Origin of the sequence: Marinobacter gudaonensis (assembly GCF_900115175.1) — a bacterium.
GTDB classification, from domain to species: Bacteria; Pseudomonadota; Gammaproteobacteria; order Pseudomonadales; family Oleiphilaceae; genus Marinobacter; species Marinobacter gudaonensis.
In genome coordinates this window covers 1,886,572-1,943,811 of sequence record NZ_FOYV01000001.1, presented here as the reverse complement: position 1 = coordinate 1,943,811, position 57,240 = coordinate 1,886,572, and the positions used below count along the sequence as shown (strand labels likewise).

Below are 57,240 nucleotides of genomic sequence, written 5' to 3'. Positions count from 1 at the left end.
GGCCACCACCCTGGTGGGCGAGATCGGCGATGATCGACCGCTGGAACGCATGGCCGAGTACACCCACGGCAATCACCGCCTGCACATGGCCTATTCCTTCGACCTGCTGTCGGATCAGCATGGCCCGGACTGGGTGCGCGATGTCGTGCGCCGGTTTCAGCACGGTCTGGGCGACGGATGGCCCTGCTGGGCCCTGAGCAACCACGATGTGGTGCGGGTGGTGTCGCGCTGGGGGGAGGGCGTGGATGATCCCCAGGCCTACGCACGGGTGCTGATGGCTCTGCTTCTGAGCCTGCGTGGCAGCGTGTCCATGTATCAGGGTGAGGAGCTGGGCCTGCCGGAGGCATCGGTTCCGTTCGAAGCGCTGCAGGACCCCTACGGCATCGAATTCTGGCCCGAGTTCAAGGGTCGTGACGGCTGCCGGACGCCCATGCCCTGGACTCCGGATACTCAGGGCGGGTTCACCAGTGGCACGCCCTGGCTGCCAGTGGATCGTCAGCACCTGGAGCTTTCGGTGCAGGCCCAGGAGGACGATCCGGACTCCACCCTGAACGCGGTACGCCGGTTGATCGGCTGGCGCCAGCAGCAGCCTGCCCTGGTGCACGGCGACCTGGCCCTGATCGAAAACACCGGTGATGCCCTGTGCTGGGTGCGCCGTACCGACGACCAGTCTCTGCTGGTGGCCCTGAACCTCACCGGCCAGGACCTGCGGTTGCCGGTGCCAGCCAGAGTGAAGCGGGAAGCCACCGGGCACGGCTTTTCCGGATACATTGAGGGTGAGGAACTGGTGTTGCCGCCTTACCAGGCATTGTTCGCCGAGCTGTAGAACCTGCCGAGCAGAAACCAAGACGAGCGTCCGGCCCTGGCCGGGCGATCAACAGAGGAGTCTCCACCATGGCCTGTGTGGAACTGAAAAACATCAACAAGACCTTTGGACAGATTGAAATACTGCCGTGCGTGAACCTGCGCATCGAAGACGGCGAATTCGTGGTTTTCGTTGGCCCTTCCGGCTGCGGCAAATCCACCATGCTCCGGCTGATTGCAGGGCTGGAGGATCCCTCCGGCGGCGACATCGAGATTGACGGCGAAGTGGTTACCGACCTCTCCCCCAAGGAACGCGGCGTGGGCATGGTGTTCCAGTCCTACGCCCTGTACCCACACATGTCGGTGTATGAGAACATCGCCTTCGGCCTGAAGCTGGGCAAGGCCAGCAAGAGCAAGATCCGTGAGTGGGTGGAAAAAACGGCCGAAGTCCTGCAACTGGAAAAACTGCTGGACCGCAAACCCCGGGAGCTTTCCGGTGGCCAGCGCCAGCGGGTGGCGATCGGCCGGGCCATGGCCCGGGAACCCAAGATCATGCTGTTTGACGAACCGCTCTCCAACCTGGATGCCAGCCTTCGGGTGCAGATGCGTACCGAAATCGCCAAGCTTCACGACCGGTTGCAGTCCACCATGATCTACGTGACCCACGATCAGGTGGAAGCCATGACCCTGGCCGACAAGATCGTGGTACTCAATGGCGGTAACATCGAACAGGTGGGCACACCGTATGAGCTGTACGAGACACCGGCCAGCCTGTTCGTGGCCGGGTTCATCGGGTCGCCGAAGATGAACCTGATGCCGGGGACGGTGGCGGCAGATCCAGGCACGGCCACCACCACTATAGCCGTACGTGGGCTCGGCGAGCTGACCGTAGACCGGGATACCGCCGCTCTGCAGGTCGGTGATAAGGTAACCATCGGCGTACGACCGGAACACTTTGTACTGAGCCTGTCCGGCCCCAATCAGGGGCTTGAGGTGGTCAACGTTGAGTACCTGGGCAATGAGGCCTACGTCTACGTGGAGTTGCCGGGCCTGGAGGAGTTGATAGTGGTGCGCCAACCGGTGCCCTGTGAAGTGCAGGTCGGACACCGCGTGTCTTTGAGCACAGCGCCCGCCTGCGTTCATGTCTTTGATGGCCTGGGCAAGGCCCTTGGTCCGTTGGGTCGCAAGAGCCCGGCCGAGGACGCGCTGACCGCGGCGAATGAGTAGACTGGGAGAGAGCGAGTCGTGACCGAAAAACCCCGACGACTGACCGTCAAGCTGATGGCCGAGAAGCTGAACGTGTCTACCGCCACCATCTCCAACGCGTTCAACCGACCGGATCAGTTGTCCGAGTCCCGTCGCCGCTGGATCCTCGAAGAATGCAAGCGTCTGGGCTACATGGGGCCCAACGCCGCCGCCCGGAGTTTGCGAACCGGCCGCACCGGCAACGTTGGCGTGATGCTGGCGGACAACCTGGCCTACAGTCTCACCGACCCCGTAGCCAGTGAATTCCTCCACGGGTTGGCAGAGGTGTTTGATCGCCGACACCTGAACATGTTGCTGCTTTCCAGCCAGGACGATGACGAGCACCGCAGCCGGCTCCAGGAGTCCATGGTTGACGGATTTATTATCTACGGCTGGCTGAAAAAGGGCCGCACCTACGAGCGTCTGCTGCAACACGGGAAGCCCATGGTGGCGGTGGATTTTGATCTGGAAGGCTGTACCTGGGTCAACATCGATAACTACGAGGGCGCTCGCCGTAGTGCCGAGCACGCACTTCGCCAGCCACCGGAGAACGTCGCAATTCTGGGCCTGCGTCTGGTGGATACCGACCGTGTCTGCCGGATTCGGGACCGCGAGCTGTTCAACGAGGTGCGCGCTATTTCCGTGCGCCGCCTTCACGGCTACACCGATGCTCTGGAAGCCGCCGGTTACCGGGTGCCGTCGGAGCGAATCTGGTCAACGCCGACCAATACTCACCAGGACGCCTATCAGGCCGCCCGGGAGGCGTTGACCAGCACACCCCGGCCGGATCTGCTGCTGTGCATGAGTGACCGGCTCGGCCTGGCGGCCATTCAGGCCGCGCTGCAGATGGGCCTGAAAGTGCCGGAGGACGTACGGATTGTCGGTTTCGATGGCATACCCGAAGGCGCCAACCTGCACCCCTCTCTGACGACCGTTTACCAGCAGAGCGCGGAAAAGGGGCGCATCGCCGCCCGCATATTCCTGGGCGAGCAGGAAGACAGCAATGTGCTGCTGCCTACCTGTCTACTGGTACGTGAAAGCTGCCCCTGACAGGACCCCTGCATCATGACTCTTGACGTACTCTGCTTCGGTGAGGCGCTGATTGATATGCGCGCTGAGCGCCTGCATGGCCAGGACCGGTTTGTACCCCAGCCCGGGGGCGCGCCCGCCAATGTGGCGGTGGGTGTCGCGCGGCTGGGCGGTCGCTCGATATTTGCCGGCCAGGTTGGGGCCGATGTTTTTGGTCACCAGATTGTTGATGCTCTCACCGGCTACGGTGTAGATACGTCATGGCTGGCACGCGCGGTGGACGCCAATACCGCCCTGGCCATGGTGGCACTGGACGACCGGGGGGAGCGCAGCTTCACCTTTTACCGTACCGCCACGGCCGACCTTCTGTTCAAACCGGATCAACTGCCCGCAGAGGCTTTTGTCGCCAAGCCCCTGTTCCACATCTGCTCGAACACCCTGACGGAGACCGCGATCGCCGAAACTACCCGCGGCCTGGTGGCCAGGGCCAGGGAACAGGGGTGCCTGGTAAGCTTCGACGTCAATTATCGGGCCGCACTCTGGGACCGGCCAGAGGAGGCACCAGAGCGAATCCTGGAGCTTGCCCGGGCTGCAGACATGGTGAAGTTCAGCCGAGAGGAGCTGGAGGCGCTGTTTGCGGGGTACACTGAAGCCGTCATCTCCGAGCTGCGCGAGGTTGGCGTGCCGCTGATCCTGGTCTCCGACGGACCGGAAGAACTGTGGGCCTGGGCCGGAGATCAGGCTCTCAGCCTGCGTCCGCCCCCGGTGACTGCGGTGGACACTACCGCTGCCGGTGACGCCTTCGTGGCCGGCATGCTGTACCAGCTTGCCAAAGCCGGCGTTACCACGCTGACATTGCCCCGGTGGCTTGCTGCAGGTAGCAACCTGAAGCGGGCGCTGGCCTTCGCCAGCCGCTGTGGCGCCCTTACCGCGACCCGGTTCGGCGCCTTTGACGCGCTGCCTTCCCGGGCAGATCTTGACGCCATAGCCAGCGGGGTAGAATAAACCGTCGGTATTTTGATCGACTTCCCTTTCCAAGCTGTGGTTCTTGACTATAGTTAAGTCAAGGAACGGTTGCTGATCCGCCAGTTTCCGGATCCCGTAGTTCAAAATACCAACAACAGAGAAGAAGGGGGTTGTCCATGCTCCTGTCACATGCGTTCGGTCTCTTCACCCATCCTGATGAAGAGTGGGCTTCCATACGAAAAGAACATGAAACACCGCGCCGGGTTTACGTGGCCTACGTATTGATCCTGGCGGCCATCGCGCCTGTCTGCGCCTATATCTCCACAGCTTATTTTGGCTGGACGGTGGGCAATGAACGGCTGATCAAGCTGACGGAAATCAGTGCAATGCAACTCAGTGTGCTCACCTATCTGGCGATGCTGGTAGGGGTCTTTGCGCTTGGTTACGCAATCAACTGGATGGCCAGAACCTATGGCGCCAAGGAGGAGCATGTACCCTCCAACGGCATCGCCCTGGCGGCCTATTCCTGCACCCCGCTGTTCCTGGCAGGCTTTGCTCTGCTGTATCCGGTGCCCTGGTTCAATGCCATTGTGTTCCTGGTGGCTGCCTGCTACGGCGCCTGGCTGATGTACGACGGTCTGCCGATTGTCATGGGCATCGAGAAAGAGCGGGCGGTCATGTACGCGGGCGCACTTCTGACCGTTGCCCTGGTGATCCTGGTGTCCACACGGGTGGGGTCGGTCATCCTGTGGAACTTCGGCGTGGGTCCGGTGTTTGTCAGCGGCTAGCACCGCAGTCCAGAAAAGTACGAAGCAGAAGGGGAGCGTCTTGCTCCCCTTTTTTGTGGCCGAATGGCGGGCCCGGCAAACCGTTGTGATCGGCTTGACCCAGGGCAATCCGGTATCGCAGATGTCCGGGTCTAATGGACAGACAAGCAGCCTCAGGGAGTGAATGATCATGCCGAGACCGGACACAAATCCCGCCACGGCCCGAGTGTCGGAGCTGGCCTGGCATGCACTTGCGGCGGATGAGGCGCGAAGTCAGCTGCAGGCGCCGGCGCCACTGTCCGCCGCCGAAGCCGGCGATCGGCTGCGTCGTCATGGCGCCAATGCCTTGCCCGAGGCCCGTGTCCGTGGGCCCTGGTTGAGGCTGGTGCAACAACTGAGAAACTTTCTGATCTACGTGCTGGCAACGGCGGCGGTCATTACCGCGAGCCTTGGCCACTGGGTGGATGCCAGCGTGATTCTGGCGGTGGTGGTCATCCAGACGCTCGTGGGCTTCATCCAGGAAGGCCGGGCCGAGCAGGCGCTGTCTGCCATCCGCCATATGCTGGCACCCAAGGCCCGTGTGCTCAGGGCCGATGGCCAGCACTTGGTGGATGCTGCAACGCTTGTGCCCGGGGATACCGTTTTGCTGGAGCCCGGCGACCGGGTGCCTGCGGACCTTCGGCTTGAAAAAGCCCACCAACTGAAAATCAATGAGGCTATCCTGACCGGCGAATCCGAGGCCGCCGACAAGACAATCGTGGTCGTGAATGCGGACGCCGTGCTGGGCGACCAAAGCAATATGGCTTTCTCTGGCACCATGGTGGCAACAGGGACTGGTCGTGGCGTGGTGGTCCGTACCGGGCAGGACACCGAGATCGGACGCATCTCGGGGCTTCTCGCCCATACCTTGAGCCTGAGAACGCCGCTGCTTGAGCAGATGGATCGCTTCGCGCGCCGGCTATCGGCGATCGTGATCCTGGCCGGAGTTGCCATCTTCTTTGGCGGCCTCCTGTTCAGCGGCCTGCCTTTCCGGGAATTGTTCATGGCGGTGGTGGGGCTGACCGTCGCGGCCATTCCCGAGGGCCTGCCGGCCATTCTCACCATTACCCTGGCCATTGGCGTACGCCAGATGGCCCGGCGTAACGCGGTCGTTCGACGCATGCCTGTCATCGAGACCCTGGGCGCGGTGTCCGTGATCTGCTCCGACAAAACCGGCACCCTGACCCGCAACGAAATGATGGTGACTCGGGCCATGGTCTCTGGGGGGAAACTGGAGGTGACCGGCGAAGGCTATGGCTTTGATGGTGCCGTTACCAATGCCAGGGGCGCCCCCGCCCGGTCGCCGGGCCTCGACGAGCTGGCCCGGGCGGCAGCGCTCTGCAACGATGCCCAGGTTGTCCAGGATTCGTCTGGTGTCCGGGTCAGCGGCGATCCCATGGAAGCCGCCCTGCTGGTGTTCGCCCGCAAGGTGGGTTTTGATGTTGACGACAGTGCCCGGGACTGGCCCCGCCGCGACGAGATTCCCTTCGACACCGAAAACCGCTTTATGGCCACCCTCAACCACGACCATCACGGGCACAACGTGATCTATCTGAAGGGCGCGCCGGAGCGGGTGTTGGACATGTGCTCCGGGCAGGTGGTGGATTCCGGTGTCGTGGCTGAGCTGGACCAACCATTCTGGCACGCTGCAATCACTGACATGGCGTCGGAAGGCTTCCGGGTATTGGCCCTGGCCCGCAAACCGGTCGCCCGCGGTGCTGGCGATCTGGCGGTCGAGGATCTGGCTCAGGGTGTGGAACTGCTGGGCCTGGTGGGCCTGCTTGATCCGCCACGGCAGGAGGCCATTCAGGCTATTGCCGAATGCCGGGCGGCGGGCATCGAGGTGAAAATGATTACCGGCGATCATGCGCTCACAGCCGGCGCCATTGCCCGAAAGCTGGGCCTGGCGAATACCCGTGAAGTGCTGACCGGCAGCGATCTGGATCGTCTGGACGCCGGTCAGCTCAGGGAGCGGGTGGCCGAGGTGGATGTGTTTGCCCGTACCAGCCCCGAGCACAAGCTCAGGCTGGTTGAGGCGCTCCAGACCAGGGGCGCCGTGGTTGCCATGACTGGTGACGGGGTAAACGATGCGCCCGCCCTGAAACGGGCAGAAGTGGGTATCGCCATGGGCGTGAAAGGTTCGGAAGCCGCCCGCGAGGCTGCCTCGGTGGTGCTTCTGGATGACAACTTCGCCAGCATTGCCGCCGCGGTGCGGGAGGGTAGAACCGTCTACGCCAACCTCAAGAAAGGCATTGCCTTCATGCTTCCGATCAACGGCGGGGAATCGATCAGCCTGATTACCGCCTTGTTGTTGGGGCTGACATTACCGATTTCGGCCCTGCAGATTCTCTGGGTGAATATGGTCAGCTCGGTGGTGTTGGCGATGACCCTGGCTTTTGAGCCCACCGAGCCCGATGTTATGCAACGTCCGCCGCGGGCCAGAAACGAATCACTCATGCGGGGCTTTGTGCTCTGGCGGGTGGCCCTGGTATCCCTGCTCTTCCTGGCGGGCATATTCGCGGCCTGGTACTGGGCCATTCATCACTATGGAAATGACCAGACCGCCAGGACGCTGGCGGTCAACACACTGGTTGCGATGGAGGTGTTCTACCTGTTTGCGGTGCGCTATCTGGACAGCGCTTCCCTGACCCTGCGCGGTGTGCTGGGCACGCCCGTGGTGCTGTTGGCGGTCGCCGCCGTCCTCATTCTGCAGCTGATGTTCACTTACCTGCCATGGTTCAACCAGACCTTCGACACGGTTCCGCTGAGTCTCGGCATGCTCGGGTTTGCTGGCGCTACCGGCGTGCTGCTGTTGATTGTTCTGGAGGCTGAGACCGCCTTGCGCAGGCGCCTGTTCAGCCCCCTCCGCGGGTGATCACCGAAGGGTCGCCCCGGCTTTCCACCGCCGCCAGTTCAGCGGTGGACAGCCACTCGCCGGGCGGACGGTCCATGACCTCTGCACAGGCCGCCAGGGCGTGGGCCCAGGAGCATCGGTTTGCGAACAGCATGCCAGCCTCGTTCAGTGTGCCACCGCGATTGACGTAGCCGAGCACCCGCGATCTCGACGGTTTCGGAAACAGCCCATGCAGATGGCCCCGGAACACCTCCGGGCGCATGTGGGTGAGGGCCACCCGCCGGTGTATCCGGCTTGGCAGCAGCCGCTCCCGTTCGAATTCCGCCAGACACACGCCGGCCTCGATGGCATCCCGGGGTTGCCGGAAGCGACCCGGCTCCTGAATGTATACCAGTCGGAAGGGGGTGCCTTTTTCGCGCAGGCGGTTGCAGGCCTGTATGGCTTCGGATAGCTGATAGGCGCCGTTGGCGATCAGCAGCAGCGGCTCGCCGTCGCCGGTGTCCTCGTCCACCACCAGAGCGCCGTGCCGGGCGAGCAGATCGGCCTCCTCGCGGTTGAATACGCAGGGCCGGTCCCGTTTTGGGATCACCATGCAGCTTATCCGGCCCCGCTCTGTGAACACCGAGGGCAGTACCGCGAGGGTGCTGTTGTAGTCGGCCGGGAAGAGTACGCGGGAGACGTCGCTCATTTCCCCCAGCAGGCTCTCGCAGAAGGTTGTGTCCTGGTGGGATTGTTCGTTCTTGCCGTTCTCCCAGGCGTGGGAGGTGGCCACCACCGGAAAGCCCAGCCAGCGCGCCGGTCGTCCGGTTTCCTTCTGGTTCCGGGCAAAAATCAGTTCCTGACGGATGGCGCCGAGCATCTTCACACAGAAAGCCTCATAGCTGGCGACCAGGTTGAGGCCAGCCTTGTTGGCCAGGCATGCGGAGACCACCGCCTCCTCGTTCAGCGCGGTAATGATCTTTCCGTGCACCGACTCCTGATCGTTCTCGGGGTCGTTGACCCGATGCTTCAGGGCAGTCAGCACACCCCCGAGCCGGTTGCTCGCCAGCTCGTCCGGATTGCCAATCCGCGCTCGCAAGGTCGGGTTGGCCGCCACCAGGGCCCGGAAAAAGTCATCAACCGCCTGCATCGGAGATCTCAGGTCGGCGGTGGCTCGAAGCCGGGGTAAAACTGGCTCCGGTGGATTGCGGGTAGCCAGGGCATGATCCCGCTCGAGTGGACGGTCCTGGGCCTGGTGCTGATTCAGCGCGGCCACGCAGCGGTGCAGTTGGTCTGGCGGTACCCACAGCTGGCCTGCGTGCTGGTTGAACAGCTCCCGGGCCCGGGCATCCATCCGCGGGTTGCCAGGCAGGGGCAGGTTGTGGGCCGGGTTGCTGCCGGCCCCGTAGAAGCCGAAGCCCTTGACCGTTTCGGCAATACCGAAGGGGACCCGCACCGGATACTTGCTCTCGCCCTTGAGCGCCGAGTCGCCGTTGGCGGCCAGGGCCTGCTCCATTTCGAACAGGGCGCAGACAAAGGCCGCCGGATCCCTACCGTCGAACCGGCACGGCAGAAACCCCCGATGGGACAGGTGGGTTTCGAATCCTTCCAGGCCCTCGCGGGTGCCAAGTTCGGTACGCTGCTCGATCCGGCGGCCATTGGCAATCATGACCGGCAGCACCGCGCCGCAGTCCTCGGCCCGCCACCAGCGTGGCACCCAGTCGCTGCCCCGCTGCTCTTCGGCGGCGCCGTCCGAGAGGAACGCCACCAGAGACTCACCGGGCAGGGGCATGTGCGCATACTGCAGTTCGGCAAAGCCGAGGTAGCCACCCTCCAGGATGCCGCCGGCGGTGTGGGCATTGACGTGGCTGCCCAGGGGCGCATCCATGGTGCCGTCGGGCCTCTGCCGGTAACTGTAGAAATCGGCCACAAGCGCTGAAAGGCCCTCCGGCCCACGGTACCGTTCCGCCTGTTCCGGGTGCAGGTTGCCGGTCAGTACGTTCAGGGCCTCGACAGCGGCGACGCAGTGGCCCTGACCCATCAGCCAGCTGCGGGTGCGGCCGGTCAGATTGTTCAGCGCCAGGTAAGCGGCGTAGGCCGGCACCATGTTCAGGGCGCCGCCGGTATGGCCTTCCGGGCTGGTCTTGAAGTCCTGGGGTGTTAACGGTTGTCCGGACATGTCCACGCGTCTGGCGTAGGTCATGTGCACCACCAGCCACAGGCCGGCACTGGTCAGGCGGTCCAGGTCGGCGAGCCGGGCAAAAACGGTGGTGGTGTCTGGCTGGTGGCCGGCCGCCACCAGTCGCTCGGCGAGGAGACGCACCTGATGCCGGGTGGCATCGCTGTGCTGGATGACGCCATAGCCGTCACTCCAGTGCCGGTACTCCGGGCATTCCGGCGCCCGGGGATCTTCCGGTGCCGATTCGGTGGGTGAGGACATGAGTGCCTCCTTGGCGTCAGTGTATGACTGAATTCTAGGACGGCCCTGGCGGAGCGCCATTGATGCAGGTCATATGGACATTAAACTGTGCAGACCCATGGCGAGAGGCGTCAATGCCCGTTGCCGAGGGTGCCGGTTTCTGAGAGGCTAAAGCGATAACACGCTGACAGAGGAGAGAGCCCCGTGACGCAGGACCAGAACCAGGACAAGCGCCGCAAATACTCCGCACCGGTGGTGGACGGCATCGGCAAATCGGCCAGTCGAGCCATGCTCCGGGCGGTCGGGTTCACCGACGAGGATTTCAGGAAGCCGCAGGTCGGTATTGCGTCAACGTGGAGCAACCTTACCCCCTGCAACATGCACATCAACCAACTGGCAGAGGAGTCCGCTGCCGGTGCCGATGAGGCCGGGGGCAAATCGCTGATCTTCAACACCATTACCATATCCGATGGCATCGCCAATGGCACCGAGGGGATGAAGTACTCGCTGGTGTCCCGGGAGGTGATCGCCGATTCCATCGAGACGGTTGCGGGCTGCGAGGGTTTTGATGGGCTGGTGGCCATTGGTGGCTGCGACAAGAACATGCCCGGGTGCATGATGGGACTGGCGCGCCTGAACCGACCGTCGGTGTTTGTTTATGGCGGCACCATCCTGCCCGGCGAAAACCACACCGACATTATTTCGGTGTTTGAAGCGGTGGGCGCCCACGCCCGGGGCGATCTGGATCTCATCGAGGTGAAACAGATCGAGGAGACCGCCATTCCGGGACCCGGCTCTTGTGGCGGTATGTACACGGCCAACACCATGGCCTCTGCCATTGAGGCCATGGGCATGAGCCTGCCGGGCAGTTCTGCCCAAAATGCCGTTTCCGACACCAAGGCCGCGGACTGTCGGGGTGCCGGGGCAGCGGTGCTTAATTTGCTGGAAAAGGATATCAAGCCCAGCGACATCATGACCCGCAAGGCGTTCGAGAATGCCATTACCGTGGTGATTGCCCTGGGTGGCTCCACCAACGCCGTGCTACACCTTCTGGCCATGGCCAGTACCGTGGGCGTGGAGCTTGAGCTGGAAGACTTTGTCGAGATTGGCAAGCGGGTGCCGGTGCTGGCCGACCTACGACCCAGTGGCCATTACATGATGTCCGAGCTGGTCGCCATTGGCGGCATCCAGCCGCTGATGAAAATGCTGCTGGACCGTGGTCTGCTGCACGGCGACTGCCTGACTGTTACCGGCCAGACCCTGGCGGAGAATCTGGCAGACGTGGCGCCCTACCCGGAAGGGCAGGACATCATTCATGCCTTTGATAACCCCATCAAGGCCGACAGTCACCTGCGTATTCTGTTCGGCAATCTTGCGCCCACCGGCGCCGTGGCCAAGATCACCGGCAAGGAAGGCACCCATTTCACGGGCCGCGCCCGGGTGTTCCATTCCGAGGAGGAAGCCCAGGAACGGATCCTCGATGGCACTGTGGTGGCCGGAGACGTGCTGGTGATCCGCTACGAGGGCCCGAAAGGTGGCCCGGGCATGCGTGAGATGCTCAGCCCCACCTCAGCGATCATGGGCAAGGGGCTGGGCAGCGACGTGGCGTTGATCACCGACGGCCGTTTTTCCGGGGGCAGCCACGGCTTCGTGGTGGGTCATGTGACGCCGGAAGCCGCAGAGGGCGGTCCGATCGCCCTGGTCGAGAACGGCGACACCATCACCATCGACGCGGTCAATAACCGTATTGAACTGGACATTTCCGAGGAAGAAATGGAACGCCGTCGGAAGGCCTGGCAGGCCCCCGCCCCCAGGTTTACCCGGGGTGTGCTGGCGAAGTATGCCCGTACCGTCAGTTCAGCCTCGAAGGGCGCCATTACCGATCTGCCATGAAGGTCGCCGGCCCGGTAAACGCTGTTACAATGCCGCATGAGTGGGAGGCGCTTGCTGCCTGTTCCAACAATTCAACAAGACGAGGCTGGGGCGTTTGATGATGCAGAACCGGAGTTGGATGGTGTTGTGGGTGTGCCTGCTGGTGTTGCTGCCCGGGGGGGCTCAGGCCCACCAACAGAGCTCGCCGTCAGCTGCTGCCACCGCCAACGAGGCCGCAGGTCCCAATCTGGCATCGGTGAACGCCGCGGTTGCCGTTGTCGGGCAGGAAGAGCTGATGTATGGCAAGAATGCCCATCGCTCGGTGCCCATTGCCTCCATCACCAAACTGATGACGGCCCTAGTGGTGCTCGAATCCGGGGAGCCCCTGGATGCCTGGCTGACCTTCCACGAGCGCCACACGCCCGCCGCGGCCAACGCCTACAGCCGGATCCGCATTGATTCGCAGATGCGCAGGGCGGATGTGCTGCGTATTGCCCTGATGTCGTCGGAGAACTTCGCCGCTTACACCCTGGCCCGCAGCCATCCCGGCGGTTTCGATGCCTTCATTGAGGCGATGAATAGCAAGGCGGCTGATCTGGGTATGACCGGTACCCGATTTGTTGATCCCACCGGTCTGTCAGCGGACAACGTATCGACCGCCGCCGATCTGGTGCGGCTGGTCAATGCTGCGGCCAGTCATCCCGAGATTAGGCAATACTCCACCACCGGCTATTTCCGGGGCCAGTTCCGCAACCCCCGTTACAGCCTGTCCTTTGGTAACACAAACGCCCTGGTCCACCGGGACAGCTGGGGCGTCGCCCTGAGCAAGACCGGTTACCTGTCCGAAGCCGGGCGATGCCTGGTGATGGTTTCCCGCATGGACGGCAAGGATGTGGTTACCGTGTTGCTGGATTCCCTGGGCACCCGGTCGCCCCTGGGCGATGCCGGTCGCATCAAACGCTGGCTGGATACCGGTGCGCCGGGCTCGGTGGCCGCTGCCGCCCGCCGTTATGAACAAAAAAAGAACGCGGCATACGCCGATTCCGGCCAGCAGTCAGCCAGCGTGAACTGAGCGCGGAGGAACCCAGCCATGATCCAGATCTTCACCACCGGTGGCACCATCGACAAGGTTTACTTTGACGCCAACAGCCAGTTCGAGGTGGGCCACAGCCTGCTGCCCGAGTTGCTCTCCGAATCCAACATTCACGAGGGCTACCGATTGAGGGAACTGCTGCGCAAGGACAGCCTGGAGATGGACGATGCTGACCGTCAGCAGGTGCTGGAGGCGGTGCAGGCGTGTGACTGTGAGCGGATCGTGATCACCCACGGCACCGATACCATGGCTGATACCGCGGCGGTACTGTCGTCCCTCAAGGATAAAACCATCGTATTGACGGGCGCCATGCAGCCGGCCCGGATGCGGCGAACCGATGCGGTGTTCAACATCGGTTTTGCCTGGGCGGCGGTACAGCTGCTGCCCGCGGGCGTCTACATTGCGATGAACGGTGAGGTATTCGAAGCCGGTTCGGTGCGCAAGAACCTCCAGGCCCAGCGTTTCGAACGCACCTGAGCTCAGCCCAGGCTCGCCTTCTCCTCGTCGGTCAGTGGCCGGAAATCGCCGGGCTTGAGCGCCGGATCCAGCCGTACCGGGCCAATCTGCATCCGGTGCAAGGCCTCCACATGATGGCCCACGGCAGCGATCATGCGTTTGACCTGATGGTATCGACCCTCGGAAATGGTCAGCTCGATCATCGTATCCCCGGTGACCCGCACCCGGGCCGGCCGGGTCGGTTTCGGATCGTCCCTCAGGTGGACACCTGACTCCAGTTGCCGAACCGCCTCGTCGGTAAGCGGTGCATCCAGCGTGACCTGATAGGTTTTGGGACACTCCGTGCGAGGGGAGGTCACCCTGTGGGACCACTGACCATCGGTGGTCAGCAACAGCAACCCGGTCGTATCGGCATCCAGGCGTCCGGCTATGTGCAGATCTCGCGCCAGATCCGATGGCAACAGATCCAGAGCCGTAGGGTGGTCACTGTCGGTGGTGGCGCTGACCACGCCGGCGGGCTTGTACATCATCAGGTAGCGTTCACCGGGTAGTTGCAACACCCGGCCCTCGAGGGCGATCCGGGCCTGAGGGGACAGTTTCTGGTTGGCCGAGACACCGCTTTTGCCGTCCACTGTTACCCGCCCCTGGCCGATTGCCCGCTTGGCGTCCTTGCGGGAGAGCCCGGCGCTCTGGGCGACGAACTGATCCAGTCGCATGGCCATTAACACTGTGTTCCGGGCGCCGGCGCGCTCAGGCTTGCCAGGCAGAGCACGGGCGTCTCGCCCGTGGTTCGTGCCCACAGCAGGGCCAGCGCATCGGTGTTCATCGGTGGTCTGGGCATGCGGGTGCTTGCCACCGGTTCTATCTGGCCCTGCTGCTTCCGGGCCAGGATAAAGGTAAATGGATGCGCCCCGGGCAGGCCCAGCCGGATGTCGGTGGCCAGGATCTGGTTGTCCGATTGACGGTAGGCAAGAAACCCCCGGGTGAACCATTCCAGGCGCTGGGCCTGGGGCAGGTGCGCCACCGATTCCGCCAGCTCCAGCCGGCGCGGGAACCGCTCAAGGTTCAGAGGACCACTGCCGTCCAGGAATCCGGTGACGATCTCTATGCGCTGGTCTCCTTCAATCGCGGTGGCGCGCCACAGCAGCGTGGTGAACGGCATCGGTTGAACCAGCAGGGCAGGCGCCTTCATGCCGGCCTCGGCCAGGGCCGGCTGCACCCGCTGGCTAATGACCTGTTGTGCCGCCAGGCTCCAGCCCAGGTACAGGGTCGACAGCGCCAGGCCTGTGACCAGTGCGGTTTTTGCCGGTGGTCGTGCCAGGAAGGCGATGCACCCTGCCAGTAGCGGCAGCGTGTAGAGCGGATCAATAATAAAGATGCTGCTGACCGCAATGGGCCGGCCGAACGGCCAGAACAGCTGGGTGCCGTAGGTGGTCAGCGAGTCCAGCAGCGGATGGGTGATCAGGATCAGGCCGGTCAGTGCCAGCCAACGCCTGAAGCTCAACTGCGGTTTCCAGCGCCAGAGCAGCCAGGCCAGCAGGACGGCCAGGGGTGCCAGTATGAACAGCGAGTGGCTGAAGCCCCGATGCTGGGTAAAATTGGCCACCGCGTTGCCGTAGTCGATGACCACGTCCAGATCGGGCAGGGTGCCCAGCACGGCACCGGTCAGCAGCACTGACCGGCCCAGGGTCTTGCCGGCAACCGCACCGGCCAGGGAGGCGCCAAGGGCTGCCTGGGTAACTGAATCCATAGTGGTTGGTTCCCGCCTTACACCAAGTCGCCTGGAGTCGTAGGTTGCCCTTGCGCGATCGGATCACTGGCCGGCATGCACGCCCAGTTCGGCGAGTACGGTTTCGCCTGGATAGCCGTCCGCTACCAGCCCATTGGCGGACTGGAACTGGCGGATGGCAGCCCGGGTAGCTGGCCCCATAATGCCGTCCGGTTCGCCAGCGTCGAAGCCTCGTTTCTGCAACGCCTCCTGGAGCTGGAGTATGTTGTCACGGGACAATGCCGGCGCATCCTCCGGTGGAGGGTTCTGGAGCTTGCCGGCGCCGGCGATGCGGTCGGCCAGGTGCCCGACGGCGATGGCATAGAACTCCGACCGGTTCCAGCCCATGATCACCCGGAAGTTATGGTAGGCCAGGAACGCCGGGCCTTCGTGGCCCGCCGGCACCACCAGGGACGCCTCAATGGGTTCCTGCGGCAGCGCGCGGCCAAAGGCGTCGGTAATGCCCACTTCCCGCCACTGCGCCAGCGGCAGGCGACGACCGTCCGCCAGGGCGTAATTGAAGTTCTTCGGCAGCAGCACCTCTCGGCCCCAGCGGTAATCGCCGTCCCAGTTCATGGACTCAAGAAAACGACCCGCGGACATCATGGCGTCGGGCAGGCTGTTCCAGAGGTCCCGTCTGCCGTCGCCATCGGCGTCTACTGCGTGCTGCAGGAATACCGTGGGCATGAACTGCACGTGGCCCATTGCGCCGGCCCAGGAGCCTTCCATTTTGTCCGCCGGTATGGCGCCCTCGTCGATGATACGCAGGGCGGCAATCAACTGCTGGGTGAAGAAATTGCTGCGTCGTGGGTCGCAGGCGAGGGTGGTCAGCGAGCTGGGCACCGGCATTTTGCCGAAATAGCTGCCGAAGTTGGTTTCCAGCCCCCAGAACGACACCAGGTAGGGCGCAGGCACGCCCGTTTCCCGGGTCACCCGGTCCAGCAGCTCCTGGTGTTCCTGCAGTAACTCCCGCCCTCTGGTGACGCGGGCCTCGTTCACCCGTCGGTTCAGGTAGTCGGCAAAGGTGGTGGTGAACTCCGGCTGTCGACGATCCAGCTCGATCACTCGCTCGAGGTGTTCGGCGCTTGCCATCACAGTGCTGGCGGTTTCTCGGCTGACACCGGCGGCAACCGCCTGTTCTTCAAGCCGTGCTTTACATTCGGCAAAGCCGTCGGGCGCTGGTGTCGGGTTTTCCCGGGCCAGAGCCGGCAGGGACAGCAGAGACAGAAAACCGGAAATCAGAAGGCCGCGATAAGCGCCACGGATGCGCAGAATCCTTGCAGGTGTGGTCAGCACACAGTACCTCGATCAGGGCAGTGGTGTAGTCAAAACTCCAGGCTCCATGGTAGCGCGTTTTTCCCCGGGGGAAACACCGCTTCGGGCCAGTGGGAGTGACAATTCTTTAACGCTGCGGTTCCCGGAAGCGGCTTTGTGGTCTTTTTGTAGCCGGGAGGTTTCCGGAAACCGGCTTTGTTCTATAGTTGTCGTTGAATCTCGGAAGGCTGAGTGGAAGGTCGGATTTATGGCAATGCTGAAAGCGCTGGTGGTTGACGATGCCAGCTTTGTGCGGGATCTGGTCAAGCGAACGGTGCGTCAGCGCTTCCCGGTGATTGAAACCACCGATGCCCAGAACGGGCGCCGGGCCCAGTCACTGATGTCGCGCACCGCCTTTGATCTGGTGCTGTGTGACTGGGAAATGCCGGAAATGTCCGGTCTCGAACTGCTCCAGTGGATGCGCCAGCAGCCGCAGTATCAAAAGGTGCCGTTCATCATGATCACCAGTCGGGGCGACAAGGATCATGTGATTGAAGCCGTCAAGGAAGGCGTTTCGGAATACCTCGGCAAGCCATTCAGCCCGGACGGCCTGAGCAAGAAGATCATCAAGGTCATGGGGCGCAGCCTGAAAGACGCCATGGACCGCAGTGGCAAGTCCATGGCGAGCCCTGCGGACGCCTTCATGGAGTCGGCCTCGCTGCTGACACGCAAGCCGGAACCGGCCGCGGAAGTGCCGGAGCGGGCCGATTCGCCAAAAGCCCCCTCATCGTCATCGACCGGCGGCAACCGCGCGGCCGCCCCCCGGGGCAGCATGAGTCTGGCCTCGGTGCGGTTTGCCGAGAGCACCCTCAAGTCCGTGGTCAAGGATATCAACCTGACCGAGGTACGGGTGATCGCCAAACGGGACCAGATGTTTCCCGGAATCCTGGACCAGGCGGTGGTGGACATCGAGATCGGGGAAAACCAGATGGCACGGCTCAACGGCTACGTGCATCAGCTCCAGGCGGTGGACAAACGCCAGGATACGGATTTTGTCAGTGTCACCATCCGCTTTGTGGACGAGGATCCCAAGAAACTGGAGGATCTTTCCCGGTTTATAGCCCGCTTCCGGTCCGGACGTTAATGGTCTACCTGCTCCGGTAGTCGTTCCACCAGCCGTTCCCGTGGAAAGTGACAGATAAACTCGCTGCCCTCGCCAATACGGCTGCGGATTTCCAGATTGCCATCGTGGTTCAGCAGCACGTGCTTGACAATCGCCAGACCCAGGCCGGTGCCGCCGGTGTCCTTGTGCCGGCTTGGGTCGGCCCGGTAAAAACGCTCGGTCAGCCTGGGAATGTGCACCGGGTCTATGCCGATGCCGGTGTCCTTCACTGACAGATGAGCGCCGTCGCGGTTGGTACTCCAGCGCACGATGATCTGGCCTCCCGCCGGCGTGTATTTCACCGCGTTGAAGATCAGGTTGGAGAAGGCGCTGCGCAGCTGGCTCTCGTCTCCCTTGAGCAGACGCCGGTCGCCGATATCCACGGAAATGTCATGTTTCCTGTCGCCACTCAGGGCCCGGGCATCGTGGCCAATCTGGGTCAGTAGCTGCTCGACATCGGTGAGCGTGTCGTTCACCGTCTGCTCGCCGGTTTCAATCTTCGACAGCAGGATAAGGTCCGTAATCAGGGCTTCCATTCGTGACGATTGTGCGGCCATGGTATGAATGGCCCGCCGCCACTTGGGCGGGAGTTCGTCGGCGCTGTCCACCAGGGTTTCCAGATAGCCGCTGATCACCGTGAGCGGCGTTCGCATCTCATGGGAGACATTGCCTACAAAATCGCGCCGCATCTGTTCCAGCTGGTACAGGCGGGTTACGTCCTTGGCCACAATCAAGCGGTCGTCATCGCCGAACAGGCTGATCTGGATCTGCAGGTGGATATGGGGCTTGGCCGGGGAGTGGATCTCCAGTGGCTCCCGGTAGTCCCGGGAATCGAAGTAGGTCTTGAACGCCGGCGTGCGGATCAGGTTGTGTATGTACTGACCGCGGTCGGTCCTGCGTCGGAAGCCCAGCAGGTATTCCGCGGAGCCGTTCCACCACTCCATGGCGCCTCGGGAGTCGGTCATGATCACGCCATCGCGCATGGCGTTGGTGGACTCCTGGACCCGGTTGATCTGGGCCCGCAGGCGATCCTGGGTGCGCAGGTGGCTCTGGTGCAGCTTGTGGAGGTTGTCGAAGATATCGCCCCACAGGCCGACACTCTGAGGGGCTTCATCGGTGGCGCTGGGGTTGCCCAGCCACTGGTAAAGACGCCGGGCCTGGCGCAGGGTCCACCACAGGTAGACGATGAGCCCGAAGGTGAGACCATAGAGAGGCTCACCGAAGAAAAGCCCTACCAGCAAAGAGCCGAGCAGGCCACCGATGATAAGGCGCAGGTACCGTGACCAGTTGTGCTGCATCCACTACTGCCTTGTGTCGATTCCGGGGCTGATCGCTGCCCAGCTGGCCGGAGTTGCTTACGCGGCTTTGGTCGAGAACCGGTAGCCGGTTCCCCGAACGGTCTGGATCAGGTGGTCGTATTCGTCGCCCAGGGCCTTGCGCAGCCGTCGGATATGGACGTCCACGGTCCGCTCCTCAACATAGACGTTTCCGCCCCAGACCTGATCCAGCAATTGGGACCGAGTATATACCCGTTCCTGGTGTGTCATGAAGAATTGCAGCAGGCGGTATTCCGTGGGGCCCATGGTGAGCGCGCCGTCCCGCGTGGTAACCCGATGGCCAACCGGATCCAGGGTCAGGCCCTCCACCTCGATCGGGGTGTCGACCCCCGGCGGAGTGGCGCGGCGCAGGACCGCTTTCAGCCGGGCCACCAGTTCCCGGGGGCTGAACGGCTTGGTGATGTAGTCATCGGCGCCCACCTCCAGGCCCTGGATCTTGTTGTCTTCCTCCACCTTGGCGGTGAGCATGATGATGGGGATATCGGCAGTGGCTTCCTCTTTTTTCAGGCGTCGGGCCAGTTCCACGCCGCTGGTGCCGGGCAGCATCCAGTCCAGAAGCACCAGATCCGGGTTCTTGTCGACAATCAGGGCATGGGCTTCCCGGGCATCCGCTGCCTCCAGATAGTCATAATCCGCCATTTCGAGGGCCACGGCGATCATCTCGCGGATCGGCGCCTCGTCATCGACGATCAGGACGGTTTTTCCGTTCATGGGCGTTAACCTGTGTCAGACCTTGGTTTGTTGCCGGTGTCCCGCCTGGCTATTTTCTTAAGCTACTGCTTGCCTCTGAGGGCTCTGAGCCAGGCACCAGTCTGCAGGTGTGGTGGCTCCACATCAAAGACTGGTAACGCGGTCTCAGAGCCCTCAGAGGCAAGCCCCTCGGGAGCTTCTGAAAAACCGAATAGCGTCGTTGCGCTGCTTTGATTTGGAACCACCAAATCTTCATCAGCACGCCTAGCTCTTCGGTTTTTCAGGAGCTCAGTAGCTTAAGAAAATAGCCAGGCGGGACACACCCATTACAGCGCTCAAGTGTTACAAGTATATGACAGGTTCAGCCAATGATGAGGTCAATTACGAGGCCTGCAAAAACCGCGAAACCGGCCCAATTGTTATTGAGAAACGCTTTGAAGCAGCCCTCACGCTCGCGCTCCCGGGCCAGGTACTGGTGGTAAACGAACAGGCTGGCCATGCCAACCACGCCCAGGTAGTAGAAACTGCCGAGCTCGGCCTGCTGGCCCACCATCACCAGGATCACAACAACCATGGTCTGTAGAACGCCGATGATTACCCGGTCGGCGTCGCCGAACAGGATAGCGGTGGACTTGATGCCCACCTTCAGGTCGTCGTCGCGATCAACCATGGCGTACAGGGTGTCGTAGGCCACCGTCCACAGCACGTTGGCGGTGAACAGCAGCCAGGTCAGTTGGCTCAGTTCCCCGGCCTCGGCAGCCCAGGCCATGGGAATGGCCCAGGAAAAGGCAGCCCCGAGGAACAGCTGTGGCAGGTGGGTGTAGCGCTTCATGAACGGGTAGATGAACGCCAGCAGCGCGCCGCCAAAGGAGAGATACAGGGTCAGCCGGTTGGTGAACAGCACCACCATCAGGAACGATACCAGGCAAAGGCCGGCGAACAGCGCCACTGCTTCCCAGGGTTTGACCCGGCCGGCCGTCAGCGGGCGGTCCTTGGTGCGCTTGACGTGCCGGTCCCAGTCCCGGTCGGCAAAATCGTTGATGGCACACCCGGCGGCCCGCATAAAGAACACCCCGAGCGTGAATACCAGCAGATTTCCCGGGCCAGGGCTGCCGTCACCGGCCAGCCAGAGCGCCCAGTAGGTGGGCCAGAGCAGCAGCAGGGTTCCGATCGGTCGGTCAATCCGCAGCAGGCTGGCATAGTCGGCCAGCCGGCGCTGGAGAGGTTCTGGCACAGCATCGGGCAACATGGCACGGGTCCTGTCTGGTGGTCGGCAAATGGAGTCGGTGCGGGGATTATAGCCAGTGGCCAGGGGCCGGTTAAAGCGCTGCAGTGCCAAGCAGGGCCGGCAACAGGTATTCGCCGACCAGAAGTGCGCTGTTGTGTCCGGTGAACAGGGAACGGCGGGCGAGTCGGGGCTGGTCGGGGCTTTCCGGCTGGCAGAGTCCGGTTTCCAGGGGACCTCGCTGCCAGTGTGGGCTGCTGAACAGGTAGGCACCGAGGGGCCGGTTGCCCAGATGCAGGAGTCGGCGGCCTTCACCTTCCAGGCAGTCCAGGGGGATCACCGTGCGTGCCAGTACCCAGGGCTCGCCGTCGCCGCACAGGCTCACTTCCCGGATCCAGGCATACTGGCGGTGCGGAATCGCGAGGCGAAGGGCCTCTTCTCGGGTGGGCGTGGCAAACCCTTCCTGGCGAACCTCAACTTGAAACGAGCGCGAGCACCGTTTCTGGAGGGCCCGAGTGAACGAGCCTTCAACCTGCAACCAGTGCCGGGCCGGGCCGTGTACGGCCGGTTCCCGGAGGCCTGCGGCCGTCAGCGAACGATACCAGTCCGTGGGCGGGATGTTGGGGCGGTGATTGATGTCAGAGTCCCTTGACCGCATAGATGCCGGGAGCGTTGCGCCAGTAACCCTTGTAGTCCATGCCGAAGCCGAACAGGAAACGGTCTTCCACCTCCAAACCGGTGAAGTCTGCCTTCAGATTGGGCCGGGCCTTGCGGTCGTGCTGCTTGTCCACCAGCACAGCCGTCAGGACTTCGCGGGCACCGTGGGCGCGGCAGTAATCGGCGATGGCACAGAGCGTAGTGCCTTCATCCAGAATGTCGTCGACAATCAGCACGGTGCGGCCGTTCATGTCGGCTTCCGGCTGTAGCTTCCACTCCAGGATGCCGCCGGTGGTTTCCTGCCGGTAGCGGGTGGCATGCAGATACTCTGCCTGAACCGGAAACCGCAGCCGGGTCAGCAGTTGCCCGGTCAGGATCAGCCCGCCGTTCATCACGCAAAACAACAGGGGATTGCTGTCGCTCAGGCGTTGGGTAATATCGTCGGCCAGGGTGGCAATGGCGGCGTGCACCTGTTCTTCAGTGACCAGGCAGTCTGCTTCGGCCATTACCTGGTTCATTTCGGCGACGGTATCGGTCATATCGGTCGGTCCTGTCGTAAAACCGGCGATTATACCGAAGAGGGGCGGTGGAAGGGAGGGGCGAGGCTGTCCCGAGCGTCTGTATTTGTGGCTATTGGCAGAAAAACCCGCGGCAGGCCGTCGGCACTGGCATTGGTCAATGGCGGGCCGATGGGTATGATGGCCCGAATTGAATGTTGTTCGTATCTGTTCGCGGAACAAACGACTTGCGTGCAATATTGTCGGACAATTAATATTGCCCTGATTCACAATGGGAGAGAAGGTATGAAGAAGTGGCAGTGCGTTGTATGCGGCCTGATTTATGACGAAGCTGAAGGCTGGCCCGAGGATGGCATTGAGCCGGGTACCAAATGGGAAGACGTGCCTGAAGACTGGGTGTGCCCGGACTGCGGCGTCGGCAAGGAAGACTTCGAGATGATTGAAATCGGCTGAGGCCGGCCTGGAACACCAACAGGAGTATGTGAATGACTGAACAGGCCCCGATTGTGATCGTTGGTACCGGCCTATCCGGCTACTCGCTGGCGCGTGAGATTCGCAAGCTCGACAAGGAGGTGCCGGTGCTGATGCTGACCGCCGACGATGGCGTCAGCTATTCCAAGCCGATGCTGTCCACCGGCTTTACCAAGGGCAAGGACGCTGAAGGCCTGGCCCAGGGCAGCACCGAGGCCATGGCCGAACAGCTCAACCTGGAGATCCGCACCTTTGCCACAGTGACCGGTATTGATACCGACGCCCACGAGCTGCACCTGGGTGACGAGAGTGTGCGCTACAGCAAGTTGGTTCTGGCCTGGGGCGCGGATGTGATCCGCCTTGATCTGGCCGGTGATGGCCAGGAGCATGTGTTCTCGATCAACGATCTGATGGACTATCGCGCTTTCCGCAATGCCCTTGGCCAGGGGCGGCGCATTGCCATCATGGGCGCTGGCCTGATTGGCTGTGAGTTTGCCAACGATCTGCGCAACGGCGACTATGAGGTGGAGGTGATTGCGCCCTCTGAGGTGGTGATGCCGGGCCTGTTGCCGGAGGTGGCAGCGAACGCCGTCCAGCAGGAGCTTGAAACCCTTGGTGTCCGGTTCCATCTGGGCACGGTGGTGGACCGGATCGACCGCAAGGACGACGGGGTCAGCCTCACCCTTGCCAACGGCGAGGTGATCGAAGCCGACCTGGTGTTGTCTGCCGTAGGCCTGCGCCCCCGCACCGAACTGGCCAACGCCGCCGGCCTGGCCACGGAGCGGGGCATTGTAGTGAATCGGGCCCTGGAGACATCCGCGCCGGATGTCTATGCACTCGGAGACTGCGCCGAGGTGGATGGCCATGTGCTGCTGTATGTGCTGCCGTTGATGGCCTGCGCCCGCGCGCTGGCGAAAACCCTCACCGGCGAGCGCACCGAGGTCAGCTACGGCACCATGCCGGTAATGATCAAGACGCCCTGCTGTCCGACCGCGGTATGTCCGCCGCCTTCCGGGGCCGAGGGCGACTGGGAGGTGGAGCAGGACGGCACCCACGTAAAGGCCCTGTTCAAGGCGCCGGACGGCGCCACCCTGGGTTTTGCGGTCACTGGCCGCTTTGCGGTCGAGAAACAGACCCTGTCCCGGGAAGTCCCGCCCATCCACGGCTGACCTGACCCCTGATGCCCGCCGGTGGCAGGGTTCGCTGGCGGGCGCCCCATTCGATCTTTGCGATTGCCAATTTGCCGCGCTTGCGGTAGAAACTCTGTCGTGTGCTAACTAAATCACAGGAGCAGGCATGCTTGAAGTAACCAAGAAGCTGGTGGAATTGCTGGACCTGGTGCCTATTGGTGATGATCATTTCCAGGGTGACAGCGAGGATCTGGGCTTTCCCAATGTCTTTGGCGGGCAGGTGCTCGGCCAGGCGTTGATGGCCGCCAGCCGCACCGTGCAGGGTCGCCTTTGCCACTCCCTGCACGCTTACTTCCTGCGCCCGGGCAACCACAGCATGCCAATCGACTACGAGGTCCAGCGGGTTCGTGACGGCGGCAGTTTTTCCGTGCGTCGAGTGATTGCCCGACAGGATGGCAAGGAGATACTGACCGGGTCCATGTCGTTCCAGGTTGAAGAGGCCGGCTTCGAACATCAGCTAAGCATGCCCTCGGCACCGGCGCCGGACACCCTGCGTTCCGAGGAGGAGTGGGGGCATATCCTGTCAGACACCCTGGGTGACAAGGTGCCCGAGCGCATGCGCGCGAACCTGAAGCGGGAGCGGCCGATCGAGATTCGTCCGGTGGATCCGGTCAATCCGCTCAAGCCGGAAAAGCGCCCACCCCACAAGCAGAGCTGGTTCCGGGCCCAGGGGCCTCTGCCGGACGACCCGGTGCTGCACCGGTGTTTGTTGACTTATGCCTCGGACTTCCAGTTCCTCGGTACGTCGCTAAATCCCCACGGCGTCACCTTCATGAGCAAGAATCTCCAGGTGGCCAGCCTGGACCATGCCATCTGGTTCCATCGGGATTTCCGGATGGACGAGTGGCTGCTGTACGACAAGGACAGCCCGAGTGCTTCCGGAGGCCGGGGTTTCAACCGGGGAAACTTCTTCAATCAGGATGGCGTGCTGGTGGCCTCGACCACCCAGGAGGCGCTGATTCGTCAGCGCTGATAGTCGTCTGGGCCGATTACCCGAGTTTGCGCTGGGCCTGCTGGTCGCTGTTGGCCAGCCACTCCAGCAGCTCATCAAAGGGCAGCGGCGGGGTCAGCAGATAACCCTGGATCATGTCGCAGCCCATGTCCCTCAGCAGATCGGCGGTTGCCTGATCTTCCACACCCTCGGCCACCACGTGGTAGCCCAGGCTCTGGCACATGTCGATGGTGGTCTGCACAATCACCCGGTCCTCGGCCTCGGTGGCGAGGTCGGTCACCAAGGACCGGTCGATTTTCACCTCGCTGGCTGGCAGCTGCTTGATGTAAGACAGTGACGAGTAGCCGGAGCCGAAATCATCGATGGACACTGGAATGCCGGTGGTGTTCAGCGAATTGAGCGTTTTCAGTGAGTTTTCCGGGTCCTGCATCATGGAGGTTTCGGTCACTTCGAAGATGATACTTCCCCGGTGGCTGTAGTGGCTGTTCATGAGCCGCTGGACAAAAATGGGGAAGTCCGGCTCCCGAAGGTTGTTCGGCGAAATGTTGATCGATATGTTCAGCGGCCAGCCATGCTCCAGCAACCGGGAACGCAGAGCCAGGGACTGCTCCAGCACCCAGCGTGTCAGCGGCTTGATCAGTCCGGTCTGCTCGGCCAGCTGGATGATCTCATCGGGCCGGATCGGCGTGGCCCGTCCCGGCCACCGGATCAGCACTTCCACGCCCACAATCCGGTCGGTTTTCAGACTCTGCTTGGGTTGCATGAACAGAGCCAGGTCATCGTTGTTGAGGGCCTCCCGGAGCTCTGACACCAGGGTCAGCCGGTCTGCGCTGTAGGAATCCCTGGTGGGCTTGTAATAGGCGATTCCCCGCTCCCTTGCCGACTCCGAGCCCTCGGCAATGACCGCTCGCCGGATCAGGGTATTGGCGTCAGTGCCATGCTCCGGAAAGATGGCCACCCCCAGCCTGGGGTCCAGAGGGATCTGCATGCCGAGATAATCAATCGGGTAGCGAATGCCCTCCAGACACTTGAGTATGGCCCTCGGGGCAGCGCCGGTAATGTCCGCATCTGCAATGAAAGCGAAGGTCTGCGGGTCCAGGGATGCCATGAAGAAATTGCGGGCATCGCTTTGCTCCACTGGCAGCGCGCCGGGCAGTTCCCGGGCCACGGCGTTGTAGTGCTTGCTGGCCAGTTCAAGGATGCGGTCGCTGTTGCGATGACCCAGGGTCTTGGTGACCGACTGCAGGTTATTGAGGTGGATGATGGCAATGGCGTAGCGCCGTTCCGGGCTGCGCATCATCAGGTCGTTCAGCATCATTTCGTAGCTGCTGCGATTGGGCAGCCCGGTCAGCGGATTGTGCAGGGCATGATCCATCAGTTTCAGCTCCGCCGAGCGCCTGGCCGCCATGGCATTGAGCTCGGCCTCCCTGGCTTCGACCTTGTCCTGACGCTCCTGGTAGAGGCGCGCGGCCAGGGCGAGCGTGAGCAGTATGGCCTCCAGCGCCGAACCTATCTGCATGCCGTAGCTGGTAATGAAGTTGTTGGGTAACAGCCCGTATTTGTTGGCTGCGGTAATGGCACTGCCCAGGGTCAGCGCGGCCCAGGCAATCGTGTAGTAGCCGGCCTGGGGATTGCCTTTCCACCACTGCAGCGGCCCCAGCACTGTTAAAAGCAGGGTGCTGGGAATCGCCAGGGCGACGGTCAGGCGGCTGCCGGTACTGTAGTCCAGGAAAAACGTCATCAGTGCCACGGACGCGTTCAGTGTGATGGCAAGCATCACCAGCCGGTTGAGCAGTGGCCCGGTCCGGGGCAGCTTGAGGAAAGACCGGGAGAACAACAGGGTGAAGAGCACCGCCAGGGGCACCGACAGCAACATGATCTGGTTCTGCAGGGCGGGGCTGGTGGGCCACAGGAACTGGAAGGCGGTGCCATTGAGGCTGCTCACCAACACAAGATAGCCCAGGGTGGACAGTACGTAGAGCAGGTATACCGGCTCCCTCAGGGCGGAAAAGATGAACAGGTTGAAGAAGATTACTGTGATCAGGATGCCGTAGTACACCGCATGCATCTGGTCTTCGGCATTGGTGTGCTCGAAGAACGCCTGGTCGTTCCAGAGCTGCACCGGAATCTGCATGGCGCCCTCGGTCTCAACCCTGAGCAGGATCTGGTAGTCGCTGGCGATGCTCTGCTCGAAGGGAAACAGGAAGTGCCGATGACGGATGGGCCGCTCGGCAAAGGGCTGGAAATCACCGGTTTCGACACGCTTGGCAACCCGGCCGTTTTCTATCAGGAAGAATGAAATGTGGTCGAGCTGGGAGTAACGGACTTCCAGCAGGTTGATGGTTGCCGGCTGGCTGACTGGAAAACGCAGCCAGATGGTGTCGTTGATGTAGCCGAAGTTCGGGCTTGCATCTGCGAGTGACTGCCAGCGGTCGGACGACAGCGCTTCGTCGACGGTCAGGTTGGTATCCGGGGCAATGCGCAGGTACTCGATGGGCGGTACATAAGAGGTTTCCGCCCCTTGGACGGGGACAGCCAGAACCACCAGCAGCGAGAGCGCTGTGAAAAACCGGAGCCAGTTGTTGGGTGCCACGTTAAACCGTTTTGTTGTCGTTGTTGACCCGAGTATGGCGTGTCGCCGTTAACGGCTCAAGTCATCCAGGGGCCAACACTGGTAACTTTTCCCGGCAGATCTGTGCAAAGCGGTTCACACCTGTTCGAGCCAGGCCCTGACCCAGGGCAGAGCTTCGATTTCCGGCTCCAGTGTCTCCAGGGCGTCGATGCGCAGGGTCTCCCCGACCTTTCGGGCGGCGGTTTCGTAGAGGGCCTCTTCCATCAGGTCGCCGGCGCCGCAGAAGGTATCCCCGTAAGAGCTGTCGCCGAGCACGATCACACCGAAGGGCCGCCCGGGCTGTTGCGGCAGCTGTTCACGCAGGGCCAGGTAGAAGGGCAGCAGGTTGGCGGGAAGCTCGCCCTGGCCGGTAGTGGATGTGCACACCAGAAGCGCATCCTCGTTGCCGGTGATGTCTTCCAGTTCCGGGTTTTCCAGAACCGTGACCTGGTGTCCCTCGGGTTCCAGCGATTTCTTGATTTCCCTGGCGGTCAGGAGTGCGCCACCGTAGACGCTTCCCACCAGTATCCGGATCTGTGCCATGGGTCTCCCGCAATCTGAAAAAAATGTCGTTGATGCCCGGGTGCCGGGCCCGGAGGTGATCATAGCGATCAGGGCGGGTGCCCTCAAGGCGTGGGGGATGCCCCCTCTTCTTCCTGCGTGCGCACCCGGGGCGCTATCCGGTTCCGGCCGGCTTCCTTGGCGGCATAGAGGTTCAGATCGGCCTGTTTGAGCAGATCATCGAGTGAGCCGGCTTTGGCGATGGAGCAGACACCGGCGCTGATGGTCACCGGCAGCGCCTGTTCCCCGAACCTGAAGGGGTGCCGCGCCACTTCCGAGCGTAACCGTTCGGCCAGGGTCAGGGCCTGCAGCAAGGACGTGTCGGGCAGCAGTATCAGGAACTCCTCACCACCCCAGCGACCGGCCACATCGGTCTGGCGGATCACGGTCTGCATCAGGGCTGAAAACTCCCGAAGCACCTGATCGCCGGCGTCGTGCCCGTACCGATCGTTGATTTTCTTGAACAGGTCAAGATCGATCAGGGCAATGGAAAAGTGATGGCCGGACCGCTGATAGCGGGAGAACTCTCCAGACAGGCGGTTGTGCATGTCCCGACGGTTGGCCAGTCCGGTCAGTTCGTCGGTACGGGCTGCCCGTTCGTGGCTTTCAGCGAGGGTCAAAAGTTCATGGCGTGCCTTCAGGCGGCTGGCTTCCAGCACGAAGCAGAAAATCGACTCGAAGGTAAGAGTGGAGAAGAACCGGATCTTGAAATCAGTGCTGTATTCGGCGGACACCATGGGCAGCCCCGGGAACTGGAACACTACCACCGCCACCAGGTAGCAGAACAGAAGCACGGCCGTGCCGGTTTTCAGATCGGTCAGGTAGAAAAGCAGCGGTGGGAACACATAGAACCACAGCGGACCGGTGTTGCTCTCGCCACCCGACGCCATGAGATAGGTAAACAGCAGGCCCACCACGACAATGAGGCCGGCTTTCCGGCGTACCCGGTTGCCGGTGCGGGCGAAGGCCAGCATGTTGATTGCGATCAGCCCGATAAAGAACCACAGCACCCAGGCGTGGGTGGTGTGCTCGGCAAACCAGGCTTTGGCACCGATGCCGGCCAGCAGCACGATGGCGGTGGCTGACAGCCAGGTCAGCAGGCGTGATACCTGGGCGTCTTCCCGCTCGCTCGCGCTGAGCGGCTCGGGGGCGGTTGGTTGTGACATGGCAGCCTGTGGCCTGTTGTTCTTGTGGTTATGGAGTCTTTGCGCCGCGATTATGAGCCAAGTTAATGCAATTTTGCAGTGGCGTCTGTGATTTGTTTACCTTGTTCGCAATATGACCGTTTTATTTCATTTTCATGTCAAAGATTTTATAGTTGCCGCGCGGCAGAGGCTGCGTTCGTCTAACCATCTTCAAAACGAGACCTGATCTGTTATGGCCCGTTCGAGCGGACTCCTGGATACCCTACTTACCAGCCCTTCCACGGAACGATACAGGGTCGGCATCAGCCTGCTTTTCCTACTGGGAATCTGGCTGACTGTCGGAACATTCAGCCAGGGAATGCCCAACGCCATGCTGCTGATGGCGGCAGCGGTCATTGGTGGTTACATGGCCATCAACATCGGGGCCAACGACGTCGCCAACAACGTTGGACCGGCCGTAGGGTCGGGCGCGTTGTCGCTGGGTGCTGCGGTCATCCTGGCTGCGATCTTTGAAGCCGGAGGCGCCCTGATCGCCGGCGGTGATGTGGTCTCCACCATCAAGGGCGGCATTATTGATCCGTCCAGCCTCGGTGACAGTCGGTCGTTCGTGTGGCTGATGACCGCAGCCCTCCTGGCCGGCGCCCTATGGCTGAACCTGGCAACCTGGATGGGCGCGCCAGTATCAACAACCCACTCTATCGTGGGTGGTGTGCTGGGCGCTGGCATCGCGGCCGGAGGTTGGGGAATTGCCGACTGGGCGGTGATGGGCAAGATTGCCGCCAGTTGGGTGATCTCCCCTGTTCTTGGTGGTGCCCTTGCAGCCTTGTTCCTGTTTCTGATCAAAAAATCGGTGCTGTACCGGAAAGACGTGATACCGGCGGCCCGTACCTTTGTGCCCTGGCTTGTGGCCATTATGGCCTGGGCCTTCGGCACCTACCTGATGGTGAAGGGTGTCAAGAAGGTAGTGAAGGTCGATTTCATGGAAGCCACCCTGATTGGTCTTGCTGCCGCCGCCCTGGTTTTCTTCGCCATGCGCACCCTGGTGGGCCGGAAGGCCGCCACCATGGAAAACAGCTCAGCGGGTGTGAACAGCCTGTTCACCTGGCCCCTCATTTTTGCCGCGGCCCTGCTCAGCTTCGCTCACGGTGCCAACGACGTGGCTAATGCCATTGGTCCGTTGGCGGCAATCAACGACGCACTGGCGGCGGACTCGGTGGTGACTTCTGCAAGCATCCCGCTCTGGGTCATGATGGTGGGCGCCCTGGGTATTGCGGTGGGGCTGATGTTGTTCGGCCCTCGCCTGATCAAGACCGTGGGCAGTGAAATCACCGAGCTCGACAAGACACGGGCGTTCTGCATCGCCCTGTCGGCGGCCCTGACTGTGATTCTCGCGTCTCAGTTGGGTCTGCCGGTAAGTTCCACCCACATTGCCATCGGTGGCGTGTTTGGCGTCGGTTTCCTGCGGGAGTACCTGAAATCCAACTACGCGACGCAGCTGCACAAGATCATGGAACACCACGATCCTGCTGAGCAGGAGCGTCTGAAACCGTTCCTCGATGACTTCCGAAATGCCTCTGTGGAGCAGATGGAGAAACTGCTCAAGCAGGCCAAGAAGAAAAAGCAGGTGCCCCTGGCAAAATCCGAGCGCAAGCGCCTGAAAAAGATCTACCGGGAGGAGATGGTCAAGCGTTCCCACCTGGTGCGCATCGCCGCTGCCTGGATCATTACTGTACCGGCCTCGGCCATGATGGCAGCGATCCTGTTCTATACGCTTCGCGGCATGATGATCTGACGGGACTGGTTGTAAAAACCGAGTTTGGTCATACTATTCTTCAGGGGGTGATTCACCCCTTGAGCCTATTTGTCCGTGGAGCGAAGTATGAGTTCTTCCGTTGAGAGCCGTCAGGCCAAAATGATTGACGAGCTGAGGACCTTCATCAAGAAGGTGCTGAGCGATCCCACCATTGCCGTAAAATCCATGGAGATCGCCCGCAAGCATCGCGGACAGCCGAACGCCGAGGAGTTGATTGCCCGGGAGATCAGTGCCAGCACCAATATCCGGATTCCCGAGAACTGGAGCGAGGCAGACAAGATGTTCCTGGAGATCATCCACGACGTGCTGGATGATGAAGAGGCGCTTTACTGAGGCCTTGACTCGGGGCTTTGGAGAAGCGAGCCGACCAGGCTTATTGGATCTTGCCTAATCAGGCTTGCCTCGCGTTCGGCTCCCGCTGCTTCAGAACGGCATCCGCCATCTGATGCAGGATGCTCATCTCATCTTCGATACCCTCATCCCGTGACAACTCTCTCTGCTCCGCCAGAATGTCTGCCAGGATCTCTTTGGTCGTCAACGGGTTGGCCAGGACCACCCGGAACACGATGCACGGGAAGTTGAAGTAACGGGCCGGCTCCAGGCGGGTCCGGGAGACGAACGCCTTGCCCCGTTCCCGCTGGGTTTTCTGGATGAACTTGGTGATGCGGTTCAGGCAGGTGTTGAGCTTTTCTGCCTGCAACGGGTCCGCCACCACCAGCGCCTGCTGGACGTCTTCCGGGCAGTAACGGTAGGTGAGGATGTTCAGTTCCGGTTTGGTCACCAGTTCGAAATCCGGCTCGGCGTCGATCATCTCGGCGAAGGTTTTCGCTTTCTCGATACCCTGGTCGATCAGGATCTCATAGCCCTCCCGGGCGAGGATCTTCAGACCGGAATGGATCAACATGGACATGCCCGGGCGGGAGCCTTCGAGTGTGGTGCTGCCCAGGTCCCGTGAGCCCTTCCGGATGATGTACTGGGCGTGGTGTTCTACGGCGCTGGCCAGGCTCGGGTCGCGGAACACCACCAGGCCAACGCCCATGGGTACGTACAGCTGTTTGTGGGCGTCGAAAGTGACCGAGTCGGCCTTTTCAATGCCCCGAAGCAGGTGTTTGTAGGTGCGGGAGAAAAGGGTCGGTCCGCCCCAGGCGGCGTCCACGTGGAAGTGGGCGCCGAATTCCCGGGCAATGTCGGCCATGGCGTCCAGCGGGTCGACGTTGCCGGTTTCCGTGGTGCCGGCGACGCCACAGATGGCCATCACCTTGATCTTCTGGCGCTGCAGCTCCAGGCATTTGTCCCGCAGGGCATCGGTCTGGATGCGGTTTTCCTCGTCGGTGTCCACCGGTATCAGGGCTTCCCGACCCAGGCCGAGCACGTCGGCGGCCTTGCGCAGGGAGTAATGGCCGCGGCGGGAGACGACGATGGCGGCGCCTTCGTAGCCATAGTATTTCAGGGCCCGGAACAGGCCTTCCTGATGCAAACCACGGAAGCTGCCCTCGGCGGGGAAGGCCCGGTTGCGGGCCACCCAAAGGGCGGTAAGGTTAGCCACGGTGCCGCCAGAGCACATGGCGCCCAGGGCGTGCCGGGGGTCATGCATCCATTTGCGGTAGAAGGCGCCGTCCTCCTGGTACACCAGGCGGTGAATCATGCCCAGCACCTGGCGCTCCATGGGCGTAAACGCCTTGGAGGTTTCGGTCTTCACCAGGTTCTGGTTGAGAGCAATCATGATCTTCGACAGCGGCAGCATGAAGTAGGGCAGCGCCGAAGTCATGTGTCCGATGAAGGCCGGAGAAGCGGTATGAACGGAGTTGGCCACCAGTTTGTCGAGCAGGAACTGGGCCTGTTCGGAGACAAACACCGGCTTCTCGGGAATGTTGTAGTCGGAGAAGTCTTTCTCAACGTCCGACAGATCCCGTTCCACCGCAACAATGTGCTCCTGCAGGAAGCCTGCAAGGTTGCGGGAGATGTTCTGGTCGATCCGGCTCAACGTGGATTCCGGCGCCTCGGGCACCGTGAACACGCGATACATCGCCTCTACCGAGGCCTGGGCCGACTTTTTCTTTCCGGTCATAGGCGCCACACACTTTCAGTGGTCATCCGAAGGGCCGGTTCCGGATGCCCTGCGGATACGGCCGGTACGGTTGTCCGGCATTGGTTTCTGGTCGCCTGCCAGGAGCAGGTGCACTGGCATCCCTGAGGGGGCGTAGTATACGGCGTGGCGACAGGTTACGCCACACGGCCTACCCCGGCTGGCGAAGCTCGTTTTTGCTCAGAGAATTTCCCGATGTATGTCCAGTATGGCAGCATCCACTCGTTCTGCGATGGCTTTTTCCACCTGGTCGAGGCGCTGGGTGATCTGCTGTGAGGAGGTGCCCAGGGCGGCGATGGTCCAGGTTGCGCAGTCCAGAGCCTCCTGGTCGGCGGTTTCCGCCACTGCCAGGTCTGGTTCTTTGCCCCAGACAGCTTTGAGGGCGGTGAACACTTTGCGTTTGGCTTTGAGGTCGTCGCAGCCGTAGAGCTGGAAGTGTAGGGTGAGCACGCCCACATGGGGGGTGATCACGGGCTGCTGGGGCGCTTGGCCTTCTTTGAGGAGTTTTCTGAGTGCTTCGGACATATGCTTGGGCGCAGGAACCGGCGGGGAATCCCTTTCCAAAACACGCCGTGAATACGTCCGTGTAGGCTCTGCTCCGCCATCCATGGCTCCGCAAGGTTTTGGAAAGGGATTCCCCGCCGGTTCTCGATCTCTCAGTTGGATTCTGTCGTTTCTAGCCTACTACAGGCGTCGCCCGTTTGATAATGGCCGCCGGGTTGGTGCCCGAGGGCAGGTTGCCGTAGTTCATGCCACCATTGGACTGCAGGCGGGAGGCGCAGAAGGCGTCGGCCACGGCGGCGTCGGAATGGCGCAGCAGTAGCGAGGCCTGCAGGGCCAGGGCCATGCGGTCGACCAGGTTGCGGGCCCGGTACTGGAAATCGCTGATGTCGGCGAAATCGTGCTGCAGTTGGGCCAGGAACTGGTCGAAGCGTCGATCCGTGCCCCGGGCTTCGGCGGCTTCCTTGAAGAAGGCGTCGAGCGTTTCCGGCTCCTTTTGCAGGGCACGCAGGGTGTCCAGGCATTGGACGTTACCGCTGCCCTCCCAGATCGCGTTCACCGGCGATTCCCGGAACAGCCGGGGCATGATGCAGTCTTCCATCACGCCGCTGCCGCCAATGCACTCCATGGCCTCGTAGGCGTGGTTCGGAGTGCGCTTGCAGATCCAGTATTTGCCGACCGGTGTGGCCAGGCGAGCGAGCAGGCGTTCGTGCTCTTTGTCCTGATTGTCCAGGGCGCGGGCGATGCGCAATGTGTAGGCCAGCGCCGCTTCGCTTTCCAGGGCCAGGTCGGCCAGTACGTTCTGCATCAGGGGCTGCTCGCTCAGGCGGGCGCCGAAGGCGCTGCGGTGGCGGCAGTGGTGGCTGGCCTGGGCCACGGCCTGGCGCATGCCAGCGGAGCTGCCGATCATGCAGTCGAATCGGGTCATGGCCACCATTTCGATGATGGTGGGTACGCCGCGGCCTTCCTCGCCCACCATCCATGCCAGAGCACCGCGCAGCTCCGCCTCGCTGGAGGCGTTGGCGACGTTGCCCATCTTGTTCTTCAGACGCTGGATCTGCCAGGGGTTCTTGCTGCCGTCCGGACGCCAGCGGGGCATCAGGAAGCAGGACAGGCCACCCGGCGCCTGGGCCAGTACCAGGAAGGCGTCGCACATGGGCGCGGAGACAAACCATTTGTGGCCCACCAGCTCATAGGCCTGGCCCGGGCCCTGGGCGCCCACCGGGTAGGCCCGGGTGCTGTTGGCACGTACGTCGCTGCCGCCCTGCTTCTCGGTCATCGCCATGCCAATGGTCACCGAGCTTTTCTGGCTGTCCGGCAGGTTGCGAGGGTCGTAGCTGTTGGCCAGGATCCGGGCTTCCCAGTCGGCTGCCAGTTCGGGCTGCTTGCGGATGGACGGGATGGCGGCAAAGGTCATGGTCACCGGGCAGCAATGGGCTGCCTCCACCTGGGAGTGCATGTAATACTTGGCTGCGCGGGCAACGTGGGCACCCTGGCCTGGATGGGTCCAGGGGCTGCTGTGCAGGCCGTTTTCCATGGCGATTCGCATCAGCTCGTGATACGCGGGGTGGAAGTCTACCTCGTCGATCCGGTGCCCGAAACGGTCGTGGGTGTTGAAGACGGGTTTGCTGGCGTTGGCGCGGAAGCCAAGGTCGATGGTCTGTGCGGCACCGGCCAGGTCACCGAACGCTTTCAGATCCGCCGTAGCGCTGCCGGCGCCTTCCCGCAGGGTAGCCTCCTGCAGCGCAACGTCCTGCTCGAACAGGTTGTAATTCTCCAGCGCCGGCGGCTGGTTGAGTACTTCGTGTGTGGTGGCCAGGTAGCGATCGTCGGTCTCGCTGGCTGTCCCTGCTGTTCGGGGTTGATGTGCGTTCATGGCTACCTCCTGGTGCCAGTCAACCCCTGCATGCAAAAGCGGATGATGGAATTGACCAGCAGATCGTTGTTGTCGTCTTTCGGGCGCGCCGACTGATGGGCCTGTGTCGGAGACAGCGGGCCAACCAGGCTTTCTGCAATGGCGCCCACCAGGCAGGTACTGCTCTGGCGTGCGTCCTGATCCGGAATACAGCCTTCTTCGATGCCCTCCCGGATTGCCTTCTCGAACAGGTTGGCGTAAGCCTTGCGGTAGGCCAGTCGCTCCTCTTCCACTTTCGGATCCACCGGTTCGGCGATCAGCGACCAGGCCATCATCGGGCCCTTGAGTGCCCGTTCGGCAAACTGCCGCAGGGCCCGCTCCAGTCGCTCGCTGGCATTGCCAGTGGTGGCGAGCGCCTCGGCAACCTTGTCCACCTCCCGTTGGGTGGCGAGCCGGAAAATCTCGGCAAACAGGTCTTCTCTGGACTCGAAATGCCGGTAGATGGTTCCGGTCGCGACACCGGCAAGGCCCGCAATCCGGGTAACCCGTGCGCTCCGGAACCCGCCTTCGGCAACGCATTGGTAGGTGCAGTCCACAATCCGCTTGCGCGCCTGCGCCTTGCGCTGGCGCATTTTCTCGGTCTCGCGATAGGCCATGCCGGCTCCTATAAGCAGTGAATCATTATTCATTCTTTGTGTCAATTCGATCAGGCTTTGACGATTATAGAATTCGGTGAGGAAATTCAAGTATTTATTGTAAGTTACAAAAATTTACAAAAAAGGCGTTGCCATTAAATAGCGTCGACAGAAAAAGCGGATTATAAAGACGCCAAGATGTGGTCGCCGATGGCGTCCCGTCGATACGGAGTGGGCTTCCCCGCGGGGGTGCAGCACTCGGCCCTCTGTTTTCGTTGATGGAGAAAAGACCATGAGTGAATTCGACGAAAGCAACCTGGAGCAGTCCGGAAGCTGGACCAGCGACAACGACGACAACCATTCCATAGCCGGTCGCGCCCGGGTGCGCGCTCAGCTGCAGGCCGACATTGAGGCATTCCTGAGCCAGGGCGGCAAAATTCAGGAAGTGGATACCTCTTTCCGTTCTGATACGCCGCGCAAGGTGGAAGTGGGTTTTAATAACCGCTCCCTCTGAGCGCTCGCAGGACCGACCGGGGCTCGGTGCCCCGGTCTGTTTTTGATGCCGGTCTCGGTATCGTTTGCCCCCTTGCTTTATCCTCCTGCATTATTTCGTTTGCCTTGCCACCCATACCGCAAGGTGCAATCCATTCCTGGCTCGGGAATCGAAAAGTGGCCATGAAAACCCTGACCCGGCTGACCGTCGGCCTGCTGGTGATCAGTGCGGGTGTTGCATTGTTCGGCCTGCTGCTGACGCCCGAAGACACGGTGCCAGACCAGATTGCAGGAAACTCTGAGCCACTGGTCCAGGCGCCAGCGCTACCGCCACCGGCGGTGTCGCCAGGCCGTCTCAAGGAGCCATCCGCCCTGGTCAGTGACGGTGTGGCTCTCCGGGTGCCGGAGACCCTGCCCGCGTCCCTCCGGGGCACCGCGGTGCCTGATGGCTGGGCGCGGACAGATCGCCTGGGCAATCTCATCCCGACCGCCGAGCTGAGGGCGTTGTTCGAGTACTTCCTGTCGGCGCTGGGCGAGGAGACGCTGCCACAGCTGGTGGCGCGCATTGAGTCGGCACTCGACTCCCTGCCAGAGCCCGCCCGATCCCAGGCCCGATCGGTTCTGGGTGCCTATCTCGATTACAAACTGGCGGTCTCTGAGCTTGAGCAATCCTATGGCAGCGCCGCTGCCAATGACATCGGCGAAATGCAGCGCCGGATGACCGAGGTTCACGGGTTGCGCCGGACCTGGCTGGATGCAGATACTGTCGACGCCTTTTTTGCCGATGAGGAAGCCAACGACCGGTTCCAGCTTGAGCTGCGACGGATTGCGCGCAACGACACCCTCTCGTCCGCTGAGCGGAGTGAAGCGCAGCGCGAGGCCGAACGTCTGTTGCCTGAGCACCTGCGCGAAGCCCGTGAGCAGACCCGGCGTTTCTCCGACTACGAGCAGGCTCGACAGGCACTGGCTGATGATCCAAAGGCACTGCAGGCCTGGCGCGAACAGGCCTTTGGCGCAGAGGCTGCCGACCGGCTTGCCCGGGTAGAACAGGAGCAGAATGCCTGGGACAGGCGCTGGCAGGCCTACGCCACGGAGCGGGACCGGTTGCTCGCGTCGGGACTGGCCGAACCGGAACTGGCGGATGCACTTGAACGACTGCGTGGTCGTCATTTCAACGAAGCGGAACAGGTTCGGGCCGAGGCCCTGGATTCCATCCGGTAATTATCCGGTCATGATCACCGGTTAACCTGTTCCGGGAGTCTGCAACCGGCCCCCGTGGCCGTGTATGATGGGGGCTCGGGCGTCACTGTGGCGCCGTCACTTTCCATCAGAGTCTCTGTCCAGCCATTGAGGAGGTTGTTCGTGCCCAATCCGATACCCCGAGCGTTCCCGGCGACCCGTCTGCGCCGTAACCGGGCCAGTGAGTTTTCCCGGCGGCTGGTGCGCGAGAACCAGCTTACGGCGGATAATCTCATCTACCCGGTCTTCGTGCTGGAAGGGGAAAACCAGCGAGAGCCGGTGCCGTCCATGCCGGGGGTAGAGCGGTTGAGTATTGACCTTCTGGTGGAGCAGGCTGCCGAGCTGGTGGCACTCGGCATTCCCGCGATTGCCCTGTTCCCGGTGGTGCCGGCGGAGCAGAAGAATCTCTCAGGTTCGGGCGCCTGGGATGCCGACGGGCTGGCCCAGCGCGCAGTGCGTGCCCTGAAACAACAGTTCCCGGAGCTCGGCGTGATTACCGACGTCGCCCTGGATCCTTTCACGACCCACGGCCAGGACGGCATCATCGACAACGAGGGCTACGTGCTCAACGACGTTACCGTCGAGGCCCTGGTGAACCAGGCCCTGTCCCACGCGGACGCCGGTGCCGACGTGGTGGCGCCGTCGGACATGATGGATGGTCGGGTTGCCGCCATCCGGGAGGCGCTGGAAGGTGCTGGCCATGTGAATACCCGTATTCTGGCCTATTCTGCCAAGTATGCCTCCGCCTACTACGGACCCTTCCGCGATGCCGTGGGCTCCGCCGCTAACCTGGGCAAGGGCAACAAGGCCACGTATCAGATGGACCCGGCCAACGGTGACGAGGCCCTGCACGAGGTGGCCATGGATCTGGCGGAAGGCGCCGACATGGTGATGATCAAGCCGGGCATGCCGTACCTGGACATAGTGCGCCGGGTGAAGACCGAATTGCAGGTGCCAACCTTTGTCTATCAGGTCAGCGGCGAGTACGCCATGCACATGGCTGCGGCCGAAAATGGCTGGCTGGACGGCGATGCGGTGATGATGGAGAGTCTGATGGCCATGCGCCGGGCCGGTGCCGACGGCATCCTGACCTATTTTGCCGTGCGTGCGGCCCGTCTGCTGCGGGATCGTCGGGGCGGGTAGCGAAATGTATGTATCGCCACTGAAGGCGATCTGACTGGAATCGAGGAATCATGACGACGGAAACGGCGAAGCAACAGGTGGCAACGGAGGAGCGCAGTGTCCCGGCGCCGGTGGACGTGCCCCCGGTGGGCGAGGAGATCAATCTCGATGCCCCGGAAAACTACTTCAACCGGGAGCTGAGCCAGCTCCAGTTCAATTACCGGGTGCTCAAGCAGGCCCTGGATACCACCCATCCGTTGATCAATCGCCTGATCTACTGCTGTATTTTCAGCAGCAACATGGACGAGTTCTTCGAAATACGGGTCGCCGGCCTGCGTCAGCAGATGAAGTACGGCCGGGAAACGGTGGGCGCCGACGGCATGATGCCGGAGCAGGCGCTGTCGGAAATCAGCCGGGTGGCCCACGAATACATCCGCGAACAGTACGACATCCTGAACAACGTGCTGATTCCGGAAATGGAACAGCAGAATATCCACTTCGTGCGCCGCCGGGAGTGGACGCCCGCGCAGGCCGAGTGGGTGCGGACCTATTTCGAGGAAGAGATCCTGCCGGTGGTCAGTCCGATCGGACTGGACCCGTCGCACCCGTTCCCTCGTCTGGTCAACAAGAGCCTGAACTTTATCGTCGAGCTGGATGGCAAGGATGCTTTCGGCCGGGAAACCGGCATGGCCATCGTGCCAGCGCCACGCTCGCTGCCCCGCCTGGTAAGATTGCCGGATGAGGTGTGCAGCGGCGGTGACAACCTGGTGTTCCTGTCCTCCATGATCCACGCCCATGCGGACGAGCTTTTTCCGGGCATGGAGGTGAAGGGTTGCTACCAGTTCCGCCTGACCCGCAACGCCGATCTTGAGCTTGAGGATGACCTGGAAGATCTGGCCTCGGCCCTGCGTGGCGAGCTGCTCAGCCGTCGTTTTGGTGACGGTGTGCGTCTTGAGGTGGCCGACAACTGCCCTGAGGAACTGGTGCATTTCCTGTTGAAGGAATTTGGCCTGACCGAGCGGGACCTCTACCAGGTGCACGGCCCTGTGAACCTGACCCGCCTGATGGCCGTGGGCAGCCTGGTGGACCGGCCGGATCTGACCTATTCGGGCTTCTCGCCCTCGATTCCAAAGCAGATCCGCAGCAAGGAGTCGATGTTCGACGCCATTCGCAAACAGCCCATCCTGCTGCTGCACCCCTTCGAGAATTTCAGTCCGGTGGTGGATCTGTTACGGCAGGCCGCCAAGGATCCCCAGGTGCTGGCCATTCGTCAGACCCTGTACCGAACCGGTGCCGATTCCGAGATCGTCGAAGCCCTGGCTGACGCCGCACGCCGGGGCAAGGAAGTAACGGCGGTCATTGAGCTGCGGGCCCGCTTCAGTGAGGCCGAGAACCTGGAGCTGGCCAGCCGCCTGCAGGAGGCGGGGGTGATTGTGGTGTACGGCGTGGTTGGCTACAAAACCCACGCCAAGATGATCCTGATCGTCCGCCGGGAGGAAGGCCGGCTTCGCCGCTACGTGCATCTGGGGACCGGCAACTATCACGCCGGCAATGCCCGTATCTACACCGACTACAGTTTCATGACGTGCGACGAGTCCGTAGGCGATGACGTCAACAAGTTGTTCCAGCAGCTGACCGGCATGGGAAAGGCTCTGAAGATAAAGAAGCTGTTCCATTCGCCGTTCACCCTGCATTCGCGCCTGCTCAGCCTGATTGAGCGTGAAGCTGGCCATGGCGAAAAAGGCCGCATCATCCTCAAGTTCAACGCCCTGACGGAGTTACAGCTGATCAAGGCCCTGTACAAGGCGTCCCAGGCGGGGGTGAAAATCGACCTGATTGTCCGGGGCATCTGTTGCCTTCGTCCGGAAGTGCCTGGCCTGTCCGATAATATTCGGGTTCGGTCTATCATCGGCCGGTTCCTGGAGCATACCCGGGTCTATTACTTCGGCAACAACGGGCGGCCGGATATCTACTGCACCAGCGCGGATGGTATGGAGAGAAACCTTCTGAGCCGTGTCGAGACTGCGTTTCCGATTGACGACGCCGACCTGGCCGCCAGGGTACGCGAAGACCTGGACACCTACCTGGCAGATAACTGTCAGTCCTGGATGCTGCAGCCCGACGGCAGCTACCTCCAGAACCAGCCAGCCGAGGGCGAAGAGCGCATGGCCTCCCAGCTGGTTCTGCTTGAACGATTGACCAGCAAGCCCTGACCTCAATCCCCAACGGAGAACGCAGTTTGAATGCCAAATGGATGATTGCCGGCGCTGGTGCGCTGGTGCTGGCCGGAGCTCTGCCCTGGGGGGTGGGGTATCTCACCCAGCAGCAGTGGCAGCAGGCAACGAAAGAAGTAAACAGCAACCAACCCTTTGTCCGGCTGGAAACGGGGGATTACCAGCGGGGAATCCTGGGTTCCGAAGTTATCGGCACCGTCAGCCTGATCAACCCGGACACCGGGGAGTCGCGACGTTTCGACTTCCAGGCCGACGTTACCCATGGTGTGACGGGCAGCCTGATGGATTTCGAGCCACTGGGCGGCTGGTCTTCGAGCGGAGAGGACTGGTTTCCTGATCAGGAGCCGCAGCTGACCCTGGAAACCCGGCTCTGGGGTACCGCAGTGTTTGAACTCGAGGCGCCGCGAATGGAGATGGTGGACGTCGACACCGGCGAGTCGCTGTCAACCAGCGGCGGCCTCGTTCGGGTTGAAATCCGCGATGCCGGTTCAAGTGCCGATGCCTTGCTGGTCTGGCCCGCGCTTGCACTTACGGGACCTGATATCAATCTGCGGCTGTCTGATCTCCGGGTGGAGCAGACCATGAACCACCTTACCGGCGAGGTATGGGTCGGCTCGGGTGAAATGGCCGTCAACTCCCTGAGCCTCAATGCGGCCCAGGAACTGCCCGTCACGCTTGATCGCATTTCCGTTCGCAGCCGCTCTGAGGCAGTTGATTCGGGGCAGCGTCTGGATTCGCGGGTGGCGTTCGAGGTGGAGGGTGTCTCCCTGGCGGATGACTCTTACGGTCCGCAACGCCTGGTGTTTGCCCTGGAAGATCTCGAGGTCGAGGCCTGGAATGCCCTGATGACGGGATTTACTGATCTGCAGAGTGCGGCCATGAGCTCCTCCGGAGCGGGGCCTGAGGCGTTCGAGCAGCAGATGGAGGCCATGCAGCAGGTGAATGAGGCGGTACGTGACCTGGCGGCCGCCGGCTTCAGCCTCGGGTTTCCCGAGTTGCTGGTGACCACGCCCGAGGGACAGGTGACCGGCAGCGCCGAGATTCGTCACCCGGAGCTGACCGCCGACGAAAAAGCCGAGATGCTGATGGTCATGCAGCGGCTGACCGGCGATTTGAACCTGAGCCTGCCTCTGGCATTGGTGGAGAAGTATCCGGAGCTCCAGCTTCAGCTGGCGCCTCTCATCAAGCAGGGGTTGTTGGTGCAGCAGGGCAATCGTCTGGTTATGAAGGCCGACCTGCAGGACCTGGTGCTGGATGTGAATGGCGAGGAAATTCCTTTGCCACCGCTGCTTTAGCAGCAATCATCCTTCATAGAACAGAGAGCCCCGGATTCGGGGCTTTCTGTTTTCAGGCCTTTTCGAATTTCTGCTTCAGGGCCGCGGCGACCGCTGGATCCACGAATTCCGAGACGTCGCCACCGAGGGAGGCGATCTCGCGAATGAGCGTGGAGGAGATGTACGACAAGTGGTTGGCTGGCGTCAGGAACAGGCTCTCGACTTCCGGGGCCAGGCGGCGGTTCATGTCGGCCAGCTGGAATTCGTACTCGAAGTCGGAAACGGCGCGCAGGCCCCGGAGGATGACCGTGGCACCCTGTTCCCGGACAAAATCCGCCAGCAGGTTGCTGAAGCCGGTCACGCTGACGTTGGGGATATGCGCGGTGGCCTGACGGACCAGTTCGCAGCGCTCTTCGAGGTTCAGGAGTGGCTGTTTCTTGGGGTTGTAGGCGACGGCGACGACGATGTGATCGAACATGCGGCCGGCCCGTTCAATGAGGTCGGTGTGGCCGTTGGTGATGGGGTCGAAGGTGCCCGGGTAGATGACTTTCGGCATGCACAGCTCCTTATAAATCAGGATCACAGGATAGCAGGATCGGGGGGTGTGCTGTAGTCCGGGGCTTTGCTGGTAGCACCGGAGCTTCGGGGAAGAGCAGCTGGAAGGGTTGATCCGGGAAACGCTACGAGCACATCCATGTGCGCTTGATCGAAGCCATCCATGGCTTCTCACATTCCCGGATCAACCCTTCCAGCCGCGCTCTCTGGCCTTGCGCTGGCATCCCCGAATTGATCGCATGCGGATCAGCCCGGAGCGGCTGCTCAGGCGAGCCTCTGGGCCAGTCTTGTGCTGTTTCTCGCTGCCAGTGCATACACCGACAGCTGGGGGTTCGCGCCGATGCTGGTTGGGAAGATCGAAGCGTCGTGGATGCTGAGATTGCCGACGTGGTGGTGTTCGCCGAAGCTGTTGACCACCGACCTTGCCGGGTCGCTGCCCATGGCACAGCCGCCCATCTGGTGGGCGGTGAACAGGCGCACCCGGTGGGGTTCCATGGGCAGCTGGTTGATGGCGGCTCTGGCTTCCGCCCAGCTGCTGTACCAGTCGGAATCCAGGTGCATCAGGCGGACCTTTTCGGCGCCGGCGGCGAACTGGATTTCGGCCATGGTGTGAAAGGCTTGGCGCAGGCCCGTCCATAAATAGTCGGTGATCGGGTAGTCCAGCACCGGGCTGCCGTCGTCCCGCAGGGAGACGGTACCGCCCTGGCTGTCGGGGTGGAAGCCGTCCCGGAGCAGGGCGATGACCGACTGCATGTGGGGCAGGCCGGCCATGTTGTTGAGCTGGGCCTCGCCGTGGCCGGGAATGACACCGCTGGACATGCCCGGATGCAGTGGCGGTACCTCGAGTTTGTAGCCTACCGGTCCGTCAACGCCGTTGCGGAAGTTGAATTCGTCCGAATAGATCGACTGTGGCGCGCCATAGTAGGGCTCAACCTTTTGTGGCATCTGGGCAACGGTGGCGTTAACCGGATGGATGAACGAGCGCTTGCCAACACGACCGTGCGGGTCCGGAAGGTCCGAACGCAGCAACAGGCCCGGGCTGCCGATGGCGCTGGCGGCGACCACGAAGTGCCTGGCTTTCAGGTTCACCCGGATACCGGTCGGCGTAACGCCGTCGGTGGCGAAGGCCGAGGCTTCCAGGTGATCAATCCGGTCCTGCTTCATCACCAGCCGGTCAGCCCGCAGGCTGTGGAACAGTCGCGCGTTGTTGTCCAGGGCGCCCGGGATGGTGGTCAGCAATGCGCCCTGCTTGGCATTGGTCGGGCAGCCGACACCGCAGTAGCCCAGGTTCCAGCAGCCCTTGACGTTGCGCGGGATAATCTCCCAGCTGTAGCCCAGCTTCTCGCAGCCCTGGCGCAGGATGTCGTTGTTGACGTTCGGGTCCACTTGCCATGGCGCCATGTTGTGGCGCTCTTCGCGCCCCGCAAACCAGGGAGCGAGAGTGCCCGGGCGGAGGTCTTCCAGGCCAAACCGGTCGGCCCAGTGGTTCAGGGTTGGCGCCGGCGTGCGGAAGCTGCTGGTCCAGTTCACCGTGGTGGATCCGCCCACGCACCGGCCCTGCAGGATGGCAATGGTGCCATCGGCGGTGACCCGGCTCATGCCTTCCTGGTACAGGCTGGCATAAGCCGATTGTTCGTCCATCTTGAAGTCTTTCTGGTAATACAGCCGGCCTTCCTCCACCAGGATTACCGACAACCCGCTGCGGGCCAGGATCTCGGCGGTGGTGCCGCCGCCGGCACCGGTACCAATAACCACCACGTCTGCTTCTGTGGTCAGGTTTTCCGTGAGTTGGGCGCCGTCGGTGACATTCCAGCCTGATGCCAGGCCCTGGGCAATACGATCGGTTAAAGACATGCTTGGCTCCGTCAGATCAGCTGGCGATCAGGCGTTTTTAAATTGGGGCAGGGCGTTCACGGCATACCGGGGAGGGCCGGGGTAGCCCGACAGATGCCAGAAATCGGGGTAGCCATAGAAGGCGACATTGGTGATCTTGGTCAGCGCAATGTAGCCGTTGTTGAACAGCCCGATGCCGCTGGTGCGCCAGCGTTCGAGGAAGGCATCCGCTTCCGCCGTGGTCACATTGGGCCAGCTCGACCACACCCGGGCAACGGTCACCCGGGTGGGCGCAAAGTTGAGCAGATCGAACAGCCGGCGCAGTTCTTTCTGGTTGGCAGGGCCGAAGTTGTGAATACCGGCATCAATCCGTTCGATGGTTCCGGCAATGGCCCGTTTCCGAGCTTGCGGCTGCTCCGGCAGGCCGGGCCCGACCATGGCCGGCAGCAGGGCCTCGAACAGCACAATGTCATCCCGGGTCAGGAATTGGAATTCGTAACTGGCGTCCATCCGGGTACCCACGGCATCGAGCCGCCCGGCTGGCTGCGTGGCACATCCGCCAAGGCCGGCGGTCACACTGACGGTGCCGAGGAACAGGGCACCGCCAAGGCCTGTTTTCAGGAAGCTGCGGCGGTCGAGATCGGTCGCATTAGACCGATCCGCGGACGTGAAGGTCGAACTCTTCATGGGGGCTTAGGCTCTTTATTGTTTTATGGAAAGCACGGCAATTGCCTGGTCGTCCGGGGCTGGTACCCCCTTCCGAAACTGTGCAAACCAGGGATGTTTGCTCAAGCCTACGGGGACGTATTCACGGCGTGTTTCGGAAGGGGGTACCAGCCCCGGACAGGCTCTCAGGCCTGAGTATCAGCGAATAAACAGCTTATAAACCATCTTGTGCGCCGCCGTGCCGTGGGGCGCGTAGACAAACTTGCCGCTGTTGAACTTCTGCTTGGTGAAAATAGCCCGATGATGGGAGAAGGTGAGGAAGCCTTCCTTGCCATGGTAATGGCCCATACCCGAATCCCCGATGCCCCCAAACGGCAGATCATCCTGGGCTACGTGCATCAGGGAGTCGTTGATGCACATGCCGCCGGAGTGGGTTTGATCCACAACCTGCTGTTGCTGATTCTTGTCGTAGCCGAAGAAATACAGGGCCAGCGGCCGCGGACGGTCATTGATGTAGTGGATAGCCTCATCCAGGTTCCCGTAACTGACCACCGGCAGGATCGGCCCGAAGATCTCATCCTGCATCAGCTTCATGTCCGGCGTGGTTTTCAGTACCAGGGTCAGCGGAATCTTCCGGGTCCCGTCGTTCAGGTTCTCTCGCGCGGGGTTGATTTCCAGCAGCTCGGCACCTTTCGCCTTGGCGTCGTCCAGGTAGCCCTTCAGGCGGTCGTACTGGCGCTCGTTGATGATGGCGGTGTAGTCGTCGTTATCCCGGAGGCTTGGATACATCTCGGAGAATTGCTTCCGGAATTCATCAACGAAGCCCTGCACCCGGTCTGCCGGGCACAGCACGTAATCCGGTGCCACGCAGGTCTGGCCGGCGTTGAAAGCCTTGCCGAAGGCGAGGCGCTGGGCGGCGTCCTCCATCGGCACGTCCGGCGACACGATGGCCGGCGACTTGCCACCCAGCTCCAGGGTGACCGGCGTCAGATTTTCCGATGCAGCCCGCATGACCAGCTTGCCCACCGAGGTGGAGCCGGTAAACAGGAGATGGTCGAACGGCCGGGATGAGAAATCCGCCGCTACATCAGCCTCACCGGTGATCACCGACACCAGGTCCTCGGCGAAACTGCTCTCGATCAGCTCCTTGAACAGGGCCGAGGTGTGTGGGGTGAACTCCGACATCTTGATCATGGTCCGGTTGCCGGCGGCCAGAGACGCCACCAGCGGCCCTACCGCCAGGTACAGCGGATAGTTCCAGGGCACAATCACGCCCACCACGCCCTTGGGCTGGTAGTGCACCTTGTTGCTGGCCGGCTGGAACAGAACGGAGACGTGCCGCTTTGACGGCTTCATCCAGCCCGACAGGTTCTTCAGGGTGTAGTTGATGCCCTGAATGGACGGCATTACCTCGGCAATCAGGGACTCGTCCCGGGACCGACAGCTGAAATCCCGATCGATGGCGTCGAGCAGGCGGTCCTGATTGTTCAGCAGCACCCGCTTGAGGCGCTTCAGGTTTTCCAACCGCTCGGTCAACGAGGGCATGGGGTTGTTGCGAAACGCCTTTTTCTGGTCTTCAAACACCCGGTGGGTGTGCTGGATCTGCTTCTTGCTCTCGGTGAGCTGGACAACGGTGGCTCCCATGGTGCTCTCTCCTGTTGGCGTCGGCTCCGGGTGGCGCCGGCCGATCCGGGTGCGACCCGGTTGGCGAAAAAGTGTGCAATTTGCGTATGACGGTATTATTAGAGTATATACTCTAGTGAGTCAAGCAACGCCGGGTGGCGAATCGGGCCATCTGTGAACGACACAACAACACGTGCCAAAGCCTCTATGAAAACCAGAGACAAGATACTCCTGGCCAGCCTCGATCTCTTCAACGACCGGGGCGAGCGCAATGTCACCACCAACCATATTGCGGCGCACCTGGCGATTTCGCCGGGGAACCTCTATTACCACTTCCGCAACAAGTCCGACATCATCTACGAGATCTTTCTCGAGTACGAAAAGCTGGTGGATTTTTATCTGGATATTCCGGAAGACCGGGCCATGACACTGGATGACATGACCTTCTACCTGGAATCGGTGTTTGACGGCCTGTGGAGCTACCGCTTTTTCCACCGGGATCTTGAGTATCTGCTCGACAGCGACCAGCGGCTGCGCGAAGACTATCGTGAATTTACCAATCGCTGCCTGGCGGCCATCAGCCGGATTTTCGAGAAGCTGGCGGAGGCCGGGATCATTGAGCCCCAGGAGGAGGATCTGCGCTCGGCCATGTCCCTGAACGTCTGGCTGGTGATCACCAACTGGATGGCGTTCCTGAAAACCGCCCATGCTGCTGAAGAGCCGGCCAGCCTGTCACTGACCGAGCTCAAGCAGGGCATTTACCAGGTATTGACCCTGGAGCTGCCCTACCTGACTCCCGCCTATCGTGCACAGGTCCTGGCTCTGAGGGAGAAATACCGGCCGTCGTTGCCCGAGGCCGGATTGATAACATGTACGTGAAAACCGAAATAACGGTCAAAAAATGAACATTTCCGGAACTTTTGAGGACTGGGCGACTCAAAGGAGTGACGTTGGGAATTCGGACATTCCTTGCGTCTCCTGAGTGAGTTCTCAGGTTTTAGCACGTCGCAAACCCTGACGTTTCACCGGTCTGTCCTATGGCAGGCCGGTTTTTTTATGCGGGGTCGGCAAAATCCTCTCCCTCCAGCCACTGGGTCAACGCCTCCCGACATTCGTCCACACCCCGTTTCGAGGTGGCCGAAAACATGATCAGATGCTCCACGCACTGGAATGACTGCAACTTCTTGCCAATGGTCAGCATGCTGGTTTTCGCCTGTCCGAATTTCAGTTTGTCGGCCTTGGTGGCGAGAATCATCAGCGGCAGGTTGTTATGTTCGCACCATTCCACCATCATTTGGTCGAAATCCGTGAGCGGGTGGCGAATGTCCATCACCAGAACCAGGCCGCGCAGGCAGCGCCGATCGTTCAGGTAGTGGCCCAGATGTTCCTGCCAGTCGTCTTTCATGTCCCGGGAGACCTTGGCGTAGCCATAGCCGGGGAGGTCCACCAGCCGGCACTGTTCCCGGTTGAGAGAGAAAAAGTTGATCAGCCGGGTCCGGCCCGGCGTTTTGCTGGTGCGCGCCAGCTTGCCGTTGGCGGTGATGGCGTTCAGCGCGCTGGATTTACCGGCATTGGAGCGGCCGGCAAACGCCACTTCGGCACCGATGTCCGGCGGGCATTCGTCCAGACGGGAGGCGCTGATCAGGAACCGGGCGCTGTTGAAGGAGAGGCTTTTGGAGGTCAGTTCGGGGTCCACAGCGGTTGGCTTTCCTTTGGATTTCAGTTATCAGGGATTAATGTATAATGCTACACCAATTCCGGGCGGAGCGCTGAGCGCGACCGCTGTCAGCCCCGGTCTTGAGCCTGCCTGGTCAGCGCCTGCCGGTTGTACGACGAAGAATACCTTTTAAAAAGATGAGAGAAGCGGAGCGAGCATGAAAAAACTGATCGCAGGAGTTGTTCTTGGTTTGGGCCTGACGGCGATGGCCCACGGGGCAGGAGATCCTCAGGCAGGCGAGCAGAACGCGGCGGTGTGTGCTGGGTGTCATGGTCAGGGTGGCCAGAAACCGGTAATGGGTGTGTACCCCAAGCTTTCAGAGCTGGGTGAGCGTTACCTGTACAACCAGCTGACCCTGATCAAGAGCAAGGAACGCATGATTCCTGAAATGACCGGCCTTCTGGATAACATGTCGGACCAGGATCTGCAGGACCTGGCGGCCTACTTTGACAGCCAGGAGATGATTGTCAGCCAAGCCGATCCTGATCTGGTGGACGCAGGCGCTCAACTGTACCGTGGCGGCAACCTGGCCACCGGCGTGCCAGCCTGTGCCGGCTGCCATAACCCCCAGGGTAAGGGCAACGAGCCAGCCGGTTATCCGCATCTTGGTGGCCAGAATGCCGAATATGTTTCCAAACAGCTGAAGGCCTATCGCGACGGTACCCGCGACTCAGGGCTCAACGCTTCCATCATGATGGACGTGGCGGCCAAACTGACCGATGCTGAGATTGAGGCTGTTTCAAGCTACATTTCCGGCCTCAACTGAGCCGGCGGCCCCAGCCTGAAAACCCCGCGATATGCGGGGTTTTTTTATGCCCTTTCAACTCTGTAACCGCCGGCGTGTGGAACTTTTCAGCCCCGGTGGGTCATAATCCCCCGACGAGATATTCAGACGAGCGGAGATTTTTCATGATTCGATTCTTCAGACTGGCCCTGCTGGCGTTGCTGGCCGTGAGTGTTTCCTCGCTGGCCAACGCCGCCGAGTGGCAGGAAGGCACCCACTACAACCGGCTGGACAATCCGGTGCGAACCAGCAGTGACTCCGGTGTCGAGGTGGCCGAGATATTCTGGTACGGCTGTCCGCACTGTTATAACTTCAAGCCGCTGGTCGAGAACTGGGAGGCGAATGCGCCAGAGTATGTGAACTTCGTGAAAATTCCGGCCGCTCTGGGGCGCAGCTGGGAACCCCACGCCTACGCATTTTATGCCCTCGAAGCCATGGGGCAGCGGGAGAAGGTCCACGATGCGCTGTTTGACGCCCTGGCTGGCGAGCGCCGTCCGCTGAACACGCCTGAGGCCTTGGCGGACTTCGTGGCCCAGCATGGCGTGGATCGGGAAGAGTTTCTCAAGAATTACAAGAGTTTTGGCGTGAACGCCAGGGTTCAGAAAGCGCAGTCAAAGATTCGAGGCGCGCGCGTAACTGGAACTCCGACTATGCTGGTTAATGGCAAGTACACCGTGACTGCATCCATGGCCGGCAGCCATGAGGCGGTTCTGGAAGTGGTGGACTATCTTGTTGCCAAAGAGCGTGGTGAGGTCGAATAACCGTCGTCTCTCTGGACGCCGGGAAACCTGGGTGGCCGGCCGGTTGAGACTGCCCCTATGTACAAACGTATCCGACAACAGCTGAACGGCATTCTGAAAACGGATGGCGCCCCGCGGGGCGCCTGTTCCGGCATGGAGCATGTGCCGGAATTCGAGCCGCACCGGCACATCCGCCTGCTGACCTTCAACATCCAGGTCGGCATCAATACGTCGTCCTACCGGCACTACCTGACCCGAAGCTGGCAGCATATCCTGCCTCACCGGAATCGCATCGAGAATCTCGACCGCATCGCCTCGCTGCTTCGGGGGTACGATGTGGTGGCCTTGCAGGAGTGCGACGGAGGTAGCCTGCGCAGCGGCTACATCAATCAGGTTCAGTACCTCGCCGAGGCCGCCGGCATTCCTTACTGGTATCAGCAGTTAAACCGCAATCTCGGGCAGATCGCCCAGCACAGCAATGGCCTGCTGAGCCGGTATCGGCCCCTGGACGTCACCGAGCACAAGCTGCCCGGCCTGATTCCCGGTCGGGGTGCCATCATTGCCCGCTATGGCACCGAGCATGACCCGCTGGTGCTGGTTCTGATGCACCTGTCCCTGAGCAAGACGGCCCAGCAGCGTCAGTTGGGTTATATCAGAGAGCTGATTGCCGATTACCAGCACGTGGTGCTGATGGGTGATATGAACGCCCACGCCGAGCAGCTTCTTACCCAGACCCCTCTGAAGGAAACCGACCTGGTGCCCCTTCCAGACACTGCCCACAGCTTTCCGAGCTGGCGCCCGGAGAAGGCCCTGGACCACATTCTGGTGAGCCCCTCGCTGGAGATCCGGCGCTCGGAGGTGGTCAGCTATCCAGTCTCTGATCACCTGCCCATTGCCATGGACGTGGCCCTGCCGGAAGGCTACCTGGAAAAGTTCTGAGCAACTCCGGAAAAGCTGGCTCGCAAACCACGGACAAAATGGGTGGAAATTCACCCCTGAATTTCGGGGCTTTGGGTGGAGTGATACCCATTGAAGCGACCCCCGGTCGGTTCCGAATGGGAGTGCTGACAATCTAACCAACTGAAAAATCATAAAATCGGCCGATGCTTCCCCCGTCTGCTGGACTTGGCGCAAACCTTGCCATGTCTCTTTCGGCGCCGGCCTGCTTTAGTCCTGTCCGGCCCTGAACAACGAGAAGCGGTGCAGGCACTTCCGGCCTGTCGTCCAACAAAAAATAAATCGGGAAGCAATTCTGTGAATAAACAAAACAAACTTCGTTCTGCAATTGTCGCAATTGCCTGCGGTGTTACCTCCACAGGCGTCCTGGCCCAGGCGTCGGTGAGCAACCTGACCGTGGACCCCTATGGTCAGATCAACCATGGTGTGATGGTGACGGACTCAGCCGCCGGTACCAAGACCTATACTGCCGATAACGACAACAGCGCCAGCCGTGCCGGTGTCCGGATCAGTGGTGACGTGGCCGACACCGGCCTGTCCGTGGGTGCCCATGTTGAGCTGGAGTACCAGGTTAACGCCTCGAATGCGGTTTCCGAGGACGTTCGCACTGTTTCCGGCGAGTTTAATGAGCGTCACCTGAACATTTACCTGGCTGGCGCCTTCGGCAAGGTGTCGGTGGGCCAGGGCGACGGTGCCGCCAACGGTAACATCGAGCAGGATCTGTCCGGCACGGCGGTGATTTCCTATGCCAACCCGGCCCTGATCGGTGGCGGCCTGAGCTTCGTGGACGAGGCGACAGGCGATGCTGTGCAGTTCAGCAGTGCCATGAGCGACCAGGATTTCGAGAGCCGCTACACACGGGTGCGCTATGACCTGCCGAGTGTCGGCCCGATCAAGCTGGCCGTGAGCCAGGGCACCAAGAGCGGTGACGACGACGTGACCGAACTGGGTGCGCGTTTCAGTGGCGAGCTCGGTGGAAAGGTGATCGCTGCTCTGGGCTACTCCAGCAAAGACGTGGGCGGTGTTGCCGACAAACTCGATATCATTGGTGGCTCGGTATCCTGGTTGCACGACAGTGGTGTCAACGTCACGGGCGCTTATTCTACGGCCAGCGACGATAACCCTGCCAATCCGGATTCGGACTTCTACCTCGTGAAGCTGGGCTACAAGACCGGCAACCACGCCATGGACATCCACCTGATGGAAGCCTCTGACCGTGTCGCCGAAGGCGACTCGGCGCAGACCGTCGGTGTGGGCTATGTCTACACGCCGGTTAAGTACTTCAGCGCCTACGCTGGCTACAACGCCAACTCACTGGACCGCGATGCCGGCGATTACGAGAACGTGGACACTCTGTTTGTGGGTGCCCTGCTGAAGTTCTGAGTTGTTGTTCCACACGTTTGACCCGAAAAAACCCGGCTTCTGGCCGGGTTTTTTCTGGCAGCTTTTTTCAGGTAACTTTTCTTCGGGTAACTTTTCTCCGGGTAATAAAAAACCCGACACAAGGCCGGGTTTCTGTCAGGTCGCCGGATCAATTATTTGATCTTGGCTTCCTTGTACGCAACGTGCTTGCGGACAACCGGATCGTACTTTTTGATCTCGATTTTTTCCGGCGTGTTACGCTTGTTCTTCTTGGTCGTGTAGAAGTGACCAGTACCTGCTGATGAAACCAGCTTGATTTTCTCGCGCATGATGCGGCTCCTTAGAATTTCTCGCCGCGGGCACGAAGATCGGCCAGCACAGCGTCGATGCCTTTTTTGTCGATGATGCGCATACCCTTGGTGGAAACGCGCAGCTTCACGAAGCGCTTCTCGGACTCAACCCAGAAACGATGGTTCTGCAGATTCGGCAGAAAACGACGACGAGTGTGGTTCATCGCGTGGGAAACGTTGTTACCGGACAGCGGGCGCTTACCGGTAACCTGACAAACTCTGGACATACTTGCCTCCGACCTGAGCAATGGTCTCAATAATACGAATTCGTTTTTAATGCGTCTCTGGTTGCTCGGGTGCCATTCAGCCCCCGTTCGCGCCTCTAAACTGAACGCTGCTCGCCAGACGCCGCCAGAAAGGGACGCTTTTATACCAGAACTCGCCCCCCAACGCAAAAAATTGTTGGGAATTTGGCCAGTTTTCCGGTACCCGTGTACCCGGTCCGCACCTCATGACGCCCGGGCGTCACATCAGACCCCGTTCAGCCAGGGATATTACCTCACCGTGCCCCACAACCATATGGTCAAGAACCCTGATATCCACCAGCCCCAGGGCCTCTTTCAGCCGGCGGGTCAGTGAGATGTCTGCCTGACTGGGCTCGGCCACGCCCGATGGGTGGTTGTGGGCGAAAATCACGGCGGCGGCGTTGTCCTCCAGAGCCTGTCGAACCACTTCACGAGGATACACCGCAGCGCCGTCAATGGTGCCCCGGAACAATTCCCGGTACTGGATGACCCGGTGACGGTTATCCAGGAACAGGCCGGCAAACACTTCGTGGGGGTAGGTGCCCAGCCGGCTGGTGAGAAAACGCCGGGTATCCTCTGGAGACCGCAGCGGATCGCCCTGGCGCAGGGGCTCGTCCATCACCCTGCGGGCCATTTCCATGGCGGCCTGGACCTGGGCGTACTTGGCGGTGCCCAGGCCGCGAACCTCGCAGAATTGCCGGCGCGAGGCGGTAAGGAGACCCCGCAGCCCGGAGAATTCCTCAATCAGGTGGCGCGCCAGTGCCATCACCGGCATACCCGTGGTTCCGGTGCGCAGGAAAATGGCCAGCAACTCGGCGTCGGAAAGGGTCTGGGCACCGTGGCTGAGCAGGCGTTCCCGCGGACGTTCGTCCGTGGGCCAGTCGGATAAGGGCATATCGGCTTCCTTGCTTTGTCAGGTGTGGACCGGGGCATCCTGCTCCGGGTATGGCGTCATTAACCGAAACACAGACAATCTGTTGGTCTGTGCCGGTCTAACCGGGCTGTTGTGCCGGCCAGAGCATGCTATCTTATAAGCCTTTATTTTCATATGGAATCGGAGCCTTCATGGCCGCCAAAAAGATCCTCCTGGGAGTGACCGGTGGTATTGCCGCCTACAAGAGTGCCGACCTGGTTCGTCAACTGAAGAAGGCGGGCCATGAGGTTCGCGTGGTGATGACCCGGGGCGCGGAAGCGTTTGTGACCCCGTTGACGTTCCAGGCGCTCAGTGGCGAGCCGGTGCGAACCTCCCTGCTGGATCCGGAAGCCGAGGCCGGTATGGGGCACATCGAGTTGGCCAAATGGGCCGATCTGGTGGTGATCGCCCCGGCGTCTGCCGACTTTATCGCCCGGCTGGCCCAGGGCATGGCAGACGATCTGCTGACCACCGTCTGCTGCGCCACCGAAGCCCCGATTGCCGTCGCCCCCGCCATGAACCAGGCCATGTGGCGCAATGGCCGCACCCAGAGAAACCTCCGGTTGCTGGAGCAGGATCCCCAGATCGAACTCTGGGGGCCCGATCAGGGTGATCAGGCCTGCGGCGACACCGGGCCCGGCCGCATGCTTGAACCCGTGGCGCTTGCCCGGCTGGTGCAGGAGCACGGAGCCTTGGGAGACGGTACGGCCCTCTCCGGCAAAACCGTGGTGATTACCGCGGGCCCTACACGGGAGCCGATTGATCCGGTGCGCTACATCAGCAATCACAGCTCGGGGAAGATGGGCTATGCACTGGCCGCCGCTGCCAGGCAGTCCGGAGCGAGAGTTGTACTGATCAGCGGTCCGGTCACCCTGGCGCCGCCGGCGGGTGTAGAGGTGCGTCACGTAATGACGGCCGAAGACATGCTGCGTGAGGCCTCGGGCGCGGTGGATGAGGGTTGCGACCTGTTCATCGCCACTGCGGCGGTGGCCGACTACCGCCCGGAAACCTGTGCCGGCGACAAGATCAAGAAATCCAGTGAAGCCCTGTCGCTGCCCCTGGTGCGCAATCCGGATACCCTGGCCACCATTGCCGGTCGCGCAGACGCGCCTTTTACCGTGGGGTTCGCCGCCGAAACCAGCAATGTGGCCCGATACGCCACCGACAAACTGCAACGCAAAAAACTGAACATGATTGTCGCCAACGATGTCTCCGCGCCCGGGCTGGGTTTCAACAGTGAGAACAACGCGGTGACCGTGTTCTGGCCCGGCGGCCAGGAATCGATCGGGCCGGATACCAAAACCAGCATTGCCCGGCGGTTGATCGCGATGATCGCCGAGCGTCTTTAACAGGCCTCACAGCAGGCATTGCAACAGGATGTCCCATGACCAGGAAAAATCTGCAGGTTCGAATTCTCGATGATCGCATCGGCAACCAGATTCCATTTCCGGAATACGCGACAGAAGGCTCCGCCGGTCTTGATCTGCGTGCCTGCCTGAAAGAACCGGTGACCCTGGCCCCGGGCGACACCCAACTGATCCCCACGGGCCTGTCTATTCACATTGCCGATCCGTCGCTGGCGGCCATGATCCTGCCGCGAAGTGGCCTGGGCCACAAACACGGGATTGTGCTGGGTAACCTGGTGGGGTTGATTGATTCCGACTACCAGGGCGAACTGATGGTGTCCTGCTGGAACCGCGGCCAAACCGCTTTCACCCTGAACGTCGGCGAACGTCTGGCGCAGCTGGTTCTGGTACCCGTGGTGCAGGCCGACTTCGAGGTGGTCTCGGAGTTCGATGCCAGTGCCCGTGGTGACGGTGGCTTCGGCTCCACCGGCACGTCGTGATTGAAAGGCCGGCCACGCAGAACAGGGGGCCGGCGTCTATACTTTGCGGATAACTGTTTGTCCAGGACGAAAAAATTACAACTGCAGGATGGACTATGAAGCTGGGTAAGAAGAAGACGGCCGAGGCGTCGGTGAGCGGGAAACCGGACAAGACGACGGGAAAGAAAGGCAAAGCCAAGCCAGCCGGCCCAAAGCTCAAGCGGCTCAATTCGGTGGCGGTGAACCAGGCGATGGTGGTTCTTCTGGCCGGCGTGCTTGCGATTGCGCTGCTGCAATTTCTGGTGGTACAGCCTTCCGTCCGGGATCGACTCGAATCTCTCCGGACGCTGGAGGTGGACGCCGCCGCCCTTCGTCTGACCCAGTACTTTGAACAGTTGCAGCAGAGCGTCAGCGGGCTCGCCAGTCAGCCGCATGTAAGGGTGGCGCTAACCACCACCGGCAACATTGACACCACCGAGCGCCAGCTGCTCAGTGCCTTGCCGGGTATTGAGGCGGTTCATCTCTTCCCCTACCGGGAGGTTCCGCGGACCGCCAGCGGAGAGGGCCTGCTTGGCTTTTCGGGGCTGGAGCTGGCGCGCCGGGCCGAGACCGGGCAACCGCTGTATCCAGACGCCTTCCCGCGGGATAACCGGTGGTTTGTGCAGATGGCCACGCCGGTGCGCAATCCCAACAGCAACGCGGTTATTGGCAGCCTGCTGGTAATTTTCGATACCGCCCGCATCCAGCCGCTGCTGCAAGTGGTCAACCAGCCCCTCGGTGGCCAGCTCGCGCTGGTGCAGACCGTCTCCGGCACTTCGCGCACCGTGATCAGCAGTGGCAATGGCTCGGGCCCGGCCGCATCGCGCTCCCTGACCAACCCCGACTGGACCGTAACCTACACCCCGGCCCGGAGCCCGCAGCCTCCGGTTGATATTGTCCTGCTGGCCCTGCTGGTCGGCGTTCCCGCCCTGCTGGCTGCGATTGTGGTCTGGGTGTTGCTCGGCGGCGCCCAGAAGGGCCTCCGCCAGGACATGAGCGTTCTCATTCAGTGGGCCCACAAGGTGTTCAGTGGCGAGCGTGTCAAGTTGCCGGCTTTCCGATGGGATATGGCGGCGTCCACCGGTGAGGTGTTGTTCCGCTTGTCCCAGGTGGTCGATAAACGCGTGGCCAAGGCCGGCGAGTCGGTCAGGCCCAAGGGCGGTGCGGCAAAATCCAGGCCCGGTGGCGCCGAGGGCAGCGATGAGCCCCTGTTCCAGGACAAGGACATGCTGGACATTGATATGCTTGACGGAGACGAGGATGTGCTCGGTTTTGGTAGTGGCGAGGATACCGTCTTCGGCGCCGAGGACGCGCCC

52 protein-coding genes (2 of these 52 cut by a window edge) are annotated in these 57,240 nt (G+C 61.6%); 28 read left to right on the top strand and 24 right to left on the bottom strand.

The window, feature by feature from the left end:
• The 6 genes from BM344_RS08910 to BM344_RS08885 form a co-directional block, all read left to right on the top strand.
• A protein-coding gene (locus tag BM344_RS08910; protein ID WP_091988483.1) for an alpha-amylase family glycosyl hydrolase crosses the window boundary here: on the top strand, positions 1-826 show its 3' portion. 791 nt of this gene lie to the left of the window's left edge; only the last 826 of its 1,617 coding nucleotides appear in the window; its start codon lies off the left edge, out of view; the stop codon is at positions 824-826.
• A gap of 68 nt (positions 827-894) precedes the next feature.
• The gene (locus BM344_RS08905) at positions 895-2,031 is read left to right on the top strand and encodes an ABC transporter ATP-binding protein (RefSeq protein ID WP_091988479.1); all 1,137 of its coding nucleotides are present in this window, start codon (positions 895-897) and stop codon (positions 2,029-2,031) included.
• Between the two features lie 18 nt (positions 2,032-2,049).
• On the top strand, positions 2,050-3,099 hold the full coding sequence (locus BM344_RS08900; RefSeq protein WP_228143582.1) for a LacI family DNA-binding transcriptional regulator: 1,050 nt from the start codon (positions 2,050-2,052) through the stop codon (positions 3,097-3,099).
• A 15-nt stretch (positions 3,100-3,114) separates the two neighbouring features.
• Positions 3,115-4,083 carry a carbohydrate kinase family protein gene (locus BM344_RS08895; RefSeq protein ID WP_091988476.1) on the top strand — a complete coding sequence of 323 codons (969 nt, stop codon included), beginning with the start codon at positions 3,115-3,117 and terminating at the stop codon, positions 4,081-4,083.
• A gap of 137 nt (positions 4,084-4,220) precedes the next feature.
• Positions 4,221-4,832 (top strand): Yip1 family protein, encoded by a 612-nt coding sequence (locus BM344_RS08890; protein ID WP_091988473.1) that lies wholly within the window; start codon positions 4,221-4,223, stop codon positions 4,830-4,832.
• 169 nt (positions 4,833-5,001) lie between these two features.
• Positions 5,002-7,725 carry a cation-translocating P-type ATPase gene (locus BM344_RS08885; protein ID WP_091990946.1) on the top strand — a complete coding sequence of 908 codons (2,724 nt, stop codon included), beginning with the start codon at positions 5,002-5,004 and terminating at the stop codon, positions 7,723-7,725.
• Here BM344_RS08885 and BM344_RS08880 read toward each other — a convergent pair.
• Positions 7,706-10,123 (bottom strand): phosphoketolase family protein, encoded by a 2,418-nt coding sequence (locus BM344_RS08880; RefSeq protein WP_091988470.1) that lies wholly within the window; start codon positions 10,121-10,123, stop codon positions 7,706-7,708. The genes BM344_RS08885 and BM344_RS08880 overlap by 20 nt on opposite strands.
• Before the next feature lie 183 nt (positions 10,124-10,306).
• Here BM344_RS08880 and ilvD point away from each other — a divergent pair, with 183 nt between their 5' ends.
• From ilvD to BM344_RS08865, 3 genes are all read left to right on the top strand, one after another.
• A complete protein-coding gene (gene ilvD, locus BM344_RS08875) occupies positions 10,307-11,995 on the top strand; it encodes a dihydroxy-acid dehydratase (RefSeq protein WP_091988467.1) in 1,689 nt (562 codons plus the stop codon).
• A gap of 97 nt (positions 11,996-12,092) precedes the next feature.
• The gene (gene pbpG, locus BM344_RS08870; protein ID WP_228143581.1) at positions 12,093-13,046 is read left to right on the top strand and encodes a D-alanyl-D-alanine endopeptidase; all 954 of its coding nucleotides are present in this window, start codon (positions 12,093-12,095) and stop codon (positions 13,044-13,046) included.
• An 18-nt stretch (positions 13,047-13,064) separates the two neighbouring features.
• Positions 13,065-13,544, top strand: a complete 480-nt coding sequence (locus BM344_RS08865; protein WP_091988461.1) for an asparaginase domain-containing protein — start codon at positions 13,065-13,067, stop codon at positions 13,542-13,544.
• Positions 13,545-13,546: 2 nt separating this feature from the next.
• Here the strand turns inward: BM344_RS08865 and BM344_RS08860 are convergent, their stop codons facing one another.
• From BM344_RS08860 to BM344_RS08850, 3 genes are all read right to left on the bottom strand, one after another.
• Positions 13,547-14,239, bottom strand: a complete 693-nt coding sequence (locus BM344_RS08860; protein ID WP_091990943.1) for a pseudouridine synthase — start codon at positions 14,237-14,239, stop codon at positions 13,547-13,549.
• 5 nt (positions 14,240-14,244) lie between these two features.
• Entirely contained in the window at positions 14,245-15,273 is a 1,029-nt protein-coding gene (locus BM344_RS08855; RefSeq protein ID WP_091988458.1) for a metal-dependent hydrolase, read from the bottom strand.
• A 63-nt stretch (positions 15,274-15,336) separates the two neighbouring features.
• Positions 15,337-16,587, bottom strand: coding sequence for a lytic murein transglycosylase (locus BM344_RS08850; protein ID WP_091988455.1), 1,251 nt, complete (start codon positions 16,585-16,587; stop codon positions 15,337-15,339).
• A gap of 226 nt (positions 16,588-16,813) precedes the next feature.
• Here BM344_RS08850 and BM344_RS08845 point away from each other — a divergent pair, with 226 nt between their 5' ends.
• Complete coding sequence (locus tag BM344_RS08845) at positions 16,814-17,689, top strand: response regulator (protein ID WP_091988452.1); 876 nt, start codon at positions 16,814-16,816, stop codon at positions 17,687-17,689.
• Here BM344_RS08845 and phoR read toward each other — a convergent pair.
• The 5 genes from phoR to BM344_RS08820 all read right to left on the bottom strand — a co-directional run bounded on the left by phoR (position 17,686) and on the right by BM344_RS08820 (position 22,155).
• Positions 17,686-19,005: a phosphate regulon sensor histidine kinase PhoR gene (phoR, locus tag BM344_RS08840; RefSeq protein ID WP_091988449.1), complete on the bottom strand. Its 1,320-nt coding sequence runs from the start codon at positions 19,003-19,005 to the stop codon at positions 17,686-17,688. The two genes, BM344_RS08845 and phoR, sit on opposite strands and share 4 nt — an antisense overlap.
• Positions 19,006-19,062: 57 nt before the next feature.
• Positions 19,063-19,755: a phosphate regulon transcriptional regulator PhoB gene (gene phoB / locus BM344_RS08835; RefSeq protein WP_091988446.1), complete on the bottom strand. Its 693-nt coding sequence runs from the start codon at positions 19,753-19,755 to the stop codon at positions 19,063-19,065.
• Positions 19,756-20,095: 340 nt separating this feature from the next.
• Complete coding sequence (ubiA, locus tag BM344_RS08830) at positions 20,096-20,983, bottom strand: 4-hydroxybenzoate octaprenyltransferase (protein ID WP_091988444.1); 888 nt, start codon at positions 20,981-20,983, stop codon at positions 20,096-20,098.
• A 70-nt stretch (positions 20,984-21,053) separates the two neighbouring features.
• The gene (locus tag BM344_RS08825; protein WP_091988441.1) at positions 21,054-21,617 is read right to left on the bottom strand and encodes a chorismate--pyruvate lyase family protein; all 564 of its coding nucleotides are present in this window, start codon (positions 21,615-21,617) and stop codon (positions 21,054-21,056) included.
• A complete protein-coding gene (locus tag BM344_RS08820; protein ID WP_091988438.1) occupies positions 21,598-22,155 on the bottom strand; it encodes a hypoxanthine-guanine phosphoribosyltransferase in 558 nt (185 codons plus the stop codon). Before BM344_RS08820 ends, BM344_RS08825 begins: the two co-directional genes overlap by 20 nt.
• A gap of 264 nt (positions 22,156-22,419) precedes the next feature.
• On the opposite strand from BM344_RS08820, the gene BM344_RS08815 reads away from it, so the two are divergent.
• The 3 genes from BM344_RS08815 (at position 22,420) to tesB (ending at position 24,768) form a co-directional block, all read left to right on the top strand.
• Positions 22,420-22,587 carry a rubredoxin gene (locus BM344_RS08815; RefSeq protein ID WP_008173532.1) on the top strand — a complete coding sequence of 56 codons (168 nt, stop codon included), beginning with the start codon at positions 22,420-22,422 and terminating at the stop codon, positions 22,585-22,587.
• A gap of 32 nt (positions 22,588-22,619) precedes the next feature.
• Positions 22,620-23,774 carry an NAD(P)/FAD-dependent oxidoreductase gene (locus BM344_RS08810; protein ID WP_091988435.1) on the top strand — a complete coding sequence of 385 codons (1,155 nt, stop codon included), beginning with the start codon at positions 22,620-22,622 and terminating at the stop codon, positions 23,772-23,774.
• 127 nt (positions 23,775-23,901) lie between these two features.
• Positions 23,902-24,768, top strand: a complete 867-nt coding sequence (tesB, locus tag BM344_RS08805) for an acyl-CoA thioesterase II (protein ID WP_091988432.1) — start codon at positions 23,902-23,904, stop codon at positions 24,766-24,768.
• A 16-nt stretch (positions 24,769-24,784) separates the two neighbouring features.
• Here tesB and BM344_RS08800 read toward each other — a convergent pair whose 3' ends face one another.
• The 3 genes from BM344_RS08800 to BM344_RS08790 form a co-directional block, all read right to left on the bottom strand.
• A complete protein-coding gene (locus tag BM344_RS08800; RefSeq protein WP_091988429.1) occupies positions 24,785-27,340 on the bottom strand; it encodes an EAL domain-containing protein in 2,556 nt (851 codons plus the stop codon).
• Between the two features lie 114 nt (positions 27,341-27,454).
• Positions 27,455-27,901, bottom strand: a complete 447-nt coding sequence (locus BM344_RS08795; protein ID WP_091988427.1) for a flavodoxin — start codon at positions 27,899-27,901, stop codon at positions 27,455-27,457.
• 83 nt (positions 27,902-27,984) lie between these two features.
• Positions 27,985-29,085: a GGDEF domain-containing protein gene (locus BM344_RS08790; protein ID WP_091988424.1), complete on the bottom strand. Its 1,101-nt coding sequence runs from the start codon at positions 29,083-29,085 to the stop codon at positions 27,985-27,987.
• Positions 29,086-29,296: 211 nt separating this feature from the next.
• Between BM344_RS08790 and BM344_RS08785 the strand changes: the two genes are divergently transcribed.
• Positions 29,297-30,856 carry an inorganic phosphate transporter gene (locus tag BM344_RS08785; protein ID WP_091988421.1) on the top strand — a complete coding sequence of 520 codons (1,560 nt, stop codon included), beginning with the start codon at positions 29,297-29,299 and terminating at the stop codon, positions 30,854-30,856.
• Positions 30,857-30,943: 87 nt separating this feature from the next.
• A complete protein-coding gene (locus tag BM344_RS08780) occupies positions 30,944-31,210 on the top strand; it encodes a hypothetical protein (protein WP_091988419.1) in 267 nt (88 codons plus the stop codon).
• 58 nt (positions 31,211-31,268) lie between these two features.
• On the opposite strand, the gene panP is transcribed toward BM344_RS08780, so the two are convergent.
• The 4 genes from panP to BM344_RS08760 all read right to left on the bottom strand — a co-directional run bounded on the left by panP (position 31,269) and on the right by BM344_RS08760 (position 35,975).
• The gene (gene panP / locus BM344_RS08775; protein ID WP_091988416.1) at positions 31,269-32,945 is read right to left on the bottom strand and encodes a pyridoxal-dependent aspartate 1-decarboxylase PanP; all 1,677 of its coding nucleotides are present in this window, start codon (positions 32,943-32,945) and stop codon (positions 31,269-31,271) included.
• 198 nt (positions 32,946-33,143) lie between these two features.
• A complete protein-coding gene (locus tag BM344_RS08770; protein WP_091988413.1) occupies positions 33,144-33,488 on the bottom strand; it encodes a DUF503 domain-containing protein in 345 nt (114 codons plus the stop codon).
• A gap of 151 nt (positions 33,489-33,639) precedes the next feature.
• The gene (locus BM344_RS08765; RefSeq protein ID WP_091988409.1) at positions 33,640-35,340 is read right to left on the bottom strand and encodes an isovaleryl-CoA dehydrogenase; all 1,701 of its coding nucleotides are present in this window, start codon (positions 35,338-35,340) and stop codon (positions 33,640-33,642) included.
• Positions 35,341-35,342: 2 nt separating this feature from the next.
• Entirely contained in the window at positions 35,343-35,975 is a 633-nt protein-coding gene (locus tag BM344_RS08760) for a TetR/AcrR family transcriptional regulator (RefSeq protein WP_091988405.1), read from the bottom strand.
• A gap of 271 nt (positions 35,976-36,246) precedes the next feature.
• Here BM344_RS08760 and BM344_RS08755 point away from each other — a divergent pair, with 271 nt between their 5' ends.
• The 5 genes from BM344_RS08755 to BM344_RS08735 all read left to right on the top strand — a co-directional run bounded on the left by BM344_RS08755 (position 36,247) and on the right by BM344_RS08735 (position 42,336).
• On the top strand, positions 36,247-36,468 hold the full coding sequence (locus tag BM344_RS08755) for a hypothetical protein (protein WP_091988402.1): 222 nt from the start codon (positions 36,247-36,249) through the stop codon (positions 36,466-36,468).
• A gap of 161 nt (positions 36,469-36,629) precedes the next feature.
• Complete coding sequence (locus BM344_RS08750; protein ID WP_091990940.1) at positions 36,630-37,667, top strand: lipase secretion chaperone; 1,038 nt, start codon at positions 36,630-36,632, stop codon at positions 37,665-37,667.
• Between the two features lie 141 nt (positions 37,668-37,808).
• Positions 37,809-38,828: a porphobilinogen synthase gene (hemB, locus tag BM344_RS08745; RefSeq protein ID WP_091988400.1), complete on the top strand. Its 1,020-nt coding sequence runs from the start codon at positions 37,809-37,811 to the stop codon at positions 38,826-38,828.
• A gap of 50 nt (positions 38,829-38,878) precedes the next feature.
• Positions 38,879-41,020: a polyphosphate kinase 1 gene (gene ppk1 / locus BM344_RS08740; RefSeq protein WP_091988398.1), complete on the top strand. Its 2,142-nt coding sequence runs from the start codon at positions 38,879-38,881 to the stop codon at positions 41,018-41,020.
• Positions 41,021-41,046: 26 nt separating this feature from the next.
• Complete coding sequence (locus tag BM344_RS08735; RefSeq protein WP_091988394.1) at positions 41,047-42,336, top strand: DUF945 family protein; 1,290 nt, start codon at positions 41,047-41,049, stop codon at positions 42,334-42,336.
• A gap of 52 nt (positions 42,337-42,388) precedes the next feature.
• Here the strand turns inward: BM344_RS08735 and coaD are convergent, their stop codons facing one another.
• The 4 genes from coaD to BM344_RS08715 form a co-directional block, all read right to left on the bottom strand.
• Complete coding sequence (gene coaD / locus BM344_RS08730) at positions 42,389-42,871, bottom strand: pantetheine-phosphate adenylyltransferase (RefSeq protein ID WP_091988391.1); 483 nt, start codon at positions 42,869-42,871, stop codon at positions 42,389-42,391.
• 263 nt (positions 42,872-43,134) lie between these two features.
• Positions 43,135-44,724 (bottom strand): GMC family oxidoreductase, encoded by a 1,590-nt coding sequence (locus BM344_RS08725; RefSeq protein WP_091988388.1) that lies wholly within the window; start codon positions 44,722-44,724, stop codon positions 43,135-43,137.
• A 27-nt stretch (positions 44,725-44,751) separates the two neighbouring features.
• Entirely contained in the window at positions 44,752-45,390 is a 639-nt protein-coding gene (locus tag BM344_RS08720) for a hypothetical protein (protein WP_091988385.1), read from the bottom strand.
• Positions 45,391-45,567: 177 nt separating this feature from the next.
• Positions 45,568-47,013, bottom strand: a complete 1,446-nt coding sequence (locus BM344_RS08715; protein WP_091988382.1) for a coniferyl aldehyde dehydrogenase — start codon at positions 47,011-47,013, stop codon at positions 45,568-45,570.
• 186 nt (positions 47,014-47,199) lie between these two features.
• On the opposite strand from BM344_RS08715, the gene BM344_RS08710 reads away from it, so the two are divergent.
• Positions 47,200-47,871: a TetR/AcrR family transcriptional regulator gene (locus tag BM344_RS08710; RefSeq protein ID WP_091988379.1), complete on the top strand. Its 672-nt coding sequence runs from the start codon at positions 47,200-47,202 to the stop codon at positions 47,869-47,871.
• 175 nt (positions 47,872-48,046) lie between these two features.
• Here BM344_RS08710 and yihA read toward each other — a convergent pair whose 3' ends face one another.
• Positions 48,047-48,688 carry a ribosome biogenesis GTP-binding protein YihA/YsxC gene (yihA, locus tag BM344_RS08705; protein WP_091988376.1) on the bottom strand — a complete coding sequence of 214 codons (642 nt, stop codon included), beginning with the start codon at positions 48,686-48,688 and terminating at the stop codon, positions 48,047-48,049.
• 178 nt (positions 48,689-48,866) lie between these two features.
• Here yihA and BM344_RS08700 point away from each other — a divergent pair, with 178 nt between their 5' ends.
• The 4 genes from BM344_RS08700 (at position 48,867) to BM344_RS08685 (ending at position 52,573) form a co-directional block, all read left to right on the top strand.
• Positions 48,867-49,475, top strand: a complete 609-nt coding sequence (locus BM344_RS08700) for a c-type cytochrome (protein WP_091988373.1) — start codon at positions 48,867-48,869, stop codon at positions 49,473-49,475.
• A 143-nt stretch (positions 49,476-49,618) separates the two neighbouring features.
• Complete coding sequence (locus BM344_RS08695; RefSeq protein WP_091988370.1) at positions 49,619-50,254, top strand: thiol:disulfide interchange protein DsbA/DsbL; 636 nt, start codon at positions 49,619-49,621, stop codon at positions 50,252-50,254.
• A 57-nt stretch (positions 50,255-50,311) separates the two neighbouring features.
• Positions 50,312-51,172 carry an endonuclease/exonuclease/phosphatase family protein gene (locus BM344_RS08690; protein ID WP_091988367.1) on the top strand — a complete coding sequence of 287 codons (861 nt, stop codon included), beginning with the start codon at positions 50,312-50,314 and terminating at the stop codon, positions 51,170-51,172.
• A 315-nt stretch (positions 51,173-51,487) separates the two neighbouring features.
• The gene (locus BM344_RS08685; protein ID WP_167363226.1) at positions 51,488-52,573 is read left to right on the top strand and encodes a porin; all 1,086 of its coding nucleotides are present in this window, start codon (positions 51,488-51,490) and stop codon (positions 52,571-52,573) included.
• A gap of 152 nt (positions 52,574-52,725) precedes the next feature.
• On the opposite strand, the gene rpmG is transcribed toward BM344_RS08685, so the two are convergent.
• The 3 genes from rpmG to radC all read right to left on the bottom strand — a co-directional run bounded on the left by rpmG (position 52,726) and on the right by radC (position 54,042).
• Positions 52,726-52,881, bottom strand: a complete 156-nt coding sequence (gene rpmG / locus BM344_RS08680; protein WP_008173465.1) for a 50S ribosomal protein L33 — start codon at positions 52,879-52,881, stop codon at positions 52,726-52,728.
• An 11-nt stretch (positions 52,882-52,892) separates the two neighbouring features.
• Positions 52,893-53,129 carry a 50S ribosomal protein L28 gene (gene rpmB, locus BM344_RS08675; protein WP_091988362.1) on the bottom strand — a complete coding sequence of 79 codons (237 nt, stop codon included), beginning with the start codon at positions 53,127-53,129 and terminating at the stop codon, positions 52,893-52,895.
• A gap of 238 nt (positions 53,130-53,367) precedes the next feature.
• Entirely contained in the window at positions 53,368-54,042 is a 675-nt protein-coding gene (gene radC / locus BM344_RS08670; RefSeq protein ID WP_091988359.1) for a RadC family protein, read from the bottom strand.
• A gap of 170 nt (positions 54,043-54,212) precedes the next feature.
• On the opposite strand from radC, the gene coaBC reads away from it, so the two are divergent.
• The 3 genes from coaBC to BM344_RS17745 all read left to right on the top strand — a co-directional run.
• Entirely contained in the window at positions 54,213-55,409 is a 1,197-nt protein-coding gene (gene coaBC / locus BM344_RS08665) for a bifunctional phosphopantothenoylcysteine decarboxylase/phosphopantothenate--cysteine ligase CoaBC (RefSeq protein WP_091988354.1), read from the top strand.
• A gap of 35 nt (positions 55,410-55,444) precedes the next feature.
• Entirely contained in the window at positions 55,445-55,906 is a 462-nt protein-coding gene (dut, locus tag BM344_RS08660; RefSeq protein WP_091988351.1) for a dUTP diphosphatase, read from the top strand.
• A gap of 95 nt (positions 55,907-56,001) precedes the next feature.
• Positions 56,002-57,240 carry the beginning of a phosphomannomutase/phosphoglucomutase gene (locus BM344_RS17745; protein ID WP_091988349.1) on the top strand. 1,401 nt of this gene lie beyond the right edge of the window, so only the first 1,239 of its 2,640 coding nucleotides appear in the window; its start codon is at positions 56,002-56,004; its stop codon lies beyond the right edge, outside the window.

Coding starts and splice junctions, on each gene's coding strand:
- BM344_RS08895 (WP_091988476.1), top strand. CDS start 3,115: ATGACTCTTGACGTACTCTGCTTCGGTGAGGCGCTGATTGATATGCGC.
- phoR (WP_091988449.1), bottom strand. CDS start 19,005: ATGCAGCACAACTGGTCACGGTACCTGCGCCTTATCATCGGTGGCCTG.
- dut (WP_091988351.1), top strand. CDS start 55,445: ATGACCAGGAAAAATCTGCAGGTTCGAATTCTCGATGATCGCATCGGC.
- BM344_RS08880 (WP_091988470.1), bottom strand. CDS start 10,123: ATGTCCTCACCCACCGAATCGGCACCGGAAGATCCCCGGGCGCCGGAA.
- ppk1 (WP_091988398.1), top strand. CDS start 38,879: ATGACGACGGAAACGGCGAAGCAACAGGTGGCAACGGAGGAGCGCAGT.
- coaD (WP_091988391.1), bottom strand. CDS start 42,871: ATGCCGAAAGTCATCTACCCGGGCACCTTCGACCCCATCACCAACGGC.
- coaBC (WP_091988354.1), top strand. CDS start 54,213: ATGGCCGCCAAAAAGATCCTCCTGGGAGTGACCGGTGGTATTGCCGCC.
- BM344_RS08690 (WP_091988367.1), top strand. CDS start 50,312: ATGTACAAACGTATCCGACAACAGCTGAACGGCATTCTGAAAACGGAT.
- BM344_RS08695 (WP_091988370.1), top strand. CDS start 49,619: ATGATTCGATTCTTCAGACTGGCCCTGCTGGCGTTGCTGGCCGTGAGT.
- tesB (WP_091988432.1), top strand. CDS start 23,902: ATGCTTGAAGTAACCAAGAAGCTGGTGGAATTGCTGGACCTGGTGCCT.
- BM344_RS08725 (WP_091988388.1), bottom strand. CDS start 44,724: ATGTCTTTAACCGATCGTATTGCCCAGGGCCTGGCATCAGGCTGGAAT.
- BM344_RS08885 (WP_091990946.1), top strand. CDS start 5,002: ATGCCGAGACCGGACACAAATCCCGCCACGGCCCGAGTGTCGGAGCTG.
- panP (WP_091988416.1), bottom strand. CDS start 32,945: ATGACCGGAAAGAAAAAGTCGGCCCAGGCCTCGGTAGAGGCGATGTAT.
- BM344_RS08845 (WP_091988452.1), top strand. CDS start 16,814: ATGGCAATGCTGAAAGCGCTGGTGGTTGACGATGCCAGCTTTGTGCGG.
- BM344_RS08755 (WP_091988402.1), top strand. CDS start 36,247: ATGAGTGAATTCGACGAAAGCAACCTGGAGCAGTCCGGAAGCTGGACC.
- BM344_RS08785 (WP_091988421.1), top strand. CDS start 29,297: ATGGCCCGTTCGAGCGGACTCCTGGATACCCTACTTACCAGCCCTTCC.
- ubiA (WP_091988444.1), bottom strand. CDS start 20,983: ATGTTGCCCGATGCTGTGCCAGAACCTCTCCAGCGCCGGCTGGCCGAC.
- BM344_RS08810 (WP_091988435.1), top strand. CDS start 22,620: ATGACTGAACAGGCCCCGATTGTGATCGTTGGTACCGGCCTATCCGGC.
- BM344_RS08860 (WP_091990943.1), bottom strand. CDS start 14,239: ATGCGACTGGATCAGTTCGTCGCCCAGAGCGCCGGGCTCTCCCGCAAG.
- rpmG (WP_008173465.1), bottom strand. CDS start 52,881: ATGCGCGAGAAAATCAAGCTGGTTTCATCAGCAGGTACTGGTCACTTC.
- BM344_RS08780 (WP_091988419.1), top strand. CDS start 30,944: ATGAGTTCTTCCGTTGAGAGCCGTCAGGCCAAAATGATTGACGAGCTG.
- BM344_RS08700 (WP_091988373.1), top strand. CDS start 48,867: ATGAAAAAACTGATCGCAGGAGTTGTTCTTGGTTTGGGCCTGACGGCG.
- BM344_RS08825 (WP_091988441.1), bottom strand. CDS start 21,617: ATGCGGTCAAGGGACTCTGACATCAATCACCGCCCCAACATCCCGCCC.
- BM344_RS08765 (WP_091988409.1), bottom strand. CDS start 35,340: ATGAACGCACATCAACCCCGAACAGCAGGGACAGCCAGCGAGACCGAC.
- BM344_RS08715 (WP_091988382.1), bottom strand. CDS start 47,013: ATGGGAGCCACCGTTGTCCAGCTCACCGAGAGCAAGAAGCAGATCCAG.
- BM344_RS08770 (WP_091988413.1), bottom strand. CDS start 33,488: ATGTCCGAAGCACTCAGAAAACTCCTCAAAGAAGGCCAAGCGCCCCAG.
- BM344_RS08905 (WP_091988479.1), top strand. CDS start 895: ATGGCCTGTGTGGAACTGAAAAACATCAACAAGACCTTTGGACAGATT.
- BM344_RS08815 (WP_008173532.1), top strand. CDS start 22,420: ATGAAGAAGTGGCAGTGCGTTGTATGCGGCCTGATTTATGACGAAGCT.
- BM344_RS08890 (WP_091988473.1), top strand. CDS start 4,221: ATGCTCCTGTCACATGCGTTCGGTCTCTTCACCCATCCTGATGAAGAG.
- rpmB (WP_091988362.1), bottom strand. CDS start 53,129: ATGTCCAGAGTTTGTCAGGTTACCGGTAAGCGCCCGCTGTCCGGTAAC.
- radC (WP_091988359.1), bottom strand. CDS start 54,042: ATGCCCTTATCCGACTGGCCCACGGACGAACGTCCGCGGGAACGCCTG.
- phoB (WP_091988446.1), bottom strand. CDS start 19,755: ATGAACGGAAAAACCGTCCTGATCGTCGATGACGAGGCGCCGATCCGC.
- BM344_RS08720 (WP_091988385.1), bottom strand. CDS start 45,390: ATGAAGAGTTCGACCTTCACGTCCGCGGATCGGTCTAATGCGACCGAT.
- BM344_RS08855 (WP_091988458.1), bottom strand. CDS start 15,273: ATGGATTCAGTTACCCAGGCAGCCCTTGGCGCCTCCCTGGCCGGTGCG.
- pbpG (WP_228143581.1), top strand. CDS start 12,093: ATGATGCAGAACCGGAGTTGGATGGTGTTGTGGGTGTGCCTGCTGGTG.
- BM344_RS08790 (WP_091988424.1), bottom strand. CDS start 29,085: ATGTCACAACCAACCGCCCCCGAGCCGCTCAGCGCGAGCGAGCGGGAA.
- BM344_RS08820 (WP_091988438.1), bottom strand. CDS start 22,155: ATGACCGATACCGTCGCCGAAATGAACCAGGTAATGGCCGAAGCAGAC.
- BM344_RS08750 (WP_091990940.1), top strand. CDS start 36,630: ATGAAAACCCTGACCCGGCTGACCGTCGGCCTGCTGGTGATCAGTGCG.
- BM344_RS08760 (WP_091988405.1), bottom strand. CDS start 35,975: ATGGCCTATCGCGAGACCGAGAAAATGCGCCAGCGCAAGGCGCAGGCG.
- BM344_RS08865 (WP_091988461.1), top strand. CDS start 13,065: ATGATCCAGATCTTCACCACCGGTGGCACCATCGACAAGGTTTACTTT.
- BM344_RS08710 (WP_091988379.1), top strand. CDS start 47,200: ATGAAAACCAGAGACAAGATACTCCTGGCCAGCCTCGATCTCTTCAAC.
- BM344_RS08795 (WP_091988427.1), bottom strand. CDS start 27,901: ATGGCACAGATCCGGATACTGGTGGGAAGCGTCTACGGTGGCGCACTC.